Consider the following 57,671-nt stretch of genomic DNA (forward strand, 5'->3'; position numbering starts at 1 on the left):
CCGACGCAGGGAAGCCCCAAACTGGACCTATGACGGGAGCTTCCGTGGCGAGCCTGGAGCTGACGGCGGCCGCCGACCTGGACCACAGCGTGGTCCTGGTCGGGCTGGCCGACCTCTACCCGCGTCAGTAGGCGTGGATCGTGCTGCGGATCCATGTGGTGATGTTGTCGGTTCGGGCGCCGTTCTCGGTTTCGGTGTGCGGGCAGCTCGGGCCGTTGCTGACCACGCCGACCAGGCGGGGCCACTGCTTTCCGCGCTCCACGAAATACGGGGCACCGGAGTCGTAGGGGCAGGGGGTGGTGTCGGGCGAGGGAGCGTACCCGTGCAGGCCGATCTCGGTGTCGCTCAGCGTGACCACCGAGAGCTTGCCGGTCCGCAGGTGGGTGACCGGTGTCGGGTTGGTGCTGGTCGTCGAGCCGTAACCGGTGACCCGGAGGATCGCGCCGATTTTCGGTGCGTTGTTCGCCAAGGCGATCGGGCGGACGCCGCGCACCGGCTCGGCCAGCTCGGCCAGAGCCACGTCGGCGGTCGGGGACTGCCGGACCGCGATGATCGTGGTCTGGATGCCGTGGCTCGTGTCGGTGACGTCGGTGCGGCCCACGTCGGCGGTGGTGACGTCGGCCACCGGGCGCTCGACGCGTACTCCGTTCTGGTCGCGGAAGCAGTGGCCGGCCGTGATGATCCAACGGGCCGAGACCAGCGCTCCCGAGCACCCGCTGTTGCGCTTTCCGCCGGCGGCGGTGGGGATGCCGGTCATGGTCAGCTTCACCGAGAACGTGTAGTGACCGTCGGGCACCTCCTCGCCGTTGGCGATCGCGTGCGCGGGGCTGGCGGACAGGGTCAGTGCGAGGAGTCCGGCAGCGGTGCCGGCGATGATCGTTCGCAACATGGGCGACACCGTATCGACGCTACGCAATCACTCCACCTCGGACCTATCGCCCAGCAGGGCCGCAACCAGATCCTTCAGCGGGTCGACCAGGGCGGCCTCGTCGGCCGAGGCTAGCGGCTCGACCTTCGTCGTCCAGCGCAGGATCGCCATGCCGATGGTCGCGGCCAGCACGATCTCGGAGCGCAGCAGCAGCCGGTCGTCGCCCTCGGTCCAGCCGGCCCGTTCGGCCACGCGCTCGGCCGACTCGCGCAGCACGGCGCGCCGGATCTGGTCGGCGCGCTCATCCCCCGAAGATCGCAACAACAACTGCAATTGCGCGGGTACGTCGTCGGCGCCGGCCAGCTGGGCGGCGATCCGCTCCGGGATCTCGGACAGCGGCACATCCCCCGACGAGCGCCGCAACTCCTCGCCGGCGTGCCGCAGACAGGCCTCGAACAGGCCCTCCTTGTTGGCGAAATACCGGTTGATCAGGGCGACGTTCACGCCGGCGTCCTCGGCGATGTCGCGCACGGTCGTGGCCGCGTACCCGTCTTCGGCGAACCGGCGGCGGGCCGCCTCGAGCAGCCGCCGGCGGGTGGCGTCCGCGTCCCGGCGACGCGGCGTGGAGGTCATCACGCCCGAAAGCCTATCGGCGCAGCGTATGCCGGTAAGGTCGGCGCACGATGACGGCGAAACAGAGCTTCGAGCTGGTCAGCCTGCCGGCCGGCCGGGTGACCCTGTCGGACCGGCGCACGCAGCGGATCTGGCCGGTCGACCTGCAGCCGTTCCGGCTGGCGGCCGTCCCGGTGACCCAGGCGCTGTACGCCGAGGTCACCGGCGTTCACCCGAGCACCACCGAGGGCGGCGACCTGCCGGTGGACAACGTGTCCTGGCGGGACGCGGTCCAGTTCTGCAACACCCTGTCCGAGCGCGACGGCCTGACCCCCGCCTACCGGCTGGCCGGCGACGACGGCACCGCGAGGCGGGACGACCACGGCACCGTCCAGCGGGACGGCGAGGGCGACGGCGAGGGCGGCGTCAGCTGGGACGCCGCGGCCGACGGCTATCGGCTGCCGACCGAGGCCGAATGGGAGTACGCGTGTCGGGCCGGCACGTCCGGCCCCCGTTACGGCGCTCTCGATGACGTCGCCTGGCATCGCGGCAACTCCGGTGAGCGGATGCACGAGGTCGGTGGCAAGCAGCCCAACGCGTGGGGGCTGCACGACATGCTCGGCAACGCCTGGGACTGGTGCTGGGACATCTACGACGCCGAGGGCTACGGCGCCTACCGGGTGCTGCGCGGCGGCGGCTGGTTCGACGAGCACTGGAGCTGCCGCGCGTCGGTCCGCCGCCGGAGCCACCCGAGCCTGCGCCTGGACGACGTGAGCTTCCGAGTGGCGCGCGGAAGCTGAACGAGCGGCCCGCACAGACTGAAGCGGGGTCCCGGCCGCAGCCGGGACCCCGCGATCACCACATCAGGCAGACGTGCCGACCAGATCCGGCTCGGCCTCCGCGGAAGCCGCATCGGAAGAGGACGCGGCCAGCTGCTTGGTCAGACCCTCGCCCTCGACGTCGACGTTCGGCAGGAGCCTGTCGAGCCAGGCCGGCAGCCACCAGGCGGCCTTGCCGAAGAGGGACAGCACGGCCGGGACGATCGTCATGCGGACCAGGAAGGCGTCGACCGCGACGCCGAACGCCAGCGCGAAGCCCAGCGTCTTGATGATGGTGTCCTCGGCCAGGATGAAGCCGGCGAACACGCTCATCATGATCAGCGCGGCGGCGGTGACGACCCGGGCGCCGTACTTCATGCCGCTGTTGATCGCGTCGTTCGGGGCCGCGCCGTGCACGAACTCCTCGCGGGTGCGGGTGACCAGGAAAACCTCGTAGTCCATGGCCAGGCCGAACAGGATGCCGATCAGGAAGATCGGCATGAGGCTGATGATCGGGCCGGTGGCGGTGACGCCGATCAGGCCGGCCAGGTGACCCTGCTGGAAGACGAACACGACCGCGCCGAACGTGGCGGCCACCGACAGCAGGAAGCCGAGCGTGGCCTTGAGCGGCACCAGGATGCTGCGGAAGACGAGCATCAGAAGGACAAAGGCCAGACCGACCACGATTGCCAGGTACGGGACCAGCGCCTTGGTGATTTTCGCGGTGACGTCGATGTTGATCGCGGTGGTGCCGGTGACCGCCAGGTCGACCCCGTCGATCCGCAGGGCGCGGATGGCGGTCACCAGGTCCTGGGTGGCCTGGTCGGTGCTGCCGCTGCCGGGGATGACGGTGAGCATCGCGGTGTCGCCGGCCTTGTTCATGGTCGGCGCGGTGACCAGCACGACGTCCTTCAGCGCGGTGATGGTCTTCTGGGCGGTGGCGGCTACCGCGGCGGTGGTGTTCTCGGCGACCACGATCAGCGGCCCGTTGAAGCCGGCGCCGAAGCCCTCGCTCAGCAGGTCGTAGGCCTTGCGCTGGGTGGTGTCGGGCGCGGCGGAGCTGTCGTCGGGCAGGGCCAGGTGCAGGTCGAGGGCGGGCAGGGCGGCGACGGTGAGGACGCCGAGCGCGAGCACCAGGGCGACGATCCGGTTCTTCAGGATGATCCGGGCCCAGCGCTCGCCGAACGCGATCCTGCCGGTCGGCGGCCGCATCGCGACCCGGTCCTTCTTGGCGAGGACCTTGCGGCCGGCGAAGCCGAGCAGCGCCGGGGTCAGGGTGAGCGTGATGATCACGGCCAGGGCGACGGTGCCGGCCGCGGCCAGGCCCATCGCGGTCAGGAACGGGATGCCGGTCACCGCGAGGGCGGCCAGCGCGATGATCACGGTGAGGCCGGCGAAGACCACGGCCGAGCCGGCGGTACCGGTGGCGCGACCCGCGGCCTCTTCGCCGTCGCGGCCCTGGGCCAGCTCGTGGCGGTAGCGGGAGACGATGAACAGTGCGTAGTCGATGCCGACGGCCAGGCCGAGCATGGTGGCGAGGGCGCTGGTCGACGAGGACAGGTCGAAGAAGCCGGTGGCGATCTGGATGCCGGCCATTCCGAGGCCGACCCCGATCAGGGCGGTGAGCAGCGGCAGGCCGGCCGCGACCAGGGCGCCGAACGTGACGACCAGGACGAGCGCGGCGATGATGATGCCGAGGGCCTCGCTGGAGTGGCCGCCGTCGGTGGCGGCGAGCATCTCGCCGGAGAACTCGACCTCGAGGCCGGCGCTCCGGGCGGTGCGGCCGGCGGCGAGCAGGCCGTCCTTGGCGGCGGTGGTGACCTCGGTGGCGTCGACGGCGTACGAGACGGTGGCGTACGCGGTCCGGCCGTCCTCGGCGATCGTCTTGGCGGTGAACGGGTCGGTGACCCCGGTGACCTGCGGGGCGGTGGCGAGCTGGGCCACCGCGTACTCGATCGCGGCCTTCTGGGTGGTGCCGGTCAGCTTGCTGTCGCCGTCAACCGCGAAGACCACCTTGGCGGTGGCGCCGTCGGAGCCCGCGCCGAACTTCTCGGTCAGCACGTCGAGGGCCCGGGACGACTCGGTGCCGGGGATCGAGAAGGCATCGCTGGTCGGTCCGGACAGCGTGGCCGCACCGACCCCGAACAGGGCGAGCACCGCCACCCAGAGCAGGGCCACCAGGCCGCGTCGCCGGAACGAGAACCGGCCGAGCCGGTACAACAAGGTCGCCACGCAGAATCCCCCAGGCCGTCGGTCAGGTCGTCGGATTCTTGTTCGGCATGGCCGCCGGAGAACTTATCCCGCTACCGCAGCAAGGACGAGCGGGCCGGGACCGCCCGGCGCGAGCGCTTCCGGAGTGCGGCCGCCGCCTGTTGCAGGTCCGTCGCCGGTAACCCCCGAGCGGCCGCTTGTTATCGCTAACAACTGGTTGCCCTGAGTGGCGTTGACACCTGCTTTGTTAGCGATAACAATGCTGGCACACCGTCGCAACATCCCCGAAAAGCAGGAGGTCATCCCTCATGCCCGTTGACCCGTTGCGGGCCTGCGTGGTCGGCGTCGACTACGGCACGCTCTCCGGCCGCGCGGTCGTGGTGCGCGTCGCCGACGGCGCCGAGATCGGCTCCGCCGTGCACGACTATCGGCACGCCGTGCTCACCGAGTCACTCCCCGACGGCACCCCGCTCGGGCACGACTGGGCCCTGCAGGTGCCGTCCGACTACGTCGACGTCCTGAAGCATGCCGTGCCCGCCGCGCTGGCCGCCGCCGGCATCGACCCGGCCGACGTCATCGGGGTCGGCACCGACTTCACGGCCTGCACCATGGTTCCGGCGCTGGCCGACGGCACGCCGCTGTGTGAGTTGCCGCAGTGGAGCAGCCGTCCCCACGCGTACGTCAAGCTCTGGAAGCATCACGCCGCCCAGCCGCAGGCTGATCGCATCAATGATCTCGCCGCGAAGCGAGGCGAGTCGTGGCTTCCGCGCTACGGCGGGCTGATCTCCTCGGAGTGGGAGTTCGCGAAGGGCCTGCAGCTGCTGGAGGAGGACCCGGAAGCGTATGCGGCGACCGCGCGCTGGGTGGAGGCCGCCGACTGGATCGTCTGGCAGCTCACCGGCAGTTACGTGCGCAACGCCTGCACCGCCGGTTACAAGGGCATCCGGCAGGACGGGAAGTATCCGTCGCCGGAGTTCCTGGCCGAGCTCAACCCGGAGTTCCGCGACTTCGTGGCCGACAAGCTGGAGCAGCCGATCGGCCAGCTCGGCACCGCGGCCGGCACCCTCTCCGCGCAGGCCAGCGACTGGACCGGGCTGCCCGAGGGGATCGCCGTCGCGGTCGGCAACGTCGACGCGCACGTGACCAGCGCGGCCGCGGCCGCCCTCGACCCCGGCCAGATGGTCGCGATCATGGGCACCTCCACCTGTCACGTGATGAACGGCGACGAGCTGCGCGAGGTTCCGGGCATGTGCGGGGCGGTGGACGGCGGCATCGTGGCCGGCCTCTGGGGATACGAGGCCGGGCAGAGCGGGGTCGGCGACATCTTCGGCCACTACGTCGCCAACCTGGGCGCCGAGTGGACCCACGAGCGGCTCACCGAGCTGGCGTCGCGGCAGCGGCCGGGCGAGCACGGGCTGATCGCGCTCGACTGGCACAACGGCAACCGTTCGGTGCTGGTCGACGTCGAGCTGTCCGGGCTGCTGGTCGGCGAGACCCTCGCGACCAAGCCGGCCGACATCTACCGGGCGCTGATCGAGGCGACCGCGTTCGGCACCCGGAAGATCGTGGAAACGTTCGGCACCGCGGGCGTGCCGGTGCGCGAGTTCATCGCGGCCGGCGGGCTGCTCAAGAACGGTCTGCTCATGCAGATCTACGCGGACGTGCTGAACATGCCGCTGTCGGTGATCGGCTCCGAGCAGGGGCCGGCGCTCGGGTCGGCGATCCACGCGGCCGCGGCGGCCGGGGCCTACCCGGACGTGCGGGCCGCGGCGGCGGCGATGGGCCGGGTCGAGCGGGCCGTCTACCGGCCCGATCCGGCGGCGGCCGCGATCTACGACGAGCTGTACGCCGAGTACTCGGTGCTGCACGACTACTTCGGCCGGGGCGCCAACCCGGTCATGCGCAAGCTGCGGGCGATCCAGCGGAAGGTGACCGCATGAAGATCCACGAAGTCAAGCAGCTGGTCGCCGACCTGCACGCCGAGCTGCCCCGCAACGAGTTGGTCGTCTGGACGGCCGGCAACGTGTCGGCCCGGGTCCCCGGCGAGGACCTGCTGGTGATCAAGCCGTCCGGGGTCTCCTACGACGAGATCACCGCGGACCTGATGGTCGTCACCGACCTGGACGGCAACCTCGTCGAGGGCGACCACAAGCCGTCCTCGGACACCGCCGCCCACGCGTACGTCTACAAGCACATGCCGCACGTCAACGGCGTGGTGCACACCCACTCGACGTACGCGACCGCCTGGGCCGCCCGCGGCGAGGCGATTCCGTGCGTGCTCACGATGATCGCCGACGAGTTCGGCGGCGAGATCCCGATCGGGCCGTTCGCGCTGATCGGCGACGACTCGATCGGCCGCGGCATCGTCGAGACGCTGCGGGCGCACCGCTCCCCCGCGGTGCTCATGCGCAACCACGGTGTCTTCACCATCGGCCGCTCCGCCCGCGACGCGGTCAAGGCCGCCGTCATGTGCGAGGACGTGGCCCGCACCGTGCACATCTCCCGGCAGATCGGCACCCCGATCCCGATCGCGCAGTCCGACATCGATGCCCTCTACGCCCGCTACCAGAACGTCTACGGTCAGGAGCCCGCCGCATGAAGCCTCAGATCTGGTTCCTGACCGGAAGTCAGCACCTCTACGGCCCGGAGACGCTCGACCAGGTGGCCGCCCAGTCGGCCGAGATCCAGGGGCTCCTCGCCGCCGGCGGTCTCAGCGCCGAGATCGTCAGCCGGCCGGTCCTCACCGACTCGATCGCGATCCGGCAGACGATGCTGGAGGCCAACGCCGACCCGAACGTGCTCGGCGTGATCGCCTGGATGCACACGTTCTCGCCGGCCAAGATGTGGATCACCGGGCTGGACACGCTGCGCAAGCCGCTGCTGCACCTGCACACCCAGCACAACCAGGCACTGCCGTGGGCAACCATCGACATGGACTTCATGAACCTCAACCAGGCCGCGCACGGCGACCGGGAGTTCGGGTTCATCCAGGCGCGGCTCGGGGTGCCGCGCAAGACGGTGGCCGGGCACGCGGCCGACCCGAACGTGGCGCGGCGGATCGACGCGTGGATCCGGGCCGCGGCGGGCTTCCACCACCTGCGCAACCTGCGGCTGGCGCGTTTCGGCGACAACATGCGGGACGTCGCGGTCACCGAGGGCGACAAGGTCGAGGCCGAGTTGCGGTTCGGGGTCTCGGTCAACACGTACGGCGTAAATGATCTTGTGGCCTTGGTGGACGCCGCCCCGGATTCCGCGGTCGACGCGTTGCTCGCCGAATATTCGGACATTTACGATTTGGCCCCTTCGTTGCGTAAGGACGGCGACCAGCACGAGTCGCTGCGCTACGCCGCCCGGATCGAAGCCGGCATGCGGCAGTTCCTGACCGAGGGCGGGTTCGGGGCGTTCACCACCAACTTCGAGGACCTCGGCGGGCTCCGGCAGCTGCCCGGGCTGGCCGTGCAGCGGCTGATGGCCGACGGCTACGGCTTCGGCGGCGAGGGCGACTGGAAGACGTCCGCGCTGCTCGCCACGGTCAAGGCGATGGGCGCCGGCACCGGTAAGGGCACCTCGTTCATGGAGGACTACACCTACCACTTCGGGCCGGGCGAGCCCAAGATCCTCGGCGCGCACATGCTCGAGGTCTGCCCGACCATCGCCGACGGCCGGCCGCGCGCCGAGATCCACCCGCTCGGCATCGGCGGCCGCGAGGACCCGGTGCGGCTGGTGTTCGACGCGGCGGCCGGGCCCGGTGTGGTGATCGGCCTCGCCGACCTCGGTGACCGGTTCCGGTTCGTGGCCAACACCGTCGAGGTGGTGCCGCCGGACGAGCCGCTGCCGTCGCTGCCGGTCGCGCGGGCGGTGTGGAAGCCCGCGCCGTCGCTGTCCACGTCGACGGAATGCTGGCTGACCGCCGGCGGGCCGCACCACACGGTGATGACCCAGGCGGTCGGGGCGGAGACGCTGCGCGACTTCGCCGAGATGGCCAAGACCGAGCTGCTGCTGATCGACGAGCGGACCACGCCGTACGACTTCGCCGACCGGGTGCGCTGGAACCAGGCGTACTACCGGCTGTCCCGCCCGATGTAACTCGACGAAGGCCCTCCGCGACGGATCCCCGAACGGGATCGCTACGTGGCCCTGACCCGCGCTGCCCAGCGTCCGATCGTCATCGATCGGCCCGCAGCGCGGACAGGCCCGCGATGATCACGTCCAGGTCGAAGTCGAACTGCGCGTCGTCCATGCCGAACTCGGTGGTGCTGAGGTGGCGCAGCGACGGCAGCATCCCCGGCGGGGACTGCACCAGCGAGTTGCGCAACTCGGCGATCTGCGGGTGCAGCCCGTGCCGGCTGAGCAGGATCGCGTCCCGGGCCGAGGCGTAGGTCAGCTCGCCGAGCAGGCCGAGCACCCGCCCGGCCTGCTCCTCGCCGAAGCCCGCGTCGAGCAGGGCACGCAGCAGGAGCTCGACCGGGGCGAGCGCGGCCAGGCCGGCGCCGAGCGGGAACCGCACGTAGTCGAAGTGCGCCCCGACCTTGATCATCGAGGCCCGGGTCTGCCGGGCGAACGCGCGCAGCATGTCCGGCCACGGCGCGTCGAGCGGGAGGGTGAAGCTCTCCAGGGAGGCGCTGAGCGTTTCCCGGGCGACGAGTTCGAGCAGGTTGTCGCGGCCGGTGACGTGGTAGTTGAGCGCCTTGCGGTCGACCCCGAGGCGCTCGGCGACGGCCTGCATGGTCAGGGTCGCCGGGTCCATGTCGCGGGCCGCGGCGACGATGCGGGCGCGGTCGATCCGGGGCGGGCGGCCACGGCGGTGGGTGTCAGGCATCCCGTTCAGCATATTGACCCGCGCCACCTCAGCCCTTACCTTTTCTCCCCACCGGGAAATATTCGTCCGCAGGAGGTCCCGTGAAAGTGGCAGGCAAGGTTCTCGTGGTCACCGGCGCCGGCAGCGGCATCGGACGGGCGGTCGCGCTGGAGGCGGCCCGCCGGGGCGCCAAGGTCGCCGCGGTCGATCTCAACCCGGACACCCTGCAGGAGGCGATCGCCGGGAACCCGAACATCTCCGGGCATCCGCTGAACGTCACCGACCGGGACGCCGTCGAGGCGCTGCCGCAGCAGGTGGCCGACCTGTGGGGTGCGGTCGACGGCGTCATCCACTGCGCCGGGATCATCCAGCCGTTCATCCGGCTCAAGGACCTCGACTACGCCACCATCGACCGGGTCTTCGCGGTCAACTGGACCGGCACGCTCTACCTGACCAAGACGTTCCTGCCGGTGCTGCTGGCCCGGCCGGAGGGGCACATCGTCAACGTGGCGAGCATGGGCGGATTCCTGCCGGTGCCCGGCCAGACGATCTACGGCGCGTCCAAGGCGGCGGTGAAGTTGCTGACCGAGGGCCTGCATGCCGAGTGCGCGGGGACGAACGTACACGTCACCGTGGTTTTCCCGGGCGGGGTGGCCACCAACATCACCAGTAACTCGGGGGTGTCGATGCCGGCCATGGACGCCGACATGGCCAAGCAGGCCGCGAAGATCACCACACCGGAGCGGGCCGCGCGGGACATTCTGCACGGGATGGAATCGGACGCGTACCGGGTGCTGATCGGCAACGACGCGAAGATGATGGACAAGATGTACCGGCTCAACCCGCGCCGGGCGGCGGCACTGATCGCCGGGAAGATGCAGGAGCTGCTGAGCAGATAGGGAGCGGCCCCCGCCGCTACGGAGACGGGGGCCGCTTACCGCGTACCTACTTGGTGATCTTCTGGGTGTAGGTCTTCGGCGTGGACTCGTTGCCCGCCTTGTCCTCCGCCCAGTAGGTGACCTCGAGAGTGCCCTTGTCGACACCGACCACGATGGTCAGCCAGCTGCCCCAGAGGTCGAGCAGGTTGCCGACCTCCTGCGCCCTGTCCTGGGCCTGCGCCTTGGAGGCCGCCTTGGTCCAGCGGCCGCCGGCGTAGTAGTACCAGCTGCCGGACTTCTGCTCGATCAGCTTCAGCTTGACCTTCTCGCCGCCGAGGCCCTCGTCCGACACCTTGCCGGTCAGCACCCACCACGACGCCGAGGACTCCGGGTTGCGGGGGATGTCGAGGCTGACGACCGGCGCGATGGTGTCGGCCTTGACCGTCACGGTGCCCGCGGTGACCGGCGTGCCGGGCCCGTTGGCGTTGGACGGCGTCACCTTGACCGCGAACGAACCGGCCTTGGTGTACTTGTGCGTGTAGCGGCCGTTGGCCACGGTAGCGACGGTGGATCCGTCACCCCAGTCGACGACGCCCTTGCTGATGCCGGCCACGGTCAGGCTGACCGACTGGGTCACCCAGATCGAGGTCTTGTCCAGCTTGTACGACCCGGGCTGGGCGGTGACCGTCACCGTGGCCGAACCGGTGGCCGGGCCGCTGTTGCCGGCCTGGTCGGTGAGGGTCACGGTCGGCGTGTAGGTGCCGGCCGCGGTGTAGACGTGCTCGGTCAGCGCGTCGGTGGTGCCGTCGCCCCAGTTGACGGCCTTGGTGATCGAGGCCGCCGGGGTGACGTCGTCGGTCGCGGTGACCGTGATCGTCACCTTCTGGCCGGCCCACACCGCGGTGGGGGCGACCGTGAAGGTGCCGGTCGGGGCGGTGCTGTCGGCCTTGCCCGGGGTCGCGCGGAACACCGGGTCCGCGGTGACCGGCGAGTTGGCGGCCAGGTAGTTGCTCAGCATGGTCAGGTCGTTGTCGCCGGTGGTGATCCGGGCGGTGCCCTTGCCGAGGGTGAGGAAGTTGTCGCCACCCGCGGCGAGGAACGAGTTCGACGAGACCCGGTAGGTGCCGGCCGGGTCGAGCACGGTGCCGTTGAGCTTCAGGGTCGACGCGATGATCCGCGACCCGCGAGCTTGCGACACGTCGTAGGAGTAGGTGAGCCCCTTCGACGTACCCAGGTGCAGCACCGGGCGGGAGGCCCCGTCCGGCTGCCACTGCTCCTCGAGCACCTGTTTGATCTGGGCGCCGGTGAGCGTCTGGGTGACCATGTCGTTGGCGAATGGCTGGACCGCGAACGCGTCGGCGTACGTGACCGTGCCGTCGGTCTTGTAGAGAAGATCCGCCCGCAGGCCGCCCGGGTTCATGAAGGCGATCTGCGCACCACCGCGGCCGGCCGCCTTGGTCTGGTCGAGCTGGACGTCGGCGATGAAGTTGCCGAGCACCGACTCGGCACCCCGGTCCTCGGCGCCGGCGCTGGTGACGGCGCGCTTGATGTCGGCGGTGATCGAGCCGAGCTTCTGCTTGCCGAGCACGTCGGCGTTCGCCTTGGCCTTGGCCACGATGTCCGCGACCGCCGCGTCGGACGGTGCGCCGGTGACCGGCACCAGTTCGGCGGTGGATCCGGTCACCGACTTGGTGGCCGGGTCGTAGGTCAGCCCGACCTTGCCGAGCTTCACGCCGTAGTCCTCGGCCTGCAGCACCGGGCGGGTGCGGTCGGTGCCGGGAACCGGGATCTCGAACGCGTACGGCTGGTGGGTGTGCCCACTGATGATCGCGTCGATGTTCGCGTTGACCCGGGTGAACGGCCCGAAGACCGGGTCGGCCTGCAGCGCCGCCGCCGAGGTGATGTTCTCGGTGGCCGCACCCTCGTGGGCGAGCAGCACGACCACGTCGGCCTCGCCGTTGCTCGCGTCACCGTCGGAGAGCTGGGTGGCAAGCGTGTTCGCCTCGGCGACCGGGTCGTGGAACTCGACGCCCTGGATGCCGTCCGGGCTGACCAGCGAACCGGTCTGCTCGGTGACGACGCCGATGTAGCCGACCTTCACGCCGCCGACGGTCTGCACCGAGTAGCCGGGCAGGATCCGCTGGCCGTCCTTGTAGACGTTCGCGGCGAGGTACGGGAAGTTGGCCCGGTCCTCGACGCGGCCGGTCAGGTCGGCCAGGCCCTTGTCGAACTCGTGGTTGCCGACCGCGGAGACGTTCAGGCCACCGGCGTTCAGCGCGTCGAGCGTCGGGTTGTCCGAGTCGATCGCCGAGATGAAGGTGGAGGCACCGATGTTGTCACCGGCCGAGACCCACGCGGTGTTCGGGTTGGCCGTGCGGAGCTGGTTGACCAGGCCGACCAGCTGGGCGGCACCGCCGACCCCGGCGGACGGCGCCTCGAGCCGGCCGTGGAAGTCGTTGATGCTGAGCAGCTGCAGGTCGACCGGGCCGGTCAGGCCGGTCTTGAGGCCGATGACCACCGGGTCGTGGTCGCTGGCCCGGTACGGGTTCGGCGCGTAGAACGGCGCGTACCCGTCGTACTGGAACGCGTACGACTCGACCGAGTTGATGTTCCAGATGTCCACCCCGGTGACCCGCTTCGCGAGCGTGGGCGTGACCAGCGCGTGGTCGAGCGAACCGGACTCACCGCCGAAGACGTACGACGACTTGCCCGGCGCGTGCGTGGTGTGCACGTCCTCGTACCCCGCGTCGTAGAGGACCTTCATCGGGTCCTCCTCGGTGTAGGAGTTGAAGTCACCGAGCAGGATCGCGTTGGGCGTGTTCAGCGACGCGACGAAGGCCGCGAGCGAGGCCGCCTGCCGCTTACGGTCCCCGTTGTACGGGCCCTGACCGTCCCCGGCGTCGACGTTGTCACCGGTCGGCGCGACCGAGGCACTCTTCGACTTGAGGTGGTTGGCGACGACCGTGAAGTCGATCGTGCCGGCGGTGAAGGTCTGCGCGATCGGCTCGCGCGCGTTCGACCACACCGTCTCGTCGTTGATCGACCGGGAGGCACCCTTCGGGGTGGCCTTGGCCGGCTTGTAGATGATCGCGGTGGTGATGACGTCCTGGGCCGTCGCGGCCGGCAGCTCGGCCGGCGACCGCACGTAGTCCCAGGTGCCCGCACCGTCCACGTCGTTCAGCGCGCCGACCAGGACCTTGAGGGCCATCTGCGGGTCGTCGGGCTCGAACCGGACCGAGTTCTCGATCTCCATCAGCGCGACCACGTCGGCGTCCAGCGCGGTGATCGCCGAGACGATCTTCGCCTGCTGCTTGGCCGCGGCCGCCGCGTCGGCGGCGCCACGGGCGTCGCCGCCGAAGTGGACGAAGTAGTTGAGCACGTTGAAGCTGGCGATCTTGAGGTCGCCACCGACGGCCGCGGGGTGGGCGGTCCGCGGGTTGGTAGCGGTGAACGAGGTGCGCGACGCCGCCGGGGTGTCGAACGAGACCGGGGTGGTCGGCTCGAACATCCAGTCGCCGTACGCGAAGCTGAACACGACCGGGCCGAACTTCTCGACGGTGTCGCCGGTGCGGACCGGGTCAGCAGCGCTCAGGTACGGCGGGGCGATCCCGGCCGCCGAGAGGTTGGTGGTCTTCGCGTCGTCGAGCAGCACCCGCGCGTTCGCGTTGGCCGCCTTGACCGCAAGCGCCTCCGGGGTGCCCGGGCGGGCGATGTCGGTCGGGATGTGGGCCGGCTTGTCGCCGGCCGCGAGCACGATCTCGCCGTACAGGTTGGCGTAGTAGGTGTCCGACACCGTGTACGCGCCGGCCGGCGCGACGAGCATGCCCTCGACCGACTCGCGCGCGTCGGCGGCGAGCGGCAGGGTCAGCGGGACCGGGGCGGGCAGGGCCGCGTTGTTGGCGCAGATCTGCACGTCGGTCTTGGCGCCGATGCTCAGCTCGGTCAGCCCGTTGAACTCGCTCGGCGTGCCGGTGACCCGCACCTTGTCGCCGATCGCGACGGCGGGCTGGTTGGCCGCGGTCGTGCCGACGAAGACGAAGATGCCGTCCGAGGCGGTGCCGGCGGCGACCGGGCGGCTGCCGCCGGTGCCGGCGGTCTGCACGTAGATGCCGTTGAAGCCACCGGTCCGGTGGTCGGCGGTGACGATGCCCTCGACGGTGACCGCGCCGGTCAGCGGGGTCGCCGTGCCGGTGCCCTGCACCTCGGCGATGGTGTTGGTGACCGCGGTGGTGCAGCCGATCGGGGTCGGGTCCGGGTCGGTCGGCGTGGTCGCCGAGTTGACCGCGCCGAAGCTGTTCTGCGCCGGGGCCTGCCAGACGCCGCCGATCTTCTGCAGCGAGTATCCGACCGGGGTGGTGGTGGTCTCCGCAACCCCGATGTCGGTGCCGGCCAGCCCGGCGGCCGGGCCACCGGTGGCGGTGAACGTGCCCTCGTAGGTGAGGAACTCGGCGACCGTGCCGTCCGGCTTGACCAGGGCGACGCCGTCCGGCGCGCCGTTCTGGATGCCGTCGGCCGGGTAGGTCTGCACGACCACGCCGGCGGCCGGAACGGCACCGCTGAGCGTCGCCGTGTTGTAGGCGGCACCCCCGTTGCCGTTGTAGAGGACGACCTTCCAGCCGGTCAGGTCGAACTCGGCCGGGGCCTGGATCTCTATCGCCTCACCGGCGTCGGTGCCCACGTTGTCGTAGTGAATCTCGCTGATGAATGGGGTGCTGTCGTCAGCCGCGAAGGCCGAGCCGGTCAGGCTCAGACCGAGGGCGGTGACGACGGCGATCGTCCCGAGAGGACGAGCCGCACCCACGGCGCGTCTATATAGGCGCATGGAAAAGTTTCCTCCGAAGGTTGTCGATCGGTGGAGGGTAATTACATCCGATGACGGGAGAATTTCGGAGGGGTAACCGGACAACGGTCCGGCAACGAAGGAAAGGGTCGAATCCAGCCATCCTGAGCAGGCTATATGACCTTTTTCACTCCGTTTTATTGTTCGCTTTGTATCACCCTGCCAAAGAGACAGACTTCAAAAGAGCGCGTACGGCGGCAGCGTCGGCCAGCCCGGTCGCCCGCTGCGCGAGCGAACCTGTGAGATTCATGTGGGTGGCACGCACGGCGTCCTTCACCAGCGGCACCGCGGGCGGGGCAACACTGAGTTCGCGTACGCCGAGAGCCGTCAGCAACCGCACCGCCGCCTCGTCCGCGGCAAGCTCGCCGCAGACCGCCACCGGCACGCCGGCCCGCGCGCAGACCAGGCCGACGAGCTGCAGCACCGCCGGGTCGAGACCGTCCGCGGTGAGCGCCGCGTTGCCGCGCTCGGCGGCCAGGGTGTACTGCGTCAGGTCGTTGGTGCCGACGCTGACGAAGTCCACGTACGGGGTGAACGCGGCGGCCTTCAGCGCGGCGGCCGGCACCTCGATCATGATGCCGACGCGCAGATCTTCCGCCGGGCCGGCCTTCGCCACCGCGTCGTCGAGCATCCGCCGCGCGGCGACCACCTCGGCGACCGAGCTGACCATCGGGAACATGACGCTCACCGGCGTCTCCCGGGCCACCCGGGCGATCGCCAGGAGCTGATCGGCGAACAGCGCCGGATGGGCCAGGGAGTGCCGGAGGCCGCGGACGCCGAGGAACGGGTTCTGCTCGTGCGCGGCCGGCGCGTACCGCAGCGGCTTGTCCCCGCCCACGTCGAGGGTGCGCAGGGTGAGCCGACGCCCGCCGAGCGCCTCGGCGAGCTCGAGGTAGGTGGCGACCTGCTCGTCCGGGCCGGGCGCGGCGTCCCGGTCGAGGAAGAGGAACTCGGTGCGGACCAGCCCGGCCAGGTCGGCGCCGTTGTCGGCGGCGGCCCGGGCGTCGGCGAGCGAGCCGACGTTGGCGGCGACCGCGATCGCGACCCCGTCGGCGGTCACGGCCGGCCGGTGGGCGCGGGCGGCGGCCTGCCGGCCGCGCTCGGCGAGCCCGGCGGCCCGCTCGCGGAAGGCGGCCAGCACCGGCTCGGCCGGGGCGATGACGAACTCGCCGGTGCCGCCGTCGAAGGCGACCGTGATGCCGGGCGAGACACTGAGGACGGCCGGGCCGGCCCCGACCACCATCGGGATGCCCCGGGTGCGGGCCATGATCGCGCCGTGCGAGGTGGGACTGCCGAACGCCAGGAGCACGCCCTTGACCCGGGCCGGATCGAGGGTGGCCGCCTCGGCCGGGGTGAGGTCGGCCGCGACCAGGATGCCGTCGCCGGCCGTCTCGGCGCCGCTGAGCCCGAGCATGGCCCGCAGCACCTGATCGGACACCGCGTGCACGTCGTCGCCGCGGCCACGCAGATAGGGGTCGTCGAGGGTGTCGAACGCGGCGGCGATCCGGGCGGCCGCACCCTGGAACGCCTGCGGCGCCGCCTGGCCGCCGTCGATCCGGCGGCGGACCTCGCCGAGCAGCTCCGCGTCGTCGAGCAGCAGCAGGTGCGCGTCGAAGATGCTGGCCTCGGGGTTGCCCTCCCAGATCTTGTCGATCTCCCGGCGGACCGCGGCGACCGCGCCTACCACCCGCGGCCACTCCACGTCCGCACCCCGCGACGGCGTGTCCGGCACGTCGGGCGGGGTGCTCGCCCGGCGCCAGGCCGGGCCGATCCCGATGCCGGCCGAGGCGGGCCGGCCGCCGGTGGCGAACGGTTCCCCGCCGGGATGCGGGACGTCCGGGGTCTCGTCGAACTTCCGGGCCGCCACCGCCACGATCTCGTCCACCGCCGCCTGGGCCCGCGGCCCGGACGCACGCACCTCGATCTCGTGGCCGCGCAGCGCGCCGAGGGTGGCCACCCGGGACAGGCTGGTGGCCGGCACCCAGGCCGACCCGGTGGTGCGGTTGCGCACTTCGAGACCGGCGTCGAGCCGGCGGGCCTCGGTGACCAGCCGGGCGGCCGGCCGGGCGTGCAGGCCGTGCGGGTTGGCGACGGTAACCGTGCCCATGGCGTCTTTTTCTGGGGAAACCGAAACCGAGGGCTCGAGCTGGGACAGCTTGCCCAGCAGACCGTCCGACGCCTCCCGGGCCACCTCCGCGCGATCGGCGCCGGACGCGGCGGTCACGGCCGCCGCCACCAGGCCTTCCACCAGCGGCGCCGGGCACAACACGACCCGCGACCGCAGGTCGTCGTCGATCAGCTCCAGGGCCAGCTCGGCGGAGAGCACCGCGCTGCCCAGGTCCATCAGCACCACCACGCCGTCGCCGTCGTCGGCCGCCGCCAGGGCGTCCACGATGGCGGTCGCGTCGGTGCCGAGGGTCGTCTCGTCCAGCCCGGCGGCGATCTCGATGCGGGCGCCGGCGGCCATCTCGGCGGCCAGCGCCACGGCCGCCCGGGCCAGCGCACGACTGTGGCTGACCAGCACGATTCCGACCACGATCAGGCCAGCGCCGCGGCGGCCGCCACGACCAGCAGGGTCACCGAGGTGGCACCCGGATCCGGGTGGCCGGCGCTGCGTTCGCCGAGGTAGCTGGCCCGGCCCTTGCGGGCGACCATCGGGATGGTCGCCTCCCGGCCCTGCTCGGCGGCCCGGACCGCGATGCCGAGCGCATGGCTCAGCGGCTGGCCGTTGCCGACCGCCTCCTCCAGGCCGGCCACGGCGGGGGCGAGGGCGTCGTACATCGTCTTGTCCCCCGCCTGGGCCTTTCCCCGCGCCACCACGCCGTCGAGGGCGGCCCGCAGGATCTTGGCGACGTCGGCGCCGTCGAGGGTCTCGGCGTCGCCGGCCGCGGCCGACATCCGCAGGAACGCCGTGCCGTAGAGCGGGCCGCTGGCGCCGCCCACGGTGGACACCAGCGTCATCCCGGTCCGTTTGAAGAGCTCGGCCGGGCGATCCGGGGTGTCCTCGGCCAGCGCCGCGACCACCGCCGACATGCCGCGATGCAGGTTGACGCCGTGGTCGGCGTCGCCGATCGCCGAATCCAGCTCGGTGAGCAGGTCGCGGTGCTCCTCGATGAGCCGGGCGAACTCGCGGACCCAGGCGAGCAGGGCGGTGGTGTCGACGGTGTCGGCCATGCCGGTCAGGCTCCCCAGCGCAGTGCGGGCGTGTTGACCGGCGCGTCCCACAGGCGCAGCAGCTCGTCGTCCAGTTTCAGCAGGGTGATCGAGCAGCCGGCCATGTCGAGGCTCGTGATGTACGGCCCGACCAGCGACCGGGCGATCGTGACGCCGGCCTTGGCCAGCAGGGTGTTGACCTCCTGGAACACCACGTAGAGCTCGATCAGCGGGGTGGCGCCCATGCCGTTGACGAAGGCGAGCACGCCGTCGCCGCCGCTGAAGTCGAGGTCGGCGAGGATCGGCGCGACAAGCATCTCGGCCGCCTCGGCGGCGTTCGCGATCGGCACCCGGCGCCGGCCCGGTTCGCCGTGGATGCCGATGCCCAGCTCCATCTCGCCGTCCGGCAGGTCGAACGTGGGTCGGCCGGCCGCCGGGACCGTGCCCGAGGTGAGGGCCAGGCCCATGCTGCGGCCGTTGGCGTTGACCTTGCGGGCGACCGCGGCCACCTCGGCGAGCGGCTGCCCCTCCTCGGCGGCCGCCCCGGCGATCTTCTCCACCAGGACGGTGACGCCGACCCCGCGGCGGCCGGCCGTGTAGAGGCTGTCCTGCACGGCCACGTCGTCGTCGGTGACCACCGCGATCACCTCGGTGCCGGAGTCGGCGGCGACGATCTCGGCGGCCATCTCGAAATTCATCACGTCGCCGGTGTAGTTCTTCACGATGTGCAGCACCCCGGCGCCGCCGTCGACGCCCTTGGTGGCCGCGACCATCTGATCGGGCACCGGCGAGGTGAAGATCTCGCCGGCGCAGGCCGCGTCGAGCATGCCGGAGCCGACGAAGCCGGCGTGCAGCGGTTCGTGCCCGGAACCACCGCCGGAGATCAGGCCGACCTTGCCGCGGACGGGCGCGTCACCGCGGAAGACCACCCGCTGATCATGGTCGACGCGCAACTCGGGATGGGCCGCGGCGACGCCGCGCAGGGCGTCGGCGACAACGGTCGCGGGATCGTTGATGAGCTTCTTCATCGACGCCATGGACCCAAGCTACGCCACCCGGAACCTCCCGACGATCCGCTGCAGGTCGTTGCTCATTCGGGCGAGCTCGGCGGTGGTCTGCTGGGCCTCGGTGACCGCGGCCGCGGTGTTCTGGGTGGCGCCGGAGACGTCGCTGACCGCCTCGGAGATCTCGGCCGCTCCCCCGGCCGCCGCGCCGACGCTGCGGACCATCTCGTTGGTGGTGGCGGTCTGCTGCTCCACCGCCGACGCGATGGTCATCTGGAACTCGTTGATCTGCCCGATCACCGACTGGATCTCGGCGATCGCGGTGACCGCGCCGGCCGTGTCGGACTGGATGGCCGCCACCCGGCTGCCGATGTCCTCGGTGGCCTTCGCGGTCTCCTGGGCCAGGTCCTTGACCTCGCTGGCGACCACCGCGAAGCCCTTGCCGGACTCGCCGGCCCGGGCCGCCTCGATGGTGGCGTTCAGCGCGAGCAGGTTGGTCTGCTCGGCGATCGAGGTGATCACCTTGATCACGTTGCCGATCTCGGCCGACGACGCACCCAGCTTGCTGACCGTCTGGTTGGTCGACTCGGCGAGCACCACCGCGTCGGCGGCGACCCGGGCGGCCTCACCGGCACTGGCCGCGATCTCGTTGATCGCCGCGCCCATCTCCTCGGCACTGGCGGCCACCGTGGCGATGTTCGAACCGACCTCCCCGGCGCTGGCCGAGACCGCGTTGACCTGCGCGTTGGTGCGCTCGGCGGCCTCCGCGATCTGGCTGGAGGTGGCGGCCAGCTCCTCGCTGGAGCCGGCCAGGGTGACCGCGTTCTGCTCCAGCTCCTCGACCGTGTCCCGCAGCGAGCCCATCGCCGAGTCGAGGTCGCGGGCCATCAGGCCGAGCTCGTCGCCGGAGTGCACGCCGGACCGGACCGTCAGGTCACCGTCGGCGAGGGCCTTCGCGACCCGGGACACCGACCGCACCGAACCGACGATCGCCCGCGCCACGAACACCGACATGGCCAGCGCCAGCAGCCCGCCGATCACCAGCATCATGATGATCATCAGCCGGGCGCCGGCGTAGTCGCTCTGCGCGGCCGAGGCCCGGGCCGAGGCCTGGGCGGACTCGGCCGCGTAAGCGTCATCGAGGTCGCCGGCCGCCTTGTCGACGGCGGTCTGGTAGTCGCCGGTGCGCAACGCCTCGAACTCGGCCGACTTCCCGGCCCGGGAAAGCACCAGCAGGCGCTCCCGGACCGTTTTCGCCGCCGACCAGTCGGTCTCGAACGCGACCACCAGCGCCGGGTCGGCGGCACTGACCTGGTACGCGTCGATCATGGCGTTGAGCTCGGTCTCGTGCTCGTCGATCAGCGCTTCGGCCTTCGCCTTGCCGGCCGCCGTGCGACTGATCCCGTGCCGCAGCAGATCCACCCGCAACTGCATCATCATCCGGTCCGCCCGCCCCAGCACGATCAGCGGCTTGACCTGTTTCTCGTACATCGCCTGCACCTGTTTGGCGGTGGCGTCCAGCTTCATCAGCGCCACCACGCCCACGATGACCGCGACGATGAGCGTGACCGCCGCTCCCGCAATGATCTTCGGAAGGACCGGCAGATCCTTCAGCGTGCGCCGTCCGCGCGTCATCGTTTCCGCAGTCACGACCTGGCCCCCGCCGTCAGTCATTGCCCGTGGACAAGCTTCCATGCAACTGATCGGCAACTGAAAGGGATCGCTGAGCCGTCCGCGCGATCGCCACCGAGATGAGCGCGCCGAGGGTGGCGATGGCCATGTCCTTGTGCGCGTCCCACATGTCGCCCTGCTGGCCGTTGTAGGCCTCGGCCGCGCCCGGCGCGAGCGTCATCGCGATCGCCCATTCGAACAGTTCGTAGAGCGCGCTGGTGGACAACACGATGTCGACCGCCGCGAACGCCGCCCATTTCCCCAGCCGGCCCTGCAACGCGCGAAAGAGCACCGCGCCGAAGCAGAGCCCGTAGGTGAGGTGCACGAGCCGGTCGAAGTGGTTGCGGTGCCACCCGAAGACCTCGTTGATCCGGAACCCGAACAGCACGTCGGTCCAGTCGTCATACGGCACGAACGAGTAGATCCACCGCGCCGCCACCGAATGAAGAGCAAGAAAAATCAGAATCAGCAGAAACGAGGAGTACGGAATTGGCCGCGACCGATTCACCAGAAGCAGGGCGACCAGACCCACAACCGTGAGCGAGTGGTGCAGGGCCTGCTCGGCCGGGTAGATCGGCCGCCACCAGGTGATGGCCACCAGAAGGACGAACGCTGCCAGCGTCCAGAGCTTCGCCCGTCCCGTTGTCACGTCGTCGATGTCGATATCGCGTACTGCGGTTCCCCCGGTCATGGCGGTCAGCCAACCAGCGGCGATCACCGGCCCGATCTCGGCCGCACCACGAGTTGATATCGACGCGGGTCGTCACCCCCGCAGGCGAAGATCGCCGGCCAGCAGCCGGGGCAGCAGGTCGTCGCGCAGGGCCCGCAGGGCGTCGTTCTCCCGGCCGGTGCGCTCACGCAGGGCGAACAGCGGCCGGACCCGCTCGGCGAAGCCGGCCACTGCTCGCGGGTCCGGCCGGCGCACTTCGACGGCCAGGGCCCGGGTGCGGTTGAGGCCCGGCACGGCCGAGTCGGAGTTCATCCCGGCCAGGTCGAGGCCGCGCAGCAGGAAGTAGGCGTATTCCAGCGGCACCGTCACCGGGCGTACGTAGAAGGTGGTGTCGATCGGGAAGAAGTCGCCGCTCGACCAGTGCACCGAGCCGACCGTGCCCTTACGGCCGACGACGATGCCCGGCCCGCGGACCAGCGGCGTGTCGTGCCGGCCGGACGGTCCGCCGCTGCCGTAGACGGTGACCGCGCCGGCCCGGCGCCGAGCGGCCGGCAGGGCCTTGCCGTAGACCAGATCGACCAGGTCACTCAAGGGACAGGCGGGCCCGGCCGGCCCGATCGCCGCGTACTCCGCCGCGGCCAGCCGCATCGCCGCCGCGGCCAGGCGTTCGTTGCCGGCGATCTTCCGGTCCAGGGCGGTCAGCAGGTCGGCGATCGCGCCCTGCTCCCCCAGCGGCGGAAGCACGATCGGCAGGCCGCCGAGGATGCCGAGGTTGATGTGCGGGACGCCGGTGGTGATCGCGCTGCTGTGGATCGCGGCCTGCATCGCCGCCGACCGGAACTGGTAGTAGATGAAGCGCGGATCGGCCTTGGCCGGGTCGACCCGCAGGCGCATCTGCGACTGGGAGATGACGTAGGTGTCGTGCGGCCCGGCCGGCACCAGGCCGACCTGGCCGAGGGTGCCGCGCTGGGTGAAGACGACGTCGCCCGGCCGGGCCAGGTTGCGGGCGAGCTCGCCACCTGCTTTCGCGGCGGTCACGTAGACGAACTCGGACTCGTCGAAGAAGCCGGCACTCGCCAGGTTGACGCCGCGGATCACCGGCACGCCGTCCGGCACGTAGTCCTTGCCGCCGAGCAGCGACCCGAACGGCCCGCCGACCAGGCCTTTCGGGACGGCGATGGCGCGGACCGTGCCGACCGCCCAGTCAGCCATCCAGCTTCCCCAACTGCTCCCGGACCGCCGCCTCGAGCCGCGCCGACTCCTCGAACTCGGCGAACAGCTCCTTGGTGAGCCGGGCGATCCGATCGGCGGCCGGCTCGGCATCCGGATCATCGGCGGCCGAGGCCGCCCCCACATACCGCCCGGGGGTGAGGATGTGGTCATTCGCGGCGACCTGGTCCAGCGTCGCGGAACAACAAAACCCGGGCACATCTGCGTACGCCGTGAGCGAGCGCCACGAGTGATAGGTGTCCGCGATCCGGGCGATGTCGGCGCCGGTGAGCACCCGCTCGGTCCGGTCCACCATGGTGCCCAGCCCGCGCGCGTCGACGAAGAGGATCTCCCCGCGCCGCGCCCCTTTGTCCCGCCGGAGAAACCAGAGGCAGGCCGGGATGGCGGTGGTGCGGAACAGATTGCCGGGCAGCGCCACCATGCAGGCGACCAGGTCGTCCTCGACGAGCCGCCGCCGGATCTCCCCTTCGCCGGAGAGTTTGGACGACATCGACCCGTTGGAGAGCACCACCCCCGCACTGCCACCGTCGGCGAGCTTGGCCACCATGTGCTGCAGCCAGGCGAAGTTGGCGTTGCCGCGCGGAGGTAGCCCGTACACCCAGCGGGAATCCTCTTCTTTTCGGTCCCAGCCGCTCATGTTGAACGGCGGGTTGGCGAGGATGAAATCGGCCCGGAGCCCCGGATGCCGGTCGTCGGCGAAGGTGTCCGCCCACCGGTCCCCGATCCCGTTCGGATCCATTCCGTGAATGGCCAGGTTCATCTTGGCGAGCCGCCAGGTCCGCTCGTTGCCTTCCTGCCCGAACACGGCGATGTCCCGCCCATGCCCGCGCCCCGCCTGCACGAACATCCCACCCGACCCGCAGCAGGGGTCATAGACCGTGCCGTGATCGGGCTCCAGCACGTCCACCAGCAGCTTCACCACGCTGGCCGGCGTGTAGAACTCCCCCGCGCGCTTCCCTTCGGCCCGGGCGAACTTCTCCAGAAAGTATTCGTAGACCTCGCCGAGCACATCTTGAGCGGCCCGCCCGTGCCCGGTGAATCGAGCATCACTGATCAGCCCGACAAGCTCCCGCAGTCGCCCGGCATCAACGGCCCCACGGCGAAAAATCTTCGGCAGTACGCCGGAGAGCGCCGGGTTCTCCCGCATGATCGCCCCCATGGCGTCATCGAGCAGCCGCCCGATGTCCCCACCGGCGTTCCCGGCGAGGTGGTCCCACCGAGCGCTCTCCGGAACCCAGAACACCCCCGCATAGCGCTCACGTTCATCGGCCCCGCCAAGCTGCGCCCGCCGCTCCCCGAAGGCGTCGGACACGTACTTGAGAAAGACGAGCCCAAGCACGAACTCCTTGTACTGCGAGGCGTCCATGGTCCCGCGAAGCCGATTGGCCGCCTTCCAGAGAATGTCCTGAATCCCCTTGGCACTGGACACACCACGCGAACGTGAAGCCACCGACGATCCGTTCTCTAGACACAGGGTCCCGGCCCTGAAGTAAACGCCCCCGCCCGCCCCAGCGAAACATCACCACACGGCCCACCGCTCAGCGCCGCCGATCAGGCATTCACCGCCATGATCAACCCGAACGCCACGACCGCAACCCAGACGGCAGCGCCCGCGCCCTGTCCCGCCCTGTCTTTGAGTGCAGGTCGAGCAGCCGCACCTCGGCGCGGCCGGTCCGGGTGTCCCGGGGGCGTTTGTGCGCTTCGAGGCACCAGCGCCGGCCGCCCTGCTTCACCGAGATCTTGGAAACTTCCTGCGCCGCGCTAGCAGCAACTCGACAAGATCGAATCGAGCCGCCGTGCCCACAGAGGATACATACGACATTCCCCCTATACCTGTTCACTCGGCTCCGTCCGAACATCCCACAAATCAGGCGATCACTCACTGATCGGCCGACGCCCAGGGCCACCGACTTCACGGAAGTCGGGGCCTCGCCCTCGCAGCCAGAGGCCGAAATCCAGGAAAACGGGGTCTCGTCGCACACCCGAGGCCCCGACATCAAGGATTTGAAGTCCTGGCCCGCGCCCGCGCAGACCCCGCTATCAAGGAAATCGGGCCGAACGGCCCGCCTCGCACCGACACACGACCACGCCCTGCCACGTGAATCATCACGAGTACGGCTTTCCGAGAGCCGCTCGGCGACCCTCAGCGGTATGCCGGCGCGGTGAACGCGCAGATCCGGCTCTCGGTCGACCGGCGCGCCGACCACGGAATGGCCGCTGCGGGCGAACAAAGCGCCGGCAGGCCGGGCTGGGCCGCCACCGCCGATCTGAGGGGTGAGGCGGGTCAGGCTCGGGCCAGCCAGGAATTTGGGTCCTGGCGTACCTGGTCTATTGCGCTCAAGGCTGCGCCCATCACCGCGGCGTCCGGGCCCAAGGGGGCCGGTCGCACCGACACCGGGGCCCAGCCTGAGGTCAGGACCCGGCGGCTCAGCTCTCGCTCCACCGACTCGATCAGCCAAGATGCCAGCAGGGAGTAGCTGCCGCCCAGCAGGACCGTGTCCACGTCGATGATGTTGATCAAGGCGGAGAGGGCCACGCCCAAGGCGGAGCCGGCTCGGTCCAGGGCGGCCAGCACCTCGGGGTTGCCGGCCGAGGCCAGGTCGTCGATGGCCACCGCCGGGGAGTACGGCATCGGGGCCGCGCCCGGGAGGATCTGCTGCAAGCCCGCGTAGTGCTGCAGGCAACCGGTGGCGCCGCAGGCGCATGGTGGGCCGTCGCTGTCCACCGCCACGTGGCCCAGGGAGCCGCCCCAACCCCGGGCGCCGCGCAGCAGGGCGCCGCCCAGGACCAGGCCGGCGCCGATGTCGAACTCGCCGCTCACGCAGACGAAGTCGCGCAGGGCGGGGGCGCTCGCGTACAGCTCGCCCAGCGCGGCCAGGCTGGCGTCGTTGTCGACGGTGACCGGGCCCAGGGCGGGGCGCAGGGCGGCGCCGGCGTCCACGTCGCGCCAGCCCAGCACCGGCGCGAACCGCACGATGCTGCCGTCCTCGACCGGGCCGGGGACGGCCAGCGTGGTGCCGACCACGGTGAGGTGCTCCGCGGCCGCGGCGGCCATCGCCGCGCGGCCCATCTCGGCCAGGCTGGCCAGGGCCTCCGCGGCCGTTTTGGGGCGAGGGGCGAACGCCAGGTGCCGGACCGCGCCGGTCAGGTCGACCACGCACGCCGACAGCGTGTCCACCCGGATGTCCAGGCCCAGGCCGGCCGGGCCGGTCGCCGCCAGGGTCAGGCCGACCCGCGGGCGGCCGCTGTTGCCCGAGCGCGCCGGGCCGGCCTCGATGATCAGGCCGCCGGCCAGCAGGTCGTCGACGATGCGGGAGATGGTCGGTCTGGTCAGGCCGGTCGCCACCGCGAGCTCGATCCGGGAGATCGGCGCCGCGGCGCCGACGATCTGCCGGAACGTCAAGGAGAGGTTGTGGGCCCGCAGGCTTTCCTGGCGTACGGGAGTGTCCGTGGCCGGCGCCACGCGATGCACCGGCCGGGTCATGACACCAGCTGCGACGCGTACGCGGCGGCCCGCTCGTCGGGCAGTTCGCCGTCCGCGACCACGGTGACCACCCGCCGGGTCACCGACTCGCCGGCCGCCAGCACGAGCGGCGCATCCCAGGCCAGGGCCGACCCGACGCCGAGGTAGTCGCGGGTGCGCACGAACCAGCGGTCGGCCCTGGTGGCCGGGTCCCCGCCGGCGAACACCAGCGTCCAAGCCGGGCCGCCGACCGACACCCAGGGCGCACGGTGCCCGTGCACGTCGGCCGACACCCGGCAGGCGCCGGGTGAGGGTGCGCGCCAGAAGAACCCGCCGTAGCCGGCGCCGGAGCGGCCGTGCGCGGCGGGGCTGCGGATCGGCAGGTCGCGTTCGGCCACGTTGGCCAGGGTGAAGGTGAAGTCCAGGGCCCACGCGTCGTCGTCGAGCGGCCGGGCCTCGATGATCCGCCGCTCGGCCAGCAGCGACGCGCCGTCGATGGTGTCCCAGCGCAGCGCCTGGCTGAGCTCGGTGTCGGTGCGCCGCAGCCAGCGCACGTGCCGCTGGCTGCCCTGGTTGTCGAGCCAGGCCGGCCCGTGCCCGGCGATGAACGTGCGGCCGCCCCAGAAGTTCCCGCCGTCCACCTCGGCCACCGCGACGCTGACGCCCAGGTGGTGCCGGTGCGACGGCGGGGTCAGCTCGGTGACGACCGTGCCGCCGAGGGTGCGGACCGGATGAAGGTACGGCCGGGGGGCGAGCCCGACCGGCAGGTCGGGCGCCCAGGTGTACTCGGCGACGGGGCGGCCGGCGAGGCGGAAGACTGCTGGGGCGTCACCGGTCACGCTTGCCTCCGGGCGAGTGGATCCGTACGCCAGCAGAATAACCACTACCGCAGGTAGGCCATGGGGGTGAACGCCGAAGCCCGGGCGGCGCTCAGTTGCGGCCGGTCCGGGCCGGTCCCGGCGCCCGGCCCGCGGTTGCGGAACTCGGCGAACCGCGCACCCCGCCCGGCGGCGAGCACCACGGCCAGGAGTTTCATGGGGCCTCCCCGGAGTGCGACGGCTGACGTGCGGCGACCCGGAACGGATCGAAGTCGGCGTGCCCGGCGGCGGTGCCCGCCCGGGCGGTGGCGAACAGTCCGAGGGTCGCCCCGATCCATCCACCGGGCGCGGCGGCGAAGGTGGCCTCGACCCCGTCGGCGGCGAAGTGAACGATCCCGTCGGCGACGGTCACGGCGATCCGCAGCGCCGCGTCACCGGGCACGGGCTGCGGCGGCACCAGGTCGTATTCCGGTCCGTCCGGCTCGTCGGCGCTCCGGCAGGCGAGCACGGTCCCGCCCGCCCGGTGCTCCAGCCCGATCCAGGCGTACGTCTTGCCGCGCACCACCACGCCGGCCCGCGACCCGGCCGGCGCCGCGAGCCGCACGGAGGTCTCGGCCCGGAAGCGCGGCCCCGGCAGCCGCTGTCCGAGCACGTTGGGCACCGCCCGCAGATCCCCCGACGGCCAGGGGACGCACGCCATCCGAAGCCCACCCGCGCGGTCGAGCAGCCAACCGGTCTGCGGGTTGGCCGGCCACGTCCACTGCGGGCCGGGCACCCCGCCGGCGAACGGGTCGCCGCTCGGCGGGGCGCAGATCGGGGCGCCCTGCAACGGCTTCCGGTGGTGGGTGACCGGGGAACCGTGGCGGCCGATCACCGGCCATCCGTCGCCGCCCATCCGGACCGGCTGCAGGTGCACGACCCGGCCGTACGGTCCGAGGTCCTGGAAATGCACGAACCAGTCGTCGACCCACGCGCCCTGGTGCGGGCCGTTGATCTCGGTGTTGCCCTGGGCCAGGACGATCCGCGGCTCGTAGCGGCCGAGGACGCTGCGCGACCGCATCGCGTACTGCCAGCCGTCGGCGACGCCGCCGGCCGGGGCGAAGATCCAGTACCAGCCGTCGCGCCGGTACCACTTGGGGCCTTCCAGGGTGTAGCAGCCGGGGATGGCGGCGCCGTCGACCAGGACCATGCCGTTGTCGAGCGGGCGGGTCAGGTCGGCGGTCATCCGGTAGGCGGTGAGCCGGTTGTTGAAGCCGCAGCGGCTGCGCGCCCAGGCGTGCACGAGGTAGGCGTTGCCGTCGTCGTCCCACAGCGGGCACGGGTCGATCAGCCCGCGCCCGGCCAGCACGAGCCGCGGCGCGGTCCACGGGCCGCGCGGGTCGGTGGCGGTGGTGACGTAGATGCCGTGGTCGGGGTCGGGGTAGACGATCCAGAAGCGGCCGGCGTGGTGGCGCAGCGCGGGCGCCCACACCCCGCAACCGGGGCGCGGGGTGGCGTAGACGGCTTCCGGCACGAGCCGTTGCAGCGCATGCCCGATCAGCTGCCAGTTGACCAGGTCGACGGAGTGCAGCACGGGCAGCCCGGGCACCCGGTTGAAGCTGGACGCGGTCAGGTAGAAGTCCCGGCCGACCCGGACCACGTCGGGATCGGACCAGTCGGCGTAGAGGACCGGGTTGCGGTAGGAACCGTCGCCGGTGTCCGCCGTCCAGGGCGCGGTCACGCGGCGTCCGACTCGGTCAGGAGACTCTCGGTGGGTGGGCCGTCGGCGACCAGCACGGACAGTCGCCGGGTGAGGACACCGCCCGCCTCGACGACCAGGGGCCGGTCCCAGGCGATCGCCGAGCACACCCCGGCGTAGTCGGAGGCCCGCACGAACCACGGGTCGGCGTGCACGCCGGTGCGGAAGACCAGGGTCCACGCCGCCGATCCGGTGCGGCCGGTGAGGACGACCCAGGGTTCGCGGCTGCCGTGCGGTTCGCCGGCCGACCCGTACGCCTCGACGTGCGCCAGCCCGGCCGGCGCCCGCCAGAAGAACCCGCCGTACCCCGCGCCTTCCCGGCCCCGGGCCCCAGGGCTGTCGATCACCAGCTCGGCCCCGTCGACGCCGCTCAGCGCGTAGCCGACCCGCAGCGACCAGGACGTCTCGCCGGTCGCCTCGACCGACAGCGACCGCTCCTCGCGGGCCAGCGGCGAACCGTCCCGGCCGACCCAGCAGATCTCCTGGACGAGGCGGGACTCGGAGCGCTCCAGCCAGCGGGTGTGCTGCTGCCGCCCGTGGTTGTCGAGCCGCACCGAACCCTGGCCGGCCACATAGGTCCGGCCGCCCCAGAAGTTGGCCTGGTTGAGCACCGGGATGGCGATGCTGGCGCCGAGGTGGTGGGCGTGGTCCGCGGGCATGAAGCCGGTCACGGTGGTGCCGCCGAGGGTGGTCACCGGATGCAGGTAGGGCCGTGGGGACACGGCGGCCGGCAGGTCCGGATCCCACACGTAGCGGGCCACCACGCGCCCGGCGCAGGTCAATTTCACGGACGACATAGCCGGTGAAGCTACCGACCGCCGAGAGGTTACGTCAACGTCTGTAACAAATTTGCGCTACCTGAATATGTCGAGGTAGGACAGCCGTTGACATGGACGGCACTCGATAGATAAAACACTGAAACAAATTGATGGAGGGGATCGAACGTGAACACTGTGAACCGGCGCGGTGCGCTGAAGCTCGCCGGCCTGGCCGGCCTCGCCGCCACCCTGCCCGCCTGCGGCCGGGGGTTCGGCGGCAAGAGCGGCGGCGGCAACGGCGCGGTCGAGCTCAACATGGTGTGGTGGGGTGACTCCGCCCGCGCCGGGAAGACCCAGAAGGCGCTCGAACTGTTCCAGAGCGCGCACCCGGACATCAAGGTCCGCACCGAGTACCAGGACTCCTCGCCCTACAAGGACAAGCTGGTCACCCGCTTCGCCGCCGGCGACCCGCCGGACCTGATGGCGATGCGCGTCGACAGCCTCCGCGAGTACGCGGGCCGCGGCGCCCTGCTCGACCTCGCGCAGCACGGCGACAAGCTCGACCTGTCCGGCCTGACCGACGCCGCCCGCGCCCTCGGCGTGGTCGGCCAGCAGAACTTCGGCGTGCCGTCGGGGCTCAACACCGTCGGTTACGTCGTCGACAAGGCCCTCACCGACAAGTACGGGGTGAAGATCCCGGACGGCAACACCTGGTCGTGGGCCGACCTCGCCGCGTTCGCCAAGCAGGTCACCCAGGCCAGCGGCGGCAAGGTCTACGGCACCAACTTCGAGGTGTGGACGATCGCGAACCTGATCGTCTGGACCCGGCAGAGCGGCGAGGACTTCTACACCGCCGACGGCAAGCTCGGCGCCACCGTGGCGACCGTGACCAACTGGTTCGCGACCGTGCAGAAGATGCGAGCCGAGCGCGGCTTCCCGCCGGCCGGGTTCATCGACCCCAACGGCGGTGCCTCGCCGGCCCAGTCCTATCTGGCCAAGAAGTCGATCGCGTCGCAGATCATCCCGACCAACAACTTCCTCAACTACAACAAGGTCTGCGGCGGGCAGTTGCAGCTGCTGCGGATGCCCGGCGAGACCCAGGGCACCCGGCGCGGGCAGTCGATCGACACCCCGGCGCTGTGGTCGGTGGCGGCCAAGTCGAAGCACCCGCAGGAGACGCTGACCCTGCTCAACTTCCTGGTCAACGACGTGTCCGGGGCGAAGGCGGCGGGCACCACCCGGGGCGTGCCGGCCAGCCAGGCGGTGGCCAAGGCGATCGCGCCCGATCTGGAGCCGGACGACCAGCGGGCCACCACCTACCTCACCGACCTGCAGAACGAGAAGCTCCCGCCCTCGTACTCGTACCCGATCGGCGCCAGCAAACTGACAAACATCCTCAAGTCGATCAGTACGGAGGTGGAGTTCGGGCGTAAGACACCGGCCGCCGCTGCCACCCAGTTCGTCACCGAGGCCACGAAAGCGCTCACGGCGTGACCGTCCTGACGCGGCCACGAACCGAGCCGGAGCGGGTCGCGCGAGAACCCGTACGCAAGAAAAGGCAGGACCGTGCCGCCTACCTTTTCCTTCTCCCCTGGCTGATCGGGATCGTCTTCACGGTCGGGCCGTTCGCGGTCTCGCTCTATCTCGCGTTCACCGACTACAACCTGCTCACTCCCCCGCGCTGGTCCGGGCTGGACAACGTGCGGGAGATGATCGGCGACGCCACGCTGCATCAGTCGCTGCAGGTCACCTTCATCTACACGCTGGTCTCGGTGCCGCTCTCGCTCGCTGCGGCGCTTGCCGTGGCGATGGTGCTGCACAAGGGCGTACGCGGATTGTCGATCTACCGCAGCGTCTACTACCTGCCGTCGCTGCTCGGCAGCAGCGTCGCGATCGTGATGCTGTGGCGCTATCTGTTCGGCTACCAGGGCGTGGTCAACAACTTCCTCGGTTGGTTCGGCATCCAGGGGCCGGGCTGGACCTCCGACCCGCACTTCGCGCTGAGCACGCTGATCCTGCTGCACGTGTGGACGTTCGGCGCGCCGATGGTGATCTTCCTGGCCGGGCTGAAGCAGATCCCGGTGATGTATTACGAGGCGGCCGCGATGGACGGCGCGTCGCCGTGGCGGCAGTTCCGCTCGGTCACGCTGCCGCTGCTCAGCCCGATCATCTTCTTCAACCTGGTGCAGTCGATGATCGCGTCGTTCCAGACGTTCACCCAGGGCTACGTGATGAGCGGCGGCACCGGCGGGCCGGCCGAATCGACCCTGTTCTCCAACCTCTACCTCTACCAAAAGGGGTTCGGCGAGCTGGACATGGGCTACGCGTCCTCGATGGCGTGGCTGCTGCTGATGATCATCGCCGGGTTCACCGCGGTCAACTTCCTGGCCGCCCGTTATTGGGTCTTTTATGAAAATTAGTAGGCACCTCGCCCTGACCGCGGTCGGCGCGCTGATGATGTATCCGCTGCTCTGGCTCGTCTCCAGCTCGCTGAAGCCGAGCAACACCGTCTTCACCGACGAGGGCCTGTGGCCGCACTCGTGGGCGCCGGGCAACTACGCCCGCGGCTGGACGTCGCTGCCCGAGTCGTTCGAGGTCTACCTGACCAACTCGCTGATCATCGTGGTGCTCAGCATCCTCGGCAACCTGATGTCGTGCTCGCTCGCGGCGTACGCGTTCGCCCGGCTCCGCTTCACCGGCCGCAAGCTGTTCTTCGCGCTGATGCTCGGCACCATGATGCTGCCCGCCCACGTGCTGGTGATCCCGCGCTACGTGCTCTTCGACAAGCTGGAGTGGCTCAACACGTACTACCCGCTGCTGGTGCCGCATTTCCTGGCCACCAACGGGTTCTACATCTTCCTGATGGTGCAGTTCATGCGGTCGCTGCCGATCGAGCTCGACGACGCGGCCCGGATCGACGGCTGCGGCCCGTTCCGCACGTTCTGGAAAGTGATCATGCCGTTGTGCCTGCCGGCGTTCGCGACCACCGCGATCTTCACCTTCATCGCGGTGTGGAACGAGTTCTTCGAGCCGCTGCTCTACCTCACCGACCCGCAGCTGTACACGGTGCCGCTGGCCCTGCGGCAGTTCATGGACTCCGAGGGGCAGAGCCAGTGGGGCGAGATGTTCGCGATGTCGTTCGTGTCCCTCGCCCCGGTCATCGGTTTCTTCATCGCCGGCCAGAAATACCTGGTCAAGGGCATCGCAACGACAGGACTGAGATGAAACATCTACTCGCGGCAATTCTCCTCGGTGTGCCCTTCGTAGCCCTGCCGGTGGCCGCCGACGCTCCCGTCTACCTGGACCCGTCCTACTCGCCGGTCGAGCGCGCCGCCGACCTGGCCGCCCGGATGACGCTGCCGGAGAAGGCATCGCAGATGAACAGCAGTCAGTCGGCGGCGATCCCCCGGCTCGGCATCGCCGCCTACGGCTGGTGGAACGAGGCCGGGCACGGCGTCGCCCGCGAGGGCACCCGCAACGGCGGCGGGCCGCCCACCCTGATCAACACCACGTCGTACCCGGTCGACCTGTCGCTCGGCTCGACCTGGAACCCGGACCTGATCTACCGGGAGGCGACGCTGATCTCGGACGAGACCCGGGAGATCTTCCGGAACAACACGCTCGACCTGAGCCTCTACTCGCCGACCGTCAACCTGGCCCGGGACCCGCGCTGGGGGCGCAACGACGAGGCGTTCAGCGAGGATCCGCTGCTCACCGCGGCGCTGGCCGGGCAGTTCGTGAACGGCCTGCAGGGGCAGACGCCGTCCGGGGAAACGCAGAACGGCTACCTGAAGACGATCGCCACGATCAAGCACTTCGCCGCGAACAACAGCGAGTTCAACCGGGTCAACGGATCGTCCGACATGGACGAGCGGACCCTGCGGGAGTACTACACGGCGCAGTTCCGCGATCTGATCCGGAACAGCTCGCCGGGTTCGATCATGAGCGCGTACAACCGGGTCAACGGCATTCCGGCGCCGGCCAGCGTGCACCTCAACGACACCCTGGCCCGGCAGACGTTCGGCTTCGGCGGCTACTTCACCTCCGACTGCGACGCCGTCTACGAGATCCAGGCCGGGCACCACTGGCAACCGGCGAACGCGGCCGCGCCGCTCGACCAGTTCGGCCGCACCGCGTACGCCCAATCGGCCGGTGAGGACCTGAACTGCAACGCCGGCTACAAGGACGGCAAGAACTACGGCAACACCATCCCGGCCGCGGTCGCCCAGCACATCACCACCGACACCGGCATCTACAACGAGAACGACGTGGACGTCTCCCTCGTCCGGCTGCTCACCGCCCGGATCGCCACCGGCGAGTTCGACGCCGAGGCGCAGGTGCCGTGGGTCGCCGCCGCCCGCGCCCGGCTGGCCCCCGGCACCTGGACGAACGCCGACACCAACGCGGCCGTCACCGAGACGCCGGAGCGGCTCGCGATGGCCCGCGAGGTGGCCGGCGAGAGCACCGTGCTGCTCAAGAACGACCGCGGCCTGCTGCCGCTGCGGGTGCCGGCGACCGGCGCCTACCGGGTCGCGGTGATCGGCACCTACGCCAACCCGCCGACCATGTACCTCGGCGGGTACTCCAGCATCCAGGGCTCGGCCGGGGTCGCGAAGTCGGTCACCACCTACGCCGGCGTGCGGGCCGCCGTGCTGGCCGCCAACCCGGACGCGACCGTCGACTACCTGCCGGCGAGCGACCCGGCCGCGGCCGCCGGCTACGACGTGGTGATCGTGCACGCCGGCACCGACGACACCACCGCCCGGGAGGCGCACGACCGGGCCGACCTGGCCCTGCCCGGCGGCCAGGCCGAGCTGATCGCGCAGGTGGTGGCGGCGAACCCGCGCACCGTCGTCTACCTGGAGACGGTCGGCCAGGTCGACCTGCCGCCGGGGGTGCCGGCCGTGCTGTGGAGCTCCTACAACGGCCAGCAGAAGGGCGCGGCGCTCGCCGACGTGCTCACCGGCGCGGTCAACCCGAGCGGGCACCTGCCCTTCACCTGGTACGCCGACCTGGCCCAGCTGCCGCCGATCGGGGACTACGCGATCCGGCCGACCGCGACCACACTCGGCCGGACCTATCAGTACTTCACCGGCGACGTGACCTACCCCTTCGGCCACGGGCTGAGCTACACCCGGTTCCGCTACGGCAACGTGCGGGTCGACCGGCACCGGGTCGACGCCGACGGGACGATCCTGGTCAGCGCGGACGTCACCAACGTCGGCCGGACCACCGGCGCCGACGTCGCCCAGCTCTACGTGCGTACCCCGGCCGCCGCCGACCGGCCGAAGCAGCGCCTGGCCGGCTTCCGCAAGATCACGCTCCGGCCCGGGCAGACCAGCCAGGTCACGTTCCGGGTCTCGGTGCCGAGCCTGGCCTACTTCGACGAGGCGGCCGGCCGCTACCGGGTCGACCCCGGCCGGTACGAGCTGCGGGTGGCCGATTCCAGCGCCGGCCGCGGAAGCCGCGCGAATGTCGCGGTGACCGGGACGCTGCACGCGGTGCCCGAGGTGGTGACCCCGCGGCCGGTGGCGGTCGGTGACGCGGCCCTGGGCATCTCGCAGCGGGTCGTCTTCGGCACCGGCAGCCGGATCGACCCGCAGCTGACCGTGTCGCTCACCGACGAGACCCTGGCCGGCTACCGCACGCTCGGCGACAGCACGCCGCTGCCGGCCGGGATGCGGGTCCGCTACACCAGCAACCGGCCGGACGTGGTCTCCGCCGACCTGGTCGCGTTGCAACCCGGCGTGGCCACCGTGACCGCCACCGTCGACTACCGCGGCCGGACCGCGCGCGGAACGTTCGTCGTCCTGGTCCGCGGCTAACACGTATCGCCTGCCACCGGGCGATCGAAGAAGGAAAGGACCCACCCATGGGAAGGAAACGGTTGCTCCTGGCAGCCCTGGCGCTGGTCATACCCGGCGTCCTGGCCGCGTCGCCCTCCCCGGCAGCCGCCGCCCCGGCGACGGGTGTCGCCTACCAACTCAAGGTCACCAAGAGCGGCATGTGCATCGACGTCCCCGGTGCCTCCACCGCCAACAGTGCCCTGCTGCAGCAATGGGGCTGCACCGACAACTCCAAGTGGCAGCAGTTCACGCTGACCGCCAGCGGCTCCAACTACCAGCTGGTCAACGTCAACAGCGGCAAGTGCATCGACGTGCCCAACTTCTCAACGACTTCGGGTACGCAACTCCAGCAGTACACGTGCGTGTCGTCGCAGACCAACCAGCAATGGCAGCTCGTGGCCAGCGGCTCCGGCACCTACCAGATCATCAACGTCAACAGCGGGCTCTGCATCTCCGACGCCAACGCCTCCACCACCAGCGGCACCGCGATCATCCAGGAGACCTGCACCGCCAACACCAACAAGCAGTGGGCCTTCGTCACCGGCAGCACCGCGGCCGCGGTCGTCGCTTCCGACGGCAGCGGGAAGTACACGACCATCCAGGCGGCGGTCGACGCGGTGCCGGCCGGCAACACCACCCGGCAGGTCATCACGATCAAGGCGGGTACCTATCGCGAGATCGTGACGATCCCGTCCACCAAGCCGTACGTCACGCTGCAGGGTCTTGGATCTTCGGCGTCGCAGACGGTGATCGTGAACAACCACAGTTCGGCCGGGGGTTACGGCACGTCCGGCAGCGCGAGTGTGTTCGTCAACGGGCACGACTTCGCGGCCACCAACCTCACCATGTCCAACGACTACGGCGAGGGCAGCCAGGCGGTCGCGGTCAACGTCAACGCCGACAAATCGGTCTTCAGCAACGTGCGGTTCCTCGGCGCCCAGGACACCCTGCTGGTCAACGCCTACCGCTCGTACTACGTCAACTCCTATGTGGAGGGCACCGTCGATTTCATCTTCGGCGGCGGCACCGCGGTCTTCAACGCGACCTCGATCTACGAGAAGCGCTCGACCGGCGGGCCGATCACGGCGTCCAAGACCGACGCCGGTGTCACCTACGGCTTCCTGTTCTACAAGTGCACGATCACCGGCGCTTCCTCTGGCGTGACGCAGCTCGGCCGCCCCTGGGGTGCCGACGCACAGGTGCTCTACCGCGAGTCGTCGCTGAGCGCGACCATCGCGACCGCGCAGCCGTGGACCGACATGTCCAGTAATTCGTGGAAGAACGCCCGCTTCTTCGAATACAAGAACACCGGATCCGGCGCGACCACCAACAGCAACCGGCCGCAGATGTCCGACTCGACCGCGGCGAACTACACCCCGCAGAAATACCTGGCCGGCACGGACGGATGGAACCCGCTATGAGAAAGCTGATCGTCCTCGTGCTCCTGGCCGCGGCCGCCCTGATCGGGCTGCCCGGAACGGCTTCGGCCGCGCCCGCCACCGGGGTCGCCTACCAACTGAAAGTCACCAAGAGCGGGATGTGTATCGACGTCCCGAGCGCCTCCACCGCCAACAGTGCCCTGCTCCAGCAATGGGGCTGCACCGACGGCGCCAAATGGCAGCAGTTCACGCTGACCGCGAGCGGCTCCAACTACCAGCTGGTCAACGTCAACAGCGGTAAATGCATCGACGTCCCCAACTTCGCCACCACCTCCGGCACCCAGCTGCAGCAATACACCTGCGTTTCCTCGCAGACCAACCAGCAATGGCAGCTCGTCGCCAGTGGCACCGGCACCTACCAGATCATCAACGTCAACAGCGGGCTCTGCATCAGTGACGCCGGCGCCTCGACCAGTTCCGGCGCGGCGATCATCCAGGAGACCTGCACGGCCAACACCAACAAGCAGTGGGCCTTCGCGGCGATCGGCGGACGCACGTGGTCCAACACCGCCGACGGCTTCGCCGCCGGAACCACCGGGGGTGCGGGTGGCACGACGGTCACCGTCACGACATATGCCGACCTTTTGAAATACGCCACGGCGAGTACGGCGTACGTCATCAAGGTCAGCGGGACGATCACCGTTCCCACCTATGGGTACGAGATCCCGGTCACCAGCAATAAAACGCTGATCGGCGTGGGCACCACCGGGCGCATCAAAGCCGGTGGGTTCTTCCTCGGGGCCGGCGTCAAGAACGTCATCATCCGCAACCTGACCATCGGCGACACGGCCGTCGCCTCGGACGATCCCGACGACAAGGACTTCGACTACGACGGCATCCAGATGGACACCGCCGATCACGTCTGGATCGACCACAACACGTTCACCAACATCAATGACGGCTACATCGACAGCCGTAAGGACACCAACTACGTGACGGTGTCCTGGAACCAGATGGGCAATCACAACAAGACGTTCGGCATCGGCTGGACCGACAACGTGATCGCCCGGATGACGATCCACCACAACTGGATCTACAACAGCAACCAGCGAAACCCCAGTGCCGACAATTTGCTGTACGCCCACCTCTACAACAACTACCTGCAGAACGTCACCAGCTACGGCAACTACTCGCGGGGCGCCACCAAGATGGTGATCGAGAACAGTTACTTCGACACCGTCAAGGACCCGTTCTATCCCGACTCGACCGCCCAGTTGAAGCAGAGCGGCAGCATCATGGTGAACTGCACCGGCAATCAGGTGACGCTCGGTTCCGCGTTCACGCCGAGCACCTTCTACTCGTACACCCTGGACGCGGCCTCCGCCGTACCGTCCCTGGTCAAGACCTACTCCGGCCCGCAGGCAAACATCGCCTGATGGTCCGAACGCCGGCCGGGGAGGTCCCGCCCCGGCCGGCGTTCTTCTCAGTTACCGCAGGACTTGTCCAGGTCCTTGCTCAGCGTCTGGAAGTCCTTCTGCAGGAACACGTCCGGCTTGCTGGACTTGCCACCCTCGGCCAGCTCGGCAGCGGTCTTCTCGACGGCCGCCTTGAGCTCCGGATCGGTGACCCCGTCGGCCTGCGCCTTCACCTTGGTGGCCATATCGCCGAAGGCGGTCCGCAGGTTGTCGTTGACCTTCTTGGTGCTCCACCGCTCGTCGATCGACTTCACCGCGTTGTCGGCGATCTGCACACTGCCGTCGATCACGATCTTCGTGACGTTGAGGCAGACCTCGTTCTTGGTCGGCCCGGCCGGCGCCGGCGACGCGGACGGCGTGGCCGAGGTGGCCGCGGCGCTGGTCGCCGGAGCCGCCTTGGTCGCGGCCTTGTCATCACACCCGGCGGCCACTGCGACGACGGTTATCACAGCAAGCGGCAGAAAACGCCCAGACTTCATTAAACTCCCCCGTGGATCGATCTATCGGCGCGGAGCATAACCGCGACCGTCGATGTCCCGCCGCCCCATTGCCTTGACACCAGCGACCCGGCGTGGTGACTATGCGATCACTTACAAGGAGGATTCCCATGGTCGCGGATCCGTCAGTCGTCGTCGCCGATCTTCACTTCGCGGAAGCCCCACGCTGGCACGAGGACCGACTGTGGTTCTCCGACTTCTACGCCGGGCTGGTCCGCTCGGTGCGCGCCGACGGCTCGGACCTGCGGGTCGAGGCCGAGGTCCCGGAGCAGCCGTCAGGCTTGGGCTGGCTCCCCGACGGCCGCCTGCTGGTGGTGTCGATGCGCGACCGAAAGATCCTCCGCCGCGAGCCCGACGGCACCCTGGTGACCCACGCCGACCTGGCCGACCACGCCACCGGCCACGTGAACGACATGGCGGTCGACGCCGCCGGCCGGGCGTTCGTCGGCAACTTCGGCTACGACCTGATGGCCGGCGCCCCGATGACGACGGCTGCCCTGCACCGGGCAGACCCCGACGGCACGGTCACCGAGGTGGCCACCGACCTGTGGTTCCCGAACGGCATAGTCCTGACCGACGACAACGTCCTGCTGGTGAACGAGACCTTCGGCAACCGGATAACCGCCTTCGACCTGTCCCCCGACGGCACCCTGACCAACCGCCGGGTGTGGGCCGAGTTCGCCCCGGTCCCGACCGAACGCGAGTTCGACAAGGTCATGCCCCAGCTGGCGGTGGCCCCCGACGGCGCATGCCTGGCCCCCGACGGCGCCCTGTGGATAGCCGACGCGATCGGCGGCCGCCTGTTGCGCCTGGTAGACGGCGCGATAACCGACGAGGTGCACCCAGGAACCCCGGTCTACGCGTGCGCTTTGGGCGGCCCCGACCTGACCACCCTGTACGCGTGCGCCGCCCCCGACTTCTTCGAACACGCCCGCCGAGCCGCCACCGAGGGCCGCCTGATAGCCATCCCGGTCTAAAGGCGCACCCCTCGCCCCCGCCCGAGCGGCACGGAGGGCCGCCCGGGCGGCAGACGCTCAAAGTGAGTCTGTTCCGCCGACGCGTTCGCCGAGGGCCGACCACAGGTCCGCAACAACCAGTTCGCCCTGCGCACCCATACGCGCCGCTCTGCGCACCCATACGCGCCCGCCCTGCGCACCGCCACGTGCCACCCGACACGCCCCGCTCTGCTCACCCAGTCGATGCCCCACACCCGGCTGCGGGGCATCGACATTGCCCAAACCTCCGCCGGGAGCCAGGTCGTCGGCGCACGCCTGCGCGGGAGGGTGTTTGTGAGCTTCGAACCGGAGCTTCGAGTAAGCGAAGCTCTCGACCATGAGTAGCTCGACCACGCCGCGAAACGCCGGCCGATTCCATCGCCGCCCTTCCCCACCTCGGCGATCTTGTAAATCTCGTGCTCAGTTCTCACCGAAACTCGACTAGTTTCTGCCGGGCCCGAGAGTCGGCATCGGATATAAGTTGCATGCCGGACTTTTTGGCATCAGACCGGTTCATGATGTGGAACCACTGTCCACAAGGCAGGACCGAGCGCGTGATGCGGGATAATGGTCCAGAATCCAAGACCCGGCGTCCACCATGCGGACGGTCGCGGGCTTCGCCGCCGGCTTGGGCGCCACCGACGTCCTGAGTTCCGCGGCGCGAGGTAGCCCCAGCCCGCGGGAAGCTGATTTGATCTCCCGAACCACCAGGTGAGCAGAGCAGCGCGTCTATGTGAGCAAAGCAAAGGCGTCGGAGCCATCGCGTGCCGGCGCGGCGGCGGCCTGCAGACCAGACGGACACGTCGCTGCAGGCCAATAAGTGCCCCCAGCGCAAACCGAGCGAATCCCCCAGCGCAAGCCGAGGACGGCCGACGCCGAGACCGGCGGCACTGCAAAGCCAATCCCCAGCGCAAGCCGAGCGGAAGGCTGGCGCCGAGGCCGGCGGCGCTGGGAAAGGAGCAGCCCCGCCGCAGGTGCGGCGGGGCTGCTCGGAGGGGTTCGGGTCCGGTCGCGCGACCGGGCCCGGACCGGTCAGCGGGACGTGCAGGTCACGGCCGGGGTGGTGGCGGTGCCGTTGGCCAGGAAGCCGAACTGGGCGGTGGCTCCTGCGGCCAGGGCGCCGTTCCAGGAGACGTTGCGGACCGTGGCGGCGGAGCCGCTGGTGGTCAGTTCGCCGTTCCATGCCTGGGTGATCGTCTGGCCGGTGCCCAGCGTCCAGGTGACCGTCCAACCGGCGATGGCGCTGCTGCCGGCCTTCACCGTCACCTGGCCCTGGAAGCCGCCCGACCATGTGCTGGTGGTCTGGTAGGCGGCCGAGCAACCGGCGGTGGCCGGCGGCGTGGTGGTCGGGGCCGTCGTGGGGGCGGTGGTCGGGGCCGTCGTCGGAGCCGTGGTGGGAGCGGTGGTCGGCGCCGTCGTGGGGACCGTTGTCGGCGGGGTTGTCGCCGGCGGGTTGGGGGCCGCGCTGGCCAGGCTGTAGGCCAGGTTGGGCTGGAACGAACCGGCCGCGTAGGCGCAACCGTCGGCCTCGCCCGGGGGCTTCACCCACAGGTAGGCGTCGATGTTGGCGTCGTTCGTCGCGGTGGTCGGGTACTGGCCGATCCGGCGGTCGGTGTTGTCGTCGCCGCACCAGTCGCCGGCCGCGCCGCCGTTGCGGCTCGTGTCGATCACCTGGTGTTTGCCGGCGACGCCCTGGCCGGAGAGCGAGGACAGGACGGATCGGCCGTACGCGGCCTCGTTTGCCGTTGCATTGAAGTTCGAGACGTTGGTGTAGAAGCCGTCGGCGTCGGCCACGCCCGACGCGATCAGCCGGGAAGCCTGGACGCCGGCCGCGTTCCAGGTCGAGTGGCCGGCGTCCAGGTAGACCTTGGCGTTCGCGTTCGCGCCCTTGATCGTCTGGGTGGCGCTGCGCAGGGCGGCGTCGCGGGCGGTGATCTCGCCGGCGCTCAGGCAGGTCTGCAGGGCGATCGAGTCCGGCTCCAGCAGGATCAGCACGGTCTGGCTGCCCAGGCCGCGGGAGATGTTGCCGATCCAGGTCTGGTAGGTGGCCAGGTCGGGCGCGCCGCCCGCGCTCGCTCCGCCGCAGTCACGGTTGGGGATGCCGTAGAGGGTGAGCTGCGGGATCTGGCCCAGCGCGTTCGCCGCCGAGACGTAGCCGCTCACCTCGGCCTGGACGGTGCTCAGGTTGAAGTTCGACAGCCAGCGCGAGGAAGCCTGGCTGGCGACCTTGTCGCGGATCACGGCCGTGCGCGAGTCGTTCGGGTTGGCCGCGACCCAGCGGGCGGCGGCGGTGTCGGGGTCGCGGTAGAGGCTGCCGGTCACCGTGCCGGCGGAGGCGGTGCCGCCGGCCACGGCCCAGGCTCCGGCCGCTGCGGTGGCGCAGGCGGCCGCGAGGGCGACGGTGGTCAGCCGTCGGCGGGGATTTTTGGGGAGAGGGGACACGGGATTCCTTTCGGGGGAAAGACATCCGTCAATGGGAGCGCTCCCGGAAGGTAACCCGCCGAAAACCTGAGGGCAACACGGGTCCCGCCGTCGCGGGCCGGATGGCCCTGCCCGCCTGCCCGGGCGGACGGAAGGCTGGAGATCGAGGAGGCTGAGAATGAAAGCGCTGGTCGTCTACGAATCGATGTTCGGCAACACCGAGAAGCTCGCCCGGGCGATCGCCGGCGGGCTGGCCGAAACCGCCGACGTCACCCTTTCCGAGGTGTCCGCCGCCCCCTCCGCGGCCGGCTTCGACCTGCTGATCGTGGGCTCTCCCACGCATGCGTTCGGGCTCAGCCGGCCCACCTCCCGCGAGGAGGCCGCCCGCCAGGGGGCCACGCCGGGCCGGATCGGGCTGCGCGAATACCTCGACCACTCGGTTCCGCTGGCCGGACTGGCCGCGGCCGCGTTCTGCAGCCGGATGGACAAGGCGATGTCCGGCTCGGCCGCCCGCAAGTCGGACAAGCGGCTGCGCCGGCTCGGCTGCCGGGTCGTCTCGACGCCGGCCGAGTTCCGGGTCAGCGGCATGACCGGCCCGCTGCTGGACGGCGAGGTCGACCGCGCCCGCACCTGGGCGACCAGCCTCTTGGCGGTCTCGACCCATGGGGACCGATCATGACCGCCCAGGCCGTAGGCGAGGGCCAGAAGGGCATGACGAAGGAGGCTCGGTCATGACCGCCTGCACCGAGCGGCACTTGCGCAACCTGCCCGCCCAGGCCGCAGGCGAGGGCCAGAAGGGCATGACGAAGGAGGCTCAGCCATGAGTGTCGTCGTTGCCACCGATGGCACCGAGGCGGCCACCGCCGCCGTCACCTGGGCCGCCGCGGAAGCTCGTCGGCGCCGGGCCGGCCTGCGGATCGTCTATGCCTACGACAGCGACTGGCTGGAGACCCGCTTCGACATCGGGGCCGAATACCTCGACGTCGCGGAGTCCCTGGCCAAGGCCGTGGTCGCCGATGCCCGGGACCGGGCCCGCGCGGTGGTGCCGGACCTCTACATCGAGACCGACACGCTGCCCGGCCACGCCATCCCGCGCCTGCTGGAGGTGGCCGAGGGCGCCGATCTGCTGGTGCTCGGCAGCCGCGGCCGGGGCGGGTTCGCCGGCCTGCTGCTCGGCTCGGTCAGCCAGCGCCTGGCCACGCACGCACCCTGCCCGGTCGCCGTGGTTCGCGACGCGATGAACAGCGACGGCCCGGTGGTGGCCGGCGTCGACGACAGTCCGTCCGCCGAGCAGGTGCTGCCGACCGCGTTCGCGGCCGCCGACGAACGGGGCACCACCCTGATCGTGCTCCGGTCCTACCTGCCGGCCGTCCCCCGCTGGCTGGCGGGGGTGCCGATCCCGGCCGACCTCACCGACCCGGCCGACGATCCGATCGAACGCGCCCACCTCGAGGAACAGCTCGCACCCTGGCGGGAGAGATATCCGCGGGTGCGGGTCGAGACCGTGCTCACGCACGACGGCGCGGCGGCCGCCCTGGTCGACGCGGCGAAGCACGCCGCGCTGACCATCGTGGGCAGCCACGGCCACGGCACGCTCGCCGCGGCCCTACTGGGGTCGACCGTCCTGCAGCTGCTGCACCACGCTGACTGCCCGGTGATGGTCGTCCGTTGAGAGGTGGTGCAGGGCGTTCCGGGCATGGATCTGTTGCGTCGTGGCGATCCGCTCGGAGCGCCCTCGCCCTAGGAAGCTGACCACCCAGTGCATCAGCGTGGTCACCTTGTTCTTGAAGCCGATCAGGTAGAACAGGTGCACGCCGAGCCACCCGAGCCAGCCGAGAATCCCGCTGAGGTGCAGCTTGCCGACGTTGGCGACGGCCGAGAAGCGGGAGATGGTCGCCATGTTGCCCTTGTCGAAGTAGGTGAACGGCGCCGTCACCGGCTTCCCGGCCAGCCGTCCCTTGATCACCTGGGCGGCGTAGCGGCCACCCTGCATGGCGACCTGGGCGACGCCGGGCAGGTTCTGCGCGGCCATGTCGCCGACCACGAAGATCTCCGGGTGGCCGGGCACGGTCAGGTCGGGCTCGACGACGATCCGCCCGGCCCGGTCGGTCGGCGCGCCGGTGGCGGCGGCCAACCGGGTGGCCAGGGTGGGTGCGGCGACTCCCGCTGCCCAAATCTTGGTGTACGCCTCCACGCGCTCGCCACCCGCGATCGTCACGCCCTCGGCGTCGACGTCGATCACCCGGGTCGCCAGCCGCACGTCGACGTGCAGCTTCGTGAGTTCCTTGAGCGCGGCCACCGACAGCGGCCGGTCGAACGCCGGCAGCACCCGGTCGACCGCGTCCATCAGCACGATCCGGGTCCTGGTGAGGTCGGCGTGGTGGTACTGCCCCTTGAGCGAGCGCTGGGCGAGCTCGGCGATCTGCCCGGCCATCTCCACCCCGGTCGGCCCGGCGCCGACGATCGCGAACGTCAGCCAGCGCTGCTGTTCGGCCGGGTCGTCGGCGAGTTCGGCCATCTCGAACGCGTGGAAGATCCGGCTGCGGACCTCGAGCGCGTCGTCGATGTTCTTCAGCGACGGCGCGTGCTCGGCAAAACCGTCATTCCCGAAGTACGAGTTCTGCGCGCCCGCCGCCACGATCAGCGAGTCGTACGGCACCCGCCGCTCCCGGCCGTCGAAGCCACTGGTGACGACCTCGCGCGCGGCCACGTCGACGTCGGTCACCCAGCCGAGCCGGATGTCGAGGTTGCCGCGGCCCTTGAGGACCTCGCGGATCGGCGGCGCCACCTCGCCCTCGGCGAGGATCCCGGTCGCCACCTGGTAGAGCAGCGGCTCGAACAGGTGGTAGGTGGTGGGGTTGATCAGGGTCACTTTCGCGGGCACGCGACGCAGCGTCTTGGTGGCGAAGAGACCACCGAAGCCGGCGCCGACGACCACGACACGATGCTCAGTCATGCCATGAGGACCGGACAGCCCGCCGTTTCGTGACAGCCGGCGCCCGAATGTGAGCACGGCGACAGGCCGAGTCTTGTGCCCGCCGATCGACGCTGGTAGACATCCGATGTATGAAGGCGCCCAGGACATTTCGACGGGGTTTCCCCAGAAAATGCGGCGGAGACATCCGATCATGACGAGGATCGTCGCGGTCGACACGTACGACATTCGGTTCCCCACCTCGCAGGAGCTCGACGGCTCCGACGCGATGAACCCCGACCCCGACTACTCGGCCGCCTATCTCGTGCTGCGCACCGACGACCCGGACGGCCACGAGGGGCACGGTTTCGCGTTCACCATCGGGCGCGGCAACGACGTGCAGACCGCGGCGATCGCGGCGCTGCACCCCTACCTGATCGGGCGGCCGGTCGAGGCGACCCTCGCCGACCTGGGCGGGTTCTGGCGCGAGCTCGTGCACGACTCGCAGCTGCGCTGGCTCGGGCCGGAGAAGGGCGTCATGCACATGGCGATCGGCGCGGTGGTCAACGCGCTGTGGGACCTCAAGGCCAAGCGGGCCGGCCTGCCGCTGTGGCAGCTGCTGTCCCGGATGTCGCCGGAGGAGCTGGTCGCCCTCGTCGACTTCCGCTACCTGACCGACGCGCTCACCCCGGACGAGGCCCTCGCCATCCTGCGCCGCTCGGCGGACGGCCGCGCGGACCGCGAGAAGGAGATCCTGCGCGACGGCTACCCGGCCTACACGACCTCGCCCGGGTGGCTCGGCTACGCCGACGAGAAGCTGGCGCGGCTCTGCCGGGAGGCGGTCGGGCAGGGCTTCCGGCAGATCAAGCTCAAAGTGGGCGCCGACCTCGACGACGACCGGCGGCGGCTGCGCATCGCCCGGCAGACCTGCGGTCCGGACATCCGCATCGCGGTCGACGCCAACCAGCGGTGGGACGTACCCGATGCCATCGCGTGGATCCGGGAGCTCACCCCGTACGACATCTGGTGGGTGGAGGAACCGACCAGCCCGGACGATGTCCTCGGGCATGCGTCGATCGCGAAAGCGATCGCGCCGGTGCGGGTCGCCACCGGTGAGCACGTGCAGAACCGGATCGTCTTCAAGCAGCTGCTGCAGGCCGGCGGCCTGTCCTTCCTGCAGATCGACGCCGCCCGGGTCGCCGGGGTCAACGAGAACATCGCGATTCTCCTGCTGGCGGCCAAGTTCGGGGTGCCGGTCTGCCCGCACGCCGGCGGCGTCGGCCTGTGCGAGCTGGTGCAGCACCTGTCCATGTTCGACTACGTCGCCGTCTCAGGCGAAAAACAAGATCGAGTTATCGAGTACGTCGATCATCTGCACGAACATTTCCAGGATCCGGTGGTGATCCGCGACGGCTCCTACCAGGCGCCGACCGCGCCCGGGTTCAGCGCGGCGATGGTGCCGGCCACGCTACGGGAGTTCCGGCACTCATGACGCTCTCCTTCGGACCGCTCGGGCTCGGGTGTGCGCAGCTCGGGAACCTCTACCGGGCACTCGACGACGACGAGGCGGCGGCCACCGTCGACGCCGCCTGGGACGCCGGGATCCGCTACTTCGACACCGCACCGCACTACGGGCTCGGGCTCTCCGAGCGGCGGCTCGGCGCCGCGCTGCGGGGACGGCCCCGGGACGAGTACGTACTGAGCACCAAGGTCGGCCGCCTCCTGGTCCCGAACTCCGCCCCCGGCCCCGACCCGGACATCTTCGTGGTGCCGGCCACCCACACCCGGGTGTGGGACTTCAGCGCCGGCGGGGTGCGGCGGTCGCTGGCCGACAGCCTGGAACGGCTCGGCCTCGACCGGGTCGACCTCGCGCTGATCCACGACCCGGAGGAGCACGCCGCCGAGGCCCTGGACCAGGCCTACCCGGCGCTGGCCGCGCTGCGCGCCGAGGGCGTGGTGCGGGCGATCGGCGTCGGCTCGATGCGGACCGAGATCCTGACCCGCTTCGCCGCCGAGACCGACATCGACGTGGTGATGGTGGCGGCCCGTTACACGCTGCTCGAACAGCCCGCCCTCGACGCGCTGCTGCCGCTCTGTTCTCGGCGCGGCATCGGGGTGCTCAACGCCGCCGTGTTCAACAGCGGCCTGCTGGCCGAGGACCGGCCGCACGGCGGTCTGCCCTACGAGTATCAGGACGCCCCCGCCGGCCTGGTGAAACGTGCGTCGGCGATGGCGGAGGTCTGCGAGCGGCACGGGACCACCCTGCCGGCGGCCGCGCTGCACTTCGCCGGTGCGCACCCGGCCATCCGCACGGTCGTCGCCGGCGCGCAGGGCCCGGACCAGGTCAAGCGCAACGCCGGCCTCGTGTTCGGGCCGCCGCCACCGGCCGCGCTCTGGCCCGATCTGGTCGCGCACGGCCTGCTCCGCGCCGACGCCCCGGTGCCGGCATGAGCCGCATCGACGCCCACCACCACCTGTGGCGCACCGACCAGGGCTACACCTGGCTGGACGAGCCGTCGCTCGCCCCGATCCGGCGCGACTTCACGCCCGCCGACCTGAGCGCCGAGCTGGCCGCCAACGGCATCGACCGGACCGTCCTGGTCGAGGGTGGCCGATGCGATCCGGGCGAGGCCGCCATCCTGCTCGCCCACGCCCTGGCGACCCCGCAGATCGCCGGCGTCGTCGCCTGGGCCGATCCGTCCGATCCCGCCCTGGCCAGGACGATCGCCGGTTACCGGGGTCTGCCGGGCGGGCATCTCCTGGTCGGCATCCGCTCCCAGGTCCAGGGCGAAACCGACCCGGGTTACCTCGATCGCCCGGCGGTGCGGGCCGGCCTGGCGGTCATCGGCTCGCACGGTCTCGCCTTCGACCTGGTCATCCAGGCCGATCAGTTGCCGGCCGCGGCCCGCTGCGCCCGGGCCCTGCCCGCGGTCCGTTTCGTGCTCGACCACCTGGGCAAGCCACCGATCCGCGGTTCCGGCTTCACGTCGTGGGCGGCCGGTCTGGTCGATCTGGCGGCATGCCCGAACGTGACCGCCAAGCTGTCCGGGCTGACCACCGAGGCCGATTGGGGTTCGTGGTCGGTCGACGAGCTCCGCCCGTACGTAAGCAAAGCCTTTGAGGTCTTCGGGGTTGATCGTCTGATGTTCGGGTCGGACTGGCCGGTCTGCACGCTCGCCGGCGGCTATCGCGCATGGGTCGCGGCGCTGCGGTCGATGGTGCCGGACGAGGCGCGGGACGCGGTGTTCGGCGGGGTGGCCGCGCGCGCCTACCATCTGGGCCTGGAGTAGGGAGCCCGGCGTGGCCGTCACCGACGAGGCGATCGAGAAGATCAAGGCGATGATCGTCGCCGGGGAGCTGCGCCCCGGCGATCGGCTGCCGCGCGAGGCCGACCTGGCCGAGCGGCTCGGCCTGTCCCGCAATTCGCTGCGCGAGGCGGTGAAGGCGCTGTCGCTGATCCGGGTGCTGGACGTGCGGCAGGGCGACGGCACCTACGTGACCAGCCTGGCCCCGACCCTGCTGCTGGACGCGCTGAGCTTCATCGTCGACTTCCATCGCGACGACACCGTGCTGGAGTTCTTCGAGGTGCGCCGCATCCTCGAACCGGCCGCGACCGCGCTGGCCGCGCAGCGCATGTCCGACGCCGACATCGAAGGCCTGCGCAAGGTCCTCACCAGCCTCCCCGACGACGCGACCATCGACGAGCTGGTCGCCAACGACCTGGAGTTCCACCACCGGATCGCGGCCGGTGCCGGCAACACCCTGCTCTGTTCCCTGATCGACAGCCTGTCCGGACCGACCACCAGGGCCCGCATCTGGCGGGGCCTGACCCAGGCCGGCGCCGTCGAGAAGACCCGCGAACAGCACGCCGCCATCCTGGCGGCGGTCGCCACCCACCAGCCGGAGCTGGCCCGCTCGTGGGCGACGATCCACGTGGCCGGCGTCGAGGAGTGGCTGCATTTAATGATCGAAAATAACGTGCGGACAATCCGCAACACCGTTCCGTGACGCGAAGCTGACCGATCGTATGGAAATGGTCGGGATATCGTCGGAAATACGTCTCCGGGCTGGCCCCGGATCAATCATCCGAGCAACGTTACCAACTACGCCATATGTGACAACTACCCACCGCCGCGCCGGTCGGCCTGAAGTAACGTGAACCTTTGCCCAAGTGCTCGATAGTTACCAAACGCCGAGATCAAGTGTTATAGGATCTCGAATGGACGAGGCCGGGAGGGTGCAGGGTGTCCCTGGATCAGGCGAACCGCGGGGCAAGGGAAGCCAAGGTCGGCGACCGCATCCTCGCGTATGAGATCGCTGGTCCCGATGACGGGATGCCGGTCTTCCTGCTGCACGGCACGCCCGGCAGCAGCAGCGGCCCGCGCCCGCGCAACATCGTCCTGCACCGCCTCGGCGTGCGGCTGATCTCCTACGATCGCCCCGGTTACGGTGAGTCCACCCGGCAGCCGGGCCGCAAGGTCGTCGACGCCGCCGCCGATGTCCGGACGCTCGCCAACGAGCTGGGGATCGACCGCTACGGCGTGGTCGGCCGCTCGGGCGGGGGGCCGCACGCGCTCGCGGTGGCGGCCCGCAACGCCGACCACGTCATCGCCGCCGCCGTCCTGGTCGGCTTGGCCCCGGCCAACGCCCCCGACCTCGACTGGTTCGGCGGAATGACCGAGTACAACACGCACAACTACGCCGAGGACGAGGCGAAGCAGGACGAGGACCGCGAGATCTCGACATTGATCGAAAGGATCCGGGTGCGGGCCGCGCAAATCCGGCGCGATCCGCAGATCCTGGTCGACGAACTCCGCAAGGAGATGCGGTTATCCGATAAACGCGTGGTCGACGATGTGGCGATCCGCCGCCTGCTCCTGGAGACCTATTCGAAGGCGCTGCGCGACGGGCCCTACGGCTGGGTCGACGACGCCGTTGCGTTCCGGGTCAACTGGGGCTTCGACCCCGGGGAGATCCGCATTCCGGTGTGTTTCTGGCACGGCGAGGACGATAATTTCTCGCCGGTCGCGCACACCCGCTGGCTGGCCGCCCGGGTCCCGGGCAGCGAGTTGCAGCTGCAGACCGGCACCGCGCATTTCGGCGCCGTCGAGATCCTGCCGCGGATGCTGGACTGGCTGAAATCGGTGCAGACCGTGGGCAGCGGCGCCGGCTGACCCGCCGACGCCGCCCCCCGGTCAAAAAGCGCTGTCAGAACGGGTGCGGATCCAGCATCCGGTGCATGAAGCGGCGTTCCTCGAAGGCGACCACCGCCGGATGCCGGATGCCCAGCCGGGTGCGCAACCGGCGCAGGGTGTCGGCCTCGTCGACCTCCTTGCCGCCCAGTCCCGCCTCGGCCAGGGTCAGCGCCAGGTTGCCCTCGCAGCGCAGGGTGTCCGGGTGGTCGGGGCCGAGGATGTCCAGGAGTTTGCCGCGCAGCTCCCGCATGATGGTCAGGGACGCCTCGGTGTTCTTCAGCTCGGCGTCGCAGACGGCCAGGTTGAACTGGGCGGCCAGGGTGTAGGGGTGCAACGCGGGCAGCACGTCCGCGAAGAGCTCCGCGCTCAGCAGGGCCAGCCGCCGCGCCTCGGTGAGCGTGCCGGCGGCGCGCACCACGGCCGCGAGGTTGTTGATGCAGACGATGGTGTGCGGATGCTTCTCCCCGAGGGCGTTGCGGTAGGCCGCCTCGACCCCCTCCATCTCGTTCTTGGCCTGCTCGATGTCGCCGCGGGACAGGATGGTCGTCGCCCGGCTGAGCCGGCAGGCCAGGGTGTCCGGGTTGGCCGGGCCCAGGTTGTCGAGCAGCCGGACGTAGGTCTCGTCGAGCAGCCGGCCCGCCTCGTCCGGCACGCCCGCGCTGCGCAGCGACACGGCCAGGTTGACCCGGGCGTTGAGGGTGCCGCGCGCCGAGTCGCCGAGGGTGGAGGCGTAGTCGTCGACCACGCCCCGCAGCACCGCCACCGACTGTTCGTACTCGCCCGCCTCGCGCAGATCCCGGCCGTACGCCGACGCGGAGATCAGCGTGTACGGGTCGGCGGCCCCCAGGACCAGCCGTCGTTTGTGCAGGGTGTCGTCGTCGTGCTTGCGGGCCAGCCGGAAGTCGCCGAGCAGCCGGTAGGAGACGGCGAGGTTGAACTGCGCGCTCAACGTCCGCGGGTATTCCTCGCCGAAGTCCAGGGCCCAGGCCGCGTAGGTGCTCCGGTCGAGCTCCAGCGCCTCGGCGTAGCGGCCCAGCGCCTTCAGATCGGCGGCCAGGCTGCCGAGCGTCATCAGCGTGTACGGGCTGGCCGCGCCGAGGAACTCCCGCTGCTCCTCCAGGGTCGCCTTGTTGAGGTCGTGCGACTCCTCGAACCGGCCCTGCTCGCGCAGCAGGTTGGCCAGGTTGAAGCGCAGGCTCAGCAACTGCCGGCGCAGGACCTGCTGCTGCTCGGGCCGGCCCTCCGACGCCGCCAGCAGCTGAGTCCAGTCCCGGTCGATCCGGCGGGCCAGGCTCTCGCCCTGGTGGTAGGCCCCACGGAACCACAGGTAGCGGACCCGGTCGACGAGCAGCTCGCGGACCGACGCGTCGGTGCAGCTCGCCGCGTCGGACACCTCCAGGTGCGGCCACAGCATCCGGAACCGCGGCCACGACTGCGGGTTGTCCACCTCGCCGCGGGGGCGGGCGGCCGCGAGCATCAGGTGCATGTCGTGCCGCGCCTCGGCGCGTTCGTCCTCGGTCATCCGGTCCCGGATGACGTGCTGCAGCAGCCGGTGCACGTGCACCCCGCTCTGCGCGTCCAGCCGCAGCAGCGCCAGCCGGTTGATGTGCTGGACCAGCTTGCCGCGTTCCATCCGCTCCGACGTGCTGACGTCGACCAGCCGCAGCGCCCGGCCCATCTCCTCGCTGTGGATCAGCTCGAGCGCGATCTCCGGCGCCAGCATCGAGCACAGCTGCAGCAGCCGGTAGGCGCCCTGCGACCGGCTGCGCAGCCGGTCGAGCGAGAGGTCCCAGGTCCTCTGCACGGACTGCGCGCTCTCCTGCTCGTCGGGCAGGACCCGCGGGCCGTGCTCGACGATCTGGTCGAGGTACTCCGCGACCGGCGTTCCGGTGTCGGCCAGCCAGGCACCGGCCGCGGCCACCGCGATCGGCAGGTCGCCGAGCGCCTCGGCCACCCGGTTCGCCTCGTCGGTGGTCAGGCTGGGCACCCGGCGGCGCAGGTAGGTGATGCTCTCCCGGCGGGCGAACACCTCGATCGGGATCGTCTCCACGGTGTCGCGCCACTGCAGGTTGCGCGACGTCACCAGGACGTGCCCGCGGCCGCGCGGCAGGAACTGCCGGACCGCCTCGATCTCGTCGGCGTTGTCGTAGATGATCAGCCACCGTTCGTACGGCTCGCCGCGCTCCAGCGCGTTGAGCACGGCCCGGGTCGTCTCGGTCACCCGCCCGATCATCGGCAGGCGCAGCCGGGTCGCCAGGTCGCCGAGTCCGACGTCGATGAACTGCGGCGGGTCGGCGGTGATCCACCAGACCAGGTCGTAGGCGGCCTGGAAGCGGTAGACGTACTCGATCGCCATCTGGGTCTTGCCGATGCCGCCCATCCCCTGCAGCGCGATCGGCGCGGAGCCGGGCAGCAGGGCCATGCTGCCGGTGGCGTTGAGCAGCCGGCGCAGGTCGCGCAGGTCGTCCTCGCGGCCGGTGAAGCGCATGTTGCGGGCCGGCATGTTGACGATGGCGGGCGCGATGCCGGGGTACCGGCCGGCCGCGGCCACGGCCGCCCGGACCAGCGCCTCGTTGCGGCGGCCGACCAGCTGCAGGATCCGTTCCGCGGCCTCCATCGCGGGCTGCCCGTGCACGTGCGCCGAGCTGGCGAGGGGGTAGCCGGGCAGGGTGCGGATGTCGCTGATGTAGGCGGCGAGCGGCGGCCGGAAGCCGTACTCGTCGCGTTGCAGGACCGCGCTCTCGGCGTTCTCGTTGGCGTCGGACAGCAGGGTCAGCGTCCGGGCCGACGACTTGACCTGCTCCCCCGGGTGCCGCTGCGGGTCGAAGACGCGCAGCCCGGCGTGCCGGAGGATCTGCTCGATCCACTCCGCCCACACCTGGTCCCGCGGGGCGTAGCGCAGGACGACCTCCTCCTCGAGGGCCATCAGCCGGCGTTCGAAGCGGGCCAGGCCACCGGTCCGGGTGCCCTCGTCCATCGGCTGCATCCGGGTGACGACCCCGTTGGTCAGGTACGACGTGAGGCGCTCGTAGGACGCCAGCAGCGAGGTGGGTGCGCCCGGCCGGTCGCCGAAGGTCGCGAGGGTCTCCTCGAACGCGTAGAAGGCGCTGTACGGCACCTCGACGGCGGCCCAGTAGAGCTGCCGGTCCTCCTCGGCCAGGTGCTCGGGTGTGGCCCCGAAGCGCTGTATGGCCAGCGCCCGGCCGGCGTCCACCTTCTCCTTCTCGGCCTGGTCGACCCGCATCGGCACCGGGAACACCCGGATGTTGCGGGTGCTGTAGGTGGTCAGCACCCGGCGGGCCACCTGGGCCGCGCCGTCGATGCCCTGCTCGCTGAACGTGAAGCAGTCGACCAGCAGGTCCGGCAGGTGGATCGTGCAGATGTCGGCGAAGTCGCTGAGCCCGGTCCGGCTGTCGATCAGGGTGTAGTCGAACTCGCTGCGCATGCTCGCCCGCAGCGCCTTGAAGAACAGCGCGCCGTCCCGGTGCTCGAGGAACGTGTCCCAGTCCAGGGCGCCCACACTGGTCCGGTAGTCCTGGTTCTGCCGGCCCGCGGACAGGAAGTGCAGCTCGCCGCCGCCGGGGAAGGTCGCGGTGAGCGGGAACGCGTGCCGCCGCACCTGGGCCAGCTCCTCGTGCCAGTTGGCCGGCCGGCTCTGGTCGTGCCGGGCGCTCTGGTCCTCGTACTCCCGGATCAGGTTGATGATCCCGCCCTGATCCTCGAAGAGGTCGGGGTTCATGAACGGGTGGAAGAACCGGTGCAGGCCCGGTGATTCCAGGTCCCAGTCGGCGACCAGCACCTTCTTGCCGGCGCTGGCCAGGATCCAGGCGACGTTGGCCAGCGCCATGGTGCGACCGGTCCCACCCTTGAACGAGTAGAAGGTGATGACCTGGCCCTGCCGGTCTTGGGTCATGAGTCGTTCTTTCTCTGCTGTGTCGGTATCGCCGTGGCGCCCTTCGGCGTGAACTTCGGGCCGAGCATCAGGTAACGACGCCGGGCCTCGGTCACCAGTACGGGCAGGCCGTCGACGAACTGCTGCAGGTCGTCGACGCCCATGACGTCGAGCGGTTCGGCCCGGCCGACGGTGTCGGCGACCAGCCGGGGCAGTTCGGCGCCGCCGGTACGGTACTGCCGGTCGCTGCGGTTGACGAGCACGACGCACAGAGCCCACTCGGGCAATGCGCGGACCGCCCGGGCCAGGGCCGCCCGGCCGGCCTGATCGGCGCCGGCCCAGGGGTCGATGAGCACCAGGGTGGCGCTGTGGCTGGCCGCCGCCGGCTCGGTGGTCAGGGCGACGGTCTCCGACGACAGCCCGAGCCGTTCGGCGGTGTGCACCACGTACTGCACCAGCGGCGAGGTCTGCGCCGCGCCGAACGGCCGCCACGCCTGCGGTTCCGGACCGTACGTCGCCGGGTCGCGGCCCGGCGGGATCCCGTCGCCGGCCGGGGCCGCCACCACCACCAGGAACTGCGTGCCGGCCGGGGCGACCCCGGACAGGTCCTCCGGCGGCGGCGCCCAGGACGGGCCCACCGGCGAGTTCTCCGCGACGTCGACGATCCGGCGGGCGATCCGGTCGAGGATGATCTCGTACTCGGCCCGGAAGGACGGCAGCATGCACAGCGCGCGCAGCCCGTTGTCCACGTAGGCCGGGACGTCGGCGCCGAGCTGGATCGCCTCCTGGATGTCCGAGCTCATCTGCCAGGAGAACACCGGCAGCCACAGCACCGGCAGGATGTGCTGATGCTTGTCGGCGTCGCCCTCGAGGTCGCGCAGGCGCTGCGCGAACGCCTCCCGCTCGCGCAGCGGCCAGGACTTGTTGAAGTAGCCGGGCGAGTAGAGCGGGACGAACACCTCGGCCATCGCCAGCGCGTCGCCGAGTGCGGCGTTCCAGTCCGACCCGGCCAGGATCAGATCGTCGATGAACCCGGTCACCAGTCCGCTCGCCGGCTGGGCCAGGCGCCGGACCCGCTCGGTCAGATCGTCGTAACAGACCCGCACCCAGCGGTCGCTGTCGGTCGGTTCGACCGGCGACGGGGCCGAGTGGGCATAGCTGAGGAAGAAGTACGCGCCGCGGCGCGGGGCGGCCACCCCACCGGACACCGGCGAGCTCACGACGCCTCCTCGACCGGCGCGGCGCCCACCTCGACGTGGTACGTCAGGAAGATTTCCCGGATCCGCATCGCCAGCCTCCAGACCACGTGGTGATAGGCCTCGTCCTGTTTGGTGCGCAGCAGACCGTAGATGCCGTTGTCCCGGTAGTCGGCCGCCAGCTCCGGTTTGGCCAGGCCGAGCGGGTCGAAGTGCTGGAACTCCCGGATCACCGCCGGCATCCCGGAGCGTTCGGTCGGCACCCACAGGACCGGCACCACCGCGCTGACGTGACCCGGCATGCCGGTCGCCCGGGCGATCACCCGCCGGGCGGTGAACAGCTTGAGCTCCCGGGCACACCACTGGCTCTGCAGGTAGGCCGGCGAGAGCAGCGGGACCAGCACCTGACAGGTGACGGCCGCCTCCAGCAGCTCCGGGCGCCACCGGTCGCCGCCACCGATGGTCCGGTCGATGAAGCCCGGATCGACCCCGATCGGCGGGCTCAGCAGTTCGTTCACGTTCAGCGACAGGTCGCTGAAGAATCGCAGCACGAACCCGTCGCGGTCGGCGGGCGGCGCCGGCAGCCGCAGGTCACGCACGTGCGCGTAGCTGACGAAGAACACCGGCGCGATCAGCCCGCCGGACAGCTCGTCCCAGGCGGTCATGGCGCGGGACTGTTCAGGGTCTGCGCCAGGCGGCGCACGAAGCGCTCGCCGCTGCCGGTCAGCGCGCCGCTGGCGAGCAGCGTCTCGGCCGCCTCCGCGGTCCAGTCGCGGTAGTGCAGGTATTTCTCCCGGGCCGGCTCCCCCGGGCGCGAACGCCACAGCTCGGCCACCGCCAGATGCGCGTACGCCCCGTGCAGCACCCCCTCGACCGGCCGCGGGTCGGGGCGCCAGCCCACCCGGAACCGGGCCTGGAAACCGGGATCGTAGAGATCCACGTGGTCGGCCAGGGCGCCCAGCTTCACGTGCTGGAACTCGTGGACCATCAGGACCGCCATCTCCGCCGGGCCCGCGTAGGCCAGGCCGATGGCCGGGTAGGCCTCCCGGGCGGTCGCGGCCCGGGGCGACCCGTCGGCGCCGGGCTGCAGCGGGGTGATCACTCGCAGGCCGGCGGTGAGTCCGGGCAGGTGGCCGGCCGCCTCGTCGGCGACGATCCGGTACGCCGCGGTCAACGTGCTGGTCCACCGCCGGTGGGCGGCCTCGTCGAGCCGTGGCAGGACCGGCCACTCGAAGCAGTCGCGGTGCGCGTCCACGTCATCGAGCGCCGGCGACCAGGCTCCGGTGTCCGCGTGCCGGACCGGCGACCACGCGGCCGGCTCCAGCGGCCGGCCGGCGATCGACACGGTCCCCGCCTCGCCGACGGTCAGCGGCAGCAGGCCGGCCGGTCCGGGCACGGCGACCGCGGCGACCGCGGGCAGCCGGACGTAGCCACCGGCCGACACGACCTGCACCGTGGCCGGCCGGCCGGTCCGGATGGCGGCGGCCGCGGCCAGGTTGCCGAGGAGACGCGGGTCGGCCTGCCGCCGCAGGCAGCGGTCGGCCCACACCCGGACGTACGGATGCCCGAGGATCTCGCGGACCGTTCGCGGGTCGTCGCCGCTCATCCGTACCAGCGCGGCCCAGGGGTGTTCGTCCCCGACCGGCGCGAACGTGTCGGCCAGCTCCTCCAGGAGCGCCTCGACCAGCTCGGCCTGCAACTGGTCGAGCAGGTCGACGGTGGCGACGCTGACGTGGCCGGTCGCGATCTCCTCGATCACGTCGGCCGGGATCGCCGCGGTGGGCGGCTCGCCCGGCGAGGGCGGCATGGACGTCGACTCCATCAGTTCCTTCAGGTCGGCGCAGAACACGGACGGGTTGGCGAAGCCCGTGCCGGTCCGGTAGCGGTGCGCGAACAGTCCGCCGCCGCACCGCGCCACGACCGGGCAGGATCGGCACTGCGCGCAGAGGGCGTCCAGGCCGGTCAGCCGGGCGGCGAGACCGGGGTGGCCCAGCGTCTCGTCGACGCTGTGCGTGAAGACGGTGCGCGCGGTGGCGGCCGCGCCGTGGTAGGCGATCTTGAGGGAGTCCGCCTGCTCCCAGGCTCCGTCCGACTCGACCACCAGCACGTCGACCGGGTCGAGCCCGAGCGCCTCGGTGTGGCTGGGGCCGCCGCGCGCGGTCGACTCCAGCGAGTCGAGGATCCGGATCGGGACCGGGCGGCCGTCGTCGGTCCAGCGCCGGTGGATCCGGAGAAGCCAGTCGGCGTACGGCGTGGCCGACCCGTCCGGCCTCGGCGGCGGGTTGTCCCAGGTCGCGTGGGGCAGCAGGAACTCGATCCGGGGCGGTTCCT

General features: G+C 70.7%; 43 protein-coding genes (1 of these 43 running past the window's edge). 19 read left to right on the top strand and 24 right to left on the bottom strand.

The window, feature by feature from the left end:
- Positions 1–124: 124 nt before the first annotated feature.
- Together Adu01nite_RS41915 and Adu01nite_RS41920 are read right to left on the bottom strand one after the other, a co-directional pair.
- Positions 125–889: a S1 family peptidase gene (locus Adu01nite_RS41915; RefSeq protein WP_203734942.1), complete on the bottom strand. Its 765-nt coding sequence runs from the start codon at positions 887–889 to the stop codon at positions 125–127.
- Positions 890–916: 27 nt separating this feature from the next.
- Positions 917–1,501: a TetR/AcrR family transcriptional regulator gene (locus Adu01nite_RS41920; protein WP_203734991.1), complete on the bottom strand. Its 585-nt coding sequence runs from the start codon at positions 1,499–1,501 to the stop codon at positions 917–919.
- Positions 1,502–1,551: 50 nt separating this feature from the next.
- Here Adu01nite_RS41920 and Adu01nite_RS41925 point away from each other — a divergent pair, with 50 nt between their 5' ends.
- Complete coding sequence (locus tag Adu01nite_RS41925) at positions 1,552–2,280, top strand: formylglycine-generating enzyme family protein (RefSeq protein WP_203734943.1); 729 nt, start codon at positions 1,552–1,554, stop codon at positions 2,278–2,280.
- A gap of 63 nt (positions 2,281–2,343) precedes the next feature.
- Here the strand turns inward: Adu01nite_RS41925 and Adu01nite_RS41930 are convergent, their stop codons facing one another.
- On the bottom strand, positions 2,344–4,530 hold the full coding sequence (locus Adu01nite_RS41930) for an MMPL family transporter (protein WP_203734944.1): 2,187 nt from the start codon (positions 4,528–4,530) through the stop codon (positions 2,344–2,346).
- Between the two features lie 287 nt (positions 4,531–4,817).
- Between Adu01nite_RS41930 and araB the strand changes: the two genes are divergently transcribed.
- The 3 genes from araB to araA are packed head-to-tail and all read left to right on the top strand — an operon-like array spanning position 4,818 to position 8,595.
- On the top strand, positions 4,818–6,449 hold the full coding sequence (gene araB, locus Adu01nite_RS41935; protein ID WP_203734945.1) for a ribulokinase: 1,632 nt from the start codon (positions 4,818–4,820) through the stop codon (positions 6,447–6,449).
- Positions 6,446–7,108 (top strand): L-ribulose-5-phosphate 4-epimerase, encoded by a 663-nt coding sequence (locus tag Adu01nite_RS41940; RefSeq protein WP_203734946.1) that lies wholly within the window; start codon positions 6,446–6,448, stop codon positions 7,106–7,108. The genes araB and Adu01nite_RS41940 overlap by 4 nt, the downstream gene beginning before the upstream one ends.
- Positions 7,105–8,595: an L-arabinose isomerase gene (araA, locus tag Adu01nite_RS41945; RefSeq protein ID WP_203734947.1), complete on the top strand. Its 1,491-nt coding sequence runs from the start codon at positions 7,105–7,107 to the stop codon at positions 8,593–8,595. The genes Adu01nite_RS41940 and araA overlap by 4 nt, the downstream gene beginning before the upstream one ends.
- Before the next feature lie 79 nt (positions 8,596–8,674).
- On the opposite strand, the gene Adu01nite_RS41950 is transcribed toward araA, so the two are convergent.
- Positions 8,675–9,328, bottom strand: coding sequence for a TetR/AcrR family transcriptional regulator C-terminal domain-containing protein (locus Adu01nite_RS41950; RefSeq protein WP_203734948.1), 654 nt, complete (start codon positions 9,326–9,328; stop codon positions 8,675–8,677).
- Positions 9,329–9,408: 80 nt separating this feature from the next.
- On the opposite strand from Adu01nite_RS41950, the gene Adu01nite_RS41955 reads away from it, so the two are divergent.
- A complete protein-coding gene (locus tag Adu01nite_RS41955; protein WP_203734949.1) occupies positions 9,409–10,206 on the top strand; it encodes an SDR family NAD(P)-dependent oxidoreductase in 798 nt (265 codons plus the stop codon).
- 46 nt (positions 10,207–10,252) lie between these two features.
- Here the strand turns inward: Adu01nite_RS41955 and Adu01nite_RS41960 are convergent, their stop codons facing one another.
- The 13 genes from Adu01nite_RS41960 to Adu01nite_RS42020 form a co-directional block, all read right to left on the bottom strand.
- Positions 10,253–14,986 (bottom strand): ExeM/NucH family extracellular endonuclease, encoded by a 4,734-nt coding sequence (locus Adu01nite_RS41960; protein ID WP_239133124.1) that lies wholly within the window; start codon positions 14,984–14,986, stop codon positions 10,253–10,255.
- 193 nt (positions 14,987–15,179) lie between these two features.
- A complete protein-coding gene (gene ptsP, locus Adu01nite_RS41965) occupies positions 15,180–17,561 on the bottom strand; it encodes a phosphoenolpyruvate--protein phosphotransferase (RefSeq protein WP_203734951.1) in 2,382 nt (793 codons plus the stop codon).
- Positions 17,562–17,563: 2 nt separating this feature from the next.
- Positions 17,564–18,199, bottom strand: coding sequence for a dihydroxyacetone kinase subunit DhaL (dhaL, locus tag Adu01nite_RS41970; RefSeq protein WP_203734952.1), 636 nt, complete (start codon positions 18,197–18,199; stop codon positions 17,564–17,566).
- A gap of 5 nt (positions 18,200–18,204) precedes the next feature.
- Positions 18,205–19,215, bottom strand: a complete 1,011-nt coding sequence (dhaK, locus tag Adu01nite_RS41975) for a dihydroxyacetone kinase subunit DhaK (RefSeq protein WP_275414769.1) — start codon at positions 19,213–19,215, stop codon at positions 18,205–18,207.
- A 9-nt stretch (positions 19,216–19,224) separates the two neighbouring features.
- Positions 19,225–20,817, bottom strand: a complete 1,593-nt coding sequence (locus Adu01nite_RS41980) for a methyl-accepting chemotaxis protein (protein WP_203734953.1) — start codon at positions 20,815–20,817, stop codon at positions 19,225–19,227.
- Between the two features lie 31 nt (positions 20,818–20,848).
- Positions 20,849–21,571, bottom strand: a complete 723-nt coding sequence (locus Adu01nite_RS41985) for a DUF2238 domain-containing protein (protein ID WP_239133125.1) — start codon at positions 21,569–21,571, stop codon at positions 20,849–20,851.
- Positions 21,572–21,616: 45 nt separating this feature from the next.
- Complete coding sequence (locus Adu01nite_RS41990; protein WP_203734954.1) at positions 21,617–22,735, bottom strand: restriction endonuclease subunit S; 1,119 nt, start codon at positions 22,733–22,735, stop codon at positions 21,617–21,619.
- Positions 22,728–24,203 carry a type I restriction-modification system subunit M gene (locus Adu01nite_RS41995; protein WP_239133126.1) on the bottom strand — a complete coding sequence of 492 codons (1,476 nt, stop codon included), beginning with the start codon at positions 24,201–24,203 and terminating at the stop codon, positions 22,728–22,730. Before Adu01nite_RS41995 ends, Adu01nite_RS41990 begins: the two co-directional genes overlap by 8 nt.
- 834 nt (positions 24,204–25,037) lie before the next feature.
- Positions 25,038–26,237, bottom strand: coding sequence for an ROK family transcriptional regulator (locus Adu01nite_RS42000; protein WP_203734955.1), 1,200 nt, complete (start codon positions 26,235–26,237; stop codon positions 25,038–25,040).
- Complete coding sequence (locus Adu01nite_RS42005; protein ID WP_203734956.1) at positions 26,234–27,055, bottom strand: DUF6807 domain-containing protein; 822 nt, start codon at positions 27,053–27,055, stop codon at positions 26,234–26,236. Before Adu01nite_RS42005 ends, Adu01nite_RS42000 begins: the two co-directional genes overlap by 4 nt.
- A gap of 44 nt (positions 27,056–27,099) precedes the next feature.
- The gene (locus Adu01nite_RS42010) at positions 27,100–27,252 is read right to left on the bottom strand and encodes a hypothetical protein (RefSeq protein WP_203734957.1); all 153 of its coding nucleotides are present in this window, start codon (positions 27,250–27,252) and stop codon (positions 27,100–27,102) included.
- On the bottom strand, positions 27,249–28,754 hold the full coding sequence (locus tag Adu01nite_RS42015) for a glycoside hydrolase family 43 protein (RefSeq protein WP_203734958.1): 1,506 nt from the start codon (positions 28,752–28,754) through the stop codon (positions 27,249–27,251). The genes Adu01nite_RS42010 and Adu01nite_RS42015 overlap by 4 nt, the downstream gene beginning before the upstream one ends.
- Positions 28,751–29,569 carry a DUF6807 domain-containing protein gene (locus Adu01nite_RS42020; RefSeq protein WP_203734959.1) on the bottom strand — a complete coding sequence of 273 codons (819 nt, stop codon included), beginning with the start codon at positions 29,567–29,569 and terminating at the stop codon, positions 28,751–28,753. Before Adu01nite_RS42020 ends, Adu01nite_RS42015 begins: the two co-directional genes overlap by 4 nt.
- Positions 29,570–29,716: 147 nt before the next feature.
- Between Adu01nite_RS42020 and Adu01nite_RS42025 the strand changes: the two genes are divergently transcribed.
- Genes Adu01nite_RS42025 through Adu01nite_RS42050 form a run of 6 tightly spaced genes read left to right on the top strand, consistent with a single transcriptional unit; the run spans position 29,717 to position 38,191 of the window.
- The gene (locus Adu01nite_RS42025; protein WP_203734960.1) at positions 29,717–31,024 is read left to right on the top strand and encodes an ABC transporter substrate-binding protein; all 1,308 of its coding nucleotides are present in this window, start codon (positions 29,717–29,719) and stop codon (positions 31,022–31,024) included.
- Positions 31,021–31,950, top strand: a complete 930-nt coding sequence (locus Adu01nite_RS42030) for a carbohydrate ABC transporter permease (protein WP_239133127.1) — start codon at positions 31,021–31,023, stop codon at positions 31,948–31,950. The genes Adu01nite_RS42025 and Adu01nite_RS42030 overlap by 4 nt, the downstream gene beginning before the upstream one ends.
- The gene (locus tag Adu01nite_RS42035; protein ID WP_203734961.1) at positions 31,940–32,755 is read left to right on the top strand and encodes a carbohydrate ABC transporter permease; all 816 of its coding nucleotides are present in this window, start codon (positions 31,940–31,942) and stop codon (positions 32,753–32,755) included. Before Adu01nite_RS42030 ends, Adu01nite_RS42035 begins: the two co-directional genes overlap by 11 nt.
- A 29-nt stretch (positions 32,756–32,784) precedes the next feature.
- The gene (locus Adu01nite_RS42040; RefSeq protein WP_239133128.1) at positions 32,785–35,355 is read left to right on the top strand and encodes a glycoside hydrolase family 3 C-terminal domain-containing protein; all 2,571 of its coding nucleotides are present in this window, start codon (positions 32,785–32,787) and stop codon (positions 35,353–35,355) included.
- A 47-nt stretch (positions 35,356–35,402) separates the two neighbouring features.
- On the top strand, positions 35,403–36,797 hold the full coding sequence (locus tag Adu01nite_RS42045) for a pectinesterase family protein (RefSeq protein WP_203734963.1): 1,395 nt from the start codon (positions 35,403–35,405) through the stop codon (positions 36,795–36,797).
- Positions 36,794–38,191 (top strand): ricin-type beta-trefoil lectin domain protein, encoded by a 1,398-nt coding sequence (locus tag Adu01nite_RS42050; RefSeq protein ID WP_203734964.1) that lies wholly within the window; start codon positions 36,794–36,796, stop codon positions 38,189–38,191. The genes Adu01nite_RS42045 and Adu01nite_RS42050 overlap by 4 nt, the downstream gene beginning before the upstream one ends.
- A 47-nt stretch (positions 38,192–38,238) precedes the next feature.
- Here the strand turns inward: Adu01nite_RS42050 and Adu01nite_RS42055 are convergent, their stop codons facing one another.
- Complete coding sequence (locus tag Adu01nite_RS42055; protein WP_203734965.1) at positions 38,239–38,661, bottom strand: hypothetical protein; 423 nt, start codon at positions 38,659–38,661, stop codon at positions 38,239–38,241.
- A 176-nt stretch (positions 38,662–38,837) separates the two neighbouring features.
- Between Adu01nite_RS42055 and Adu01nite_RS42060 the strand changes: the two genes are divergently transcribed.
- Positions 38,838–39,704: an SMP-30/gluconolactonase/LRE family protein gene (locus Adu01nite_RS42060; protein WP_203734966.1), complete on the top strand. Its 867-nt coding sequence runs from the start codon at positions 38,838–38,840 to the stop codon at positions 39,702–39,704.
- A gap of 1,050 nt (positions 39,705–40,754) precedes the next feature.
- Here Adu01nite_RS42060 and Adu01nite_RS42065 read toward each other — a convergent pair.
- On the bottom strand, positions 40,755–42,164 hold the full coding sequence (locus Adu01nite_RS42065) for a glycoside hydrolase family 6 protein (protein WP_239133129.1): 1,410 nt from the start codon (positions 42,162–42,164) through the stop codon (positions 40,755–40,757).
- A gap of 157 nt (positions 42,165–42,321) precedes the next feature.
- Here Adu01nite_RS42065 and Adu01nite_RS42070 point away from each other — a divergent pair, with 157 nt between their 5' ends.
- Positions 42,322–42,822, top strand: a complete 501-nt coding sequence (locus tag Adu01nite_RS42070; protein WP_203734967.1) for a flavodoxin family protein — start codon at positions 42,322–42,324, stop codon at positions 42,820–42,822.
- 141 nt (positions 42,823–42,963) lie between these two features.
- Positions 42,964–43,815, top strand: coding sequence for a universal stress protein (locus Adu01nite_RS42075; RefSeq protein ID WP_203734968.1), 852 nt, complete (start codon positions 42,964–42,966; stop codon positions 43,813–43,815).
- Here the strand turns inward: Adu01nite_RS42075 and Adu01nite_RS42080 are convergent.
- Entirely contained in the window at positions 43,750–45,099 is a 1,350-nt protein-coding gene (locus Adu01nite_RS42080; RefSeq protein ID WP_203734969.1) for an NAD(P)/FAD-dependent oxidoreductase, read from the bottom strand. The genes Adu01nite_RS42075 and Adu01nite_RS42080 overlap by 66 nt on opposite strands.
- Before the next feature lie 172 nt (positions 45,100–45,271).
- Here Adu01nite_RS42080 and Adu01nite_RS42085 point away from each other — a divergent pair, with 172 nt between their 5' ends.
- The 5 genes from Adu01nite_RS42085 (at position 45,272) to Adu01nite_RS42105 (ending at position 50,231) form a co-directional block, all read left to right on the top strand.
- Positions 45,272–46,549: an enolase C-terminal domain-like protein gene (locus Adu01nite_RS42085; RefSeq protein ID WP_203734970.1), complete on the top strand. Its 1,278-nt coding sequence runs from the start codon at positions 45,272–45,274 to the stop codon at positions 46,547–46,549.
- Positions 46,546–47,508, top strand: a complete 963-nt coding sequence (locus Adu01nite_RS42090; RefSeq protein ID WP_203734971.1) for an aldo/keto reductase — start codon at positions 46,546–46,548, stop codon at positions 47,506–47,508. Before Adu01nite_RS42085 ends, Adu01nite_RS42090 begins: the two co-directional genes overlap by 4 nt.
- Positions 47,505–48,347, top strand: a complete 843-nt coding sequence (locus tag Adu01nite_RS42095) for an amidohydrolase family protein (protein WP_203734972.1) — start codon at positions 47,505–47,507, stop codon at positions 48,345–48,347. The genes Adu01nite_RS42090 and Adu01nite_RS42095 overlap by 4 nt, the downstream gene beginning before the upstream one ends.
- Positions 48,348–48,357: 10 nt before the next feature.
- Positions 48,358–49,065, top strand: a complete 708-nt coding sequence (locus Adu01nite_RS42100) for a FadR/GntR family transcriptional regulator (protein WP_203734973.1) — start codon at positions 48,358–48,360, stop codon at positions 49,063–49,065.
- A gap of 236 nt (positions 49,066–49,301) precedes the next feature.
- Positions 49,302–50,231 (top strand): alpha/beta fold hydrolase, encoded by a 930-nt coding sequence (locus tag Adu01nite_RS42105; RefSeq protein ID WP_239133130.1) that lies wholly within the window; start codon positions 49,302–49,304, stop codon positions 50,229–50,231.
- A 34-nt stretch (positions 50,232–50,265) separates the two neighbouring features.
- Here Adu01nite_RS42105 and fxsT read toward each other — a convergent pair whose 3' ends face one another.
- The 4 genes in view from fxsT to Adu01nite_RS42125 are tightly spaced (each overlapping or abutting the next) and all read right to left on the bottom strand, a layout consistent with a single transcriptional unit that may run on beyond the window.
- Positions 50,266–54,165 carry an FxSxx-COOH system tetratricopeptide repeat protein gene (fxsT, locus tag Adu01nite_RS42110; RefSeq protein WP_203734974.1) on the bottom strand — a complete coding sequence of 1,300 codons (3,900 nt, stop codon included), beginning with the start codon at positions 54,163–54,165 and terminating at the stop codon, positions 50,266–50,268.
- The gene (locus Adu01nite_RS42115; protein ID WP_203734975.1) at positions 54,162–55,364 is read right to left on the bottom strand and encodes a TIR-like protein FxsC; all 1,203 of its coding nucleotides are present in this window, start codon (positions 55,362–55,364) and stop codon (positions 54,162–54,164) included. Before Adu01nite_RS42115 ends, fxsT begins: the two co-directional genes overlap by 4 nt.
- Positions 55,361–56,005: a TIR-like protein FxsC gene (locus Adu01nite_RS42120; protein ID WP_203734976.1), complete on the bottom strand. Its 645-nt coding sequence runs from the start codon at positions 56,003–56,005 to the stop codon at positions 55,361–55,363. The genes Adu01nite_RS42115 and Adu01nite_RS42120 overlap by 4 nt, the downstream gene beginning before the upstream one ends.
- A protein-coding gene (locus Adu01nite_RS42125; protein ID WP_203734977.1) for an FxsB family cyclophane-forming radical SAM/SPASM peptide maturase crosses the window boundary here: on the bottom strand, positions 56,002–57,671 show its 3' portion. 544 nt of this gene lie beyond the right edge of the window; 1,670 of the gene's 2,214 nt are visible here — the last part of the coding sequence; its start codon lies beyond the right edge, outside the window; the stop codon is at positions 56,002–56,004. Before Adu01nite_RS42125 ends, Adu01nite_RS42120 begins: the two co-directional genes overlap by 4 nt.

Origin of the sequence: Paractinoplanes durhamensis, assembly GCF_016862175.1 — a bacterium.
GTDB classification, from domain to species: domain Bacteria; phylum Actinomycetota; class Actinomycetes; order Mycobacteriales; family Micromonosporaceae; genus Actinoplanes; species Actinoplanes durhamensis.

Coding starts and splice junctions, on each gene's coding strand:
- Adu01nite_RS41915 (WP_203734942.1), bottom strand. CDS start 889: ATGTTGCGAACGATCATCGCCGGCACCGCTGCCGGACTCCTCGCACTG.
- Adu01nite_RS41920 (WP_203734991.1), bottom strand. CDS start 1,501: ATGACCTCCACGCCGCGTCGCCGGGACGCGGACGCCACCCGCCGGCGG.
- Adu01nite_RS41925 (WP_203734943.1), top strand. CDS start 1,552: ATGACGGCGAAACAGAGCTTCGAGCTGGTCAGCCTGCCGGCCGGCCGG.
- araB (WP_203734945.1), top strand. CDS start 4,818: ATGCCCGTTGACCCGTTGCGGGCCTGCGTGGTCGGCGTCGACTACGGC.
- Adu01nite_RS41940 (WP_203734946.1), top strand. CDS start 6,446: ATGAAGATCCACGAAGTCAAGCAGCTGGTCGCCGACCTGCACGCCGAG.
- araA (WP_203734947.1), top strand. CDS start 7,105: ATGAAGCCTCAGATCTGGTTCCTGACCGGAAGTCAGCACCTCTACGGC.
- Adu01nite_RS41950 (WP_203734948.1), bottom strand. CDS start 9,328: ATGCCTGACACCCACCGCCGTGGCCGCCCGCCCCGGATCGACCGCGCC.
- dhaL (WP_203734952.1), bottom strand. CDS start 18,199: ATGGCCGACACCGTCGACACCACCGCCCTGCTCGCCTGGGTCCGCGAG.
- dhaK (WP_275414769.1), bottom strand. CDS start 19,215: ATGGCGTCGATGAAGAAGCTCATCAACGATCCCGCGACCGTTGTCGCC.
- Adu01nite_RS41980 (WP_203734953.1), bottom strand. CDS start 20,817: ATGACGCGCGGACGGCGCACGCTGAAGGATCTGCCGGTCCTTCCGAAG.
- Adu01nite_RS41990 (WP_203734954.1), bottom strand. CDS start 22,735: ATGGCTGACTGGGCGGTCGGCACGGTCCGCGCCATCGCCGTCCCGAAA.
- Adu01nite_RS42000 (WP_203734955.1), bottom strand. CDS start 26,237: ATGACCCGGCCGGTGCATCGCGTGGCGCCGGCCACGGACACTCCCGTA.
- Adu01nite_RS42010 (WP_203734957.1), bottom strand. CDS start 27,252: ATGAAACTCCTGGCCGTGGTGCTCGCCGCCGGGCGGGGTGCGCGGTTC.
- Adu01nite_RS42020 (WP_203734959.1), bottom strand. CDS start 29,569: ATGTCGTCCGTGAAATTGACCTGCGCCGGGCGCGTGGTGGCCCGCTAC.
- Adu01nite_RS42035 (WP_203734961.1), top strand. CDS start 31,940: ATGAAAATTAGTAGGCACCTCGCCCTGACCGCGGTCGGCGCGCTGATG.
- Adu01nite_RS42045 (WP_203734963.1), top strand. CDS start 35,403: ATGGGAAGGAAACGGTTGCTCCTGGCAGCCCTGGCGCTGGTCATACCC.
- Adu01nite_RS42050 (WP_203734964.1), top strand. CDS start 36,794: ATGAGAAAGCTGATCGTCCTCGTGCTCCTGGCCGCGGCCGCCCTGATC.
- Adu01nite_RS42060 (WP_203734966.1), top strand. CDS start 38,838: ATGGTCGCGGATCCGTCAGTCGTCGTCGCCGATCTTCACTTCGCGGAA.
- Adu01nite_RS42070 (WP_203734967.1), top strand. CDS start 42,322: ATGAAAGCGCTGGTCGTCTACGAATCGATGTTCGGCAACACCGAGAAG.
- Adu01nite_RS42075 (WP_203734968.1), top strand. CDS start 42,964: ATGAGTGTCGTCGTTGCCACCGATGGCACCGAGGCGGCCACCGCCGCC.
- Adu01nite_RS42080 (WP_203734969.1), bottom strand. CDS start 45,099: ATGACTGAGCATCGTGTCGTGGTCGTCGGCGCCGGCTTCGGTGGTCTC.
- Adu01nite_RS42085 (WP_203734970.1), top strand. CDS start 45,272: ATGACGAGGATCGTCGCGGTCGACACGTACGACATTCGGTTCCCCACC.
- Adu01nite_RS42090 (WP_203734971.1), top strand. CDS start 46,546: ATGACGCTCTCCTTCGGACCGCTCGGGCTCGGGTGTGCGCAGCTCGGG.
- Adu01nite_RS42095 (WP_203734972.1), top strand. CDS start 47,505: ATGAGCCGCATCGACGCCCACCACCACCTGTGGCGCACCGACCAGGGC.
- fxsT (WP_203734974.1), bottom strand. CDS start 54,165: ATGACCCAAGACCGGCAGGGCCAGGTCATCACCTTCTACTCGTTCAAG.
- Adu01nite_RS42120 (WP_203734976.1), bottom strand. CDS start 56,005: ATGACCGCCTGGGACGAGCTGTCCGGCGGGCTGATCGCGCCGGTGTTC.